The organism is Mesorhizobium sp. ESP6-5 (assembly GCF_020164695.1).
GTDB classification, from domain to species: domain Bacteria; phylum Pseudomonadota; class Alphaproteobacteria; order Rhizobiales; family Rhizobiaceae; genus Mesorhizobium; species Mesorhizobium australicum.
In genome coordinates, this window is the sequence record NZ_JAIUGR010000019.1 from 1 (window position 1) to 57,671 (window position 57,671).

Below are 57,671 nucleotides of genomic sequence, written 5' to 3' on the forward strand. Positions count from 1 at the left end.
GGGCTACTCCTAGGATTATCCCTAGGACTTCCGATGTTCGCCCTCAGCTGACAAGACGGCCCTCACCGGAGGGGTACGCCTCTTCAGCCTCAGCGGCGCGCTATCAGTAGGCACAGCTGGCGCAGGTCACGGTCATAAGTCCCCTCATTGCTGAGGACGTCCGCGCAGCGCTTCTTCATGCGCATTAGCTGCGAGCTTGACATCTGAGCCACTGCACCCGGAATGTTGGGGCTCGAGAGGATGCTCGGGTTCGACGGATTGCTGGGATTCGTTCCGTTTCCAACGGCCACGCCCGCGCCGACACCGCTTGTGCCGCCGACATTGGCACCGAGCCCGGCGCTGACGCCGCCCGAACCACCGATGTTATCCCCGGCTCCAGCATTAACGCCATTGCTGCCGCCGACCGAAGCGCCGAGCCCGGCGCTGACGCCGCTGGAGCCACCTGCATTGGCGCCAGCACCCGCGTTCACGCCACCCGCACCGCCAATTGACGCGCCAGCCCCAGCGCCGATGCCGCCCGATCCGCCGACCGATGCTCCGGCATTGACGCCGCCGTTTCCGCCAACTGAGGCACCTGCACCAACTCCAAGGCCAGCAGCCGTTGCCGGAAGCGACAATGAAATGATGACTGCGCTGCTAGCAAGAATTTTGGCGAAAGTTTTCACGAAAGAATTCATGACACTCCTCCTGTTGCTTTGCACCAGCCGCAAGTTGGCTGTGATGATAGCAACGAGCCGCCGAGCGTCTCGGGTGGGGAACAAGGAGACTTAATTCGGAAGAAGGCTTCCGAAATGTCAAAGCGATCCTTAAAATTCTTACGATTGGTGAGCCGCCCGGCTGGTGGAAAGCGCGTCTCCTCGGCCGCGCCTACATGCCGAGCTTTTACGGATAGGCTGGCCCGCAATGCGAGAGAGGGGGCGACGCTTTGGGAACGAAGGGAGTAGTGGCGGCTGGGGTCTAGCGCTGCAGCAGTCGGCCTTCATCGAGACGGTTGAACTGGTGAAATGCGCCCGCAGGGGGTTCTTCATCAAGCGTGGACTCTTCTGCACGCTCTAGTCGTTCAAGCAATTCCTTGAAGACTTCCGGTAAATCCGGATCAACCCGGAAGCACGGCAGGCTCTCTGCGTAGCGGTTCATCGCCTTTGAGCCTACCTGACGCTTGACAGCGGCAGCAACTGTCCCACCCGAACTCTCACGGAAATTCATTGTCAGGTTGTCCCTTCGTCCAGTCCGGAACCCCTGAGCTTGTGAATGGTTCCGCAATTTGAACATAGTCGTGGCCCGATCCGAATATCGCCCTATCGTTGTTGGTGTCATTGGTGACGGTGTGAGGAGTCCCTCCCTCTCGCTTCCCGTCATCGCCAGAAAGGACCGACGGATTGATACGGGTCCATCAGCCCATTCTTCGGTGAAACGATCTGCCTGCTTAACTGACAGCTCTCCGAAATTCCAATTGTTCGGCACTGTGCGCTCGTGGGGCCTGCTGACCGTAACCGCGCACCCCCGGGGGCAACCATCGCTGCCTAGGCCCTATCAAGACCCCAAGCAGGACAGCGCGCTATCATTTACAATTTTCCATGACGGTCCGCCTTCGCGTTGGGGCTGCTAGGACTGGGCACCGGGGCCGGGGTGTAGGCAACCGGCCGTGGGTCCCCTTAAGACCGCTTAGTTCCGACGAGGATTAAGAGGCCTCGTGGCCAAGCCTGCGTGCGGAGTCTTCTGAATTGAGTAGGTCAACGACCTCGATCGCATAATCCCTATCGAGCAGGTCGCCATAGGGATGCCCCTCAATCTCTGCCGGCAGGCCGGTGAACCCATCAAACACCGTCCATGTGCCGTCGATTTCAGTCCTGAGGCCGTACCTTCGATATAGCATTTTGCCATATTAAAGCAGTCTAATGTGGCAGGCAATGACGGGCTGAGGAGTGACCTGAAGGATAAGCCGGATGGCGTGGAGTACCAGGTGATGGCTGGGGGTGTTCTCGCTGAGTAGCAAATGTCGAGCCGAAGAACTTACGCTAGTCCGTGCAGCATGGGGAGGCTGGCGGGCTTTTTTGCTTCCGCCAAGAACCGATTCTATCGGCCCAAGGTCATTGCCTGCCGCCCATTGACACACTCCCAGGCCGGGAGGCGCCGAAGAGTTGTTCAGACAGCTTCGGGGCGCCCTCCAGACCACCAAGAGCAACACGATAAGACGCCGGTCGGCTTTGCCCAGGCCTTCCAAAAAGGTGATACCTATTGTGATACCTATTGTGATACAAATTCGCGTCAGGTACACAAAAAGAAGAATAAGAACAATAGCTTATCCATCGGATCGATCCCAGCCAACGGTACCACTAGCACTCTCCCCATAACCGGTCGAAACTATTGGAGAAGGTTTCTCCAATAGCGGGGTCCTTTCCTGATTGCATCGACTCTTCGATGCTGCGCCCCTTGCTCTCGCGCACCGCAACTTTCGCGGTGTTCCGGCGCATCAGTAAGTGATGGCTCGACCCGCAAAACCACGCCCCGCTCTTAAACAGTCGGCTGCGGCCCGGGCCTCGCGAACCCGACCCGTCAGCTGTAGAAATCCTGGTACCACTCGACGAACCGCCCCACCCCCTCGGTGACGGAGGTGCGGGGGCGATAGCCGACCGCCGCCTGCAGCGCCGAAGTGTCGGCGAAGGTGTCGGGCACGTCGCCGGCCTGCAGCGGCAGCAGCTCGATCACCGCCTTGCGGCCGAGCGCGTTTTCCAGCGCCTCGACATAGGCGGTCAGCTTCACCGGATTGTTGTTGCCGATGTTGAAGATGCGCCAGGGCGCGCTGCTGGTCGCCGGGTCCGGACGGCCGGAATCCCAGGTCGGGTTGGCCGCGGCGGGGCTGTCGCTGGCACGGATCACGCCCTCGGCGATGTCCTCGACATAGGTGAAGTCGCGCGTGTGGTTGCCGTTGTTGAACAGCTTGATCGGCTCACCGGCCAGGATGCTCCTGGTGAACAGGAACAGCGCCATGTCAGGACGTCCCCAGGGGCCGTACACGGTGAAGAAGCGCAGCCCCGTGGTCGGCAGGCCGAACAGGTGGCTGTAGCTGTGCGCCATCAGTTCGTTGGCACGCTTGGTGGCGGCGTAGAACTGCAGCGGATGGTCGGCCGGCCGATGCTCGGAAAACGGCATGTCGGTGTTGGCACCGTAGACGCTCGAGGTGCTGGCATAGGTCAGGTGCCCGACACGGCTGCCGCGGCAGGCCTCGAGCATGTTGGTGTAGGCGATGATGTTGCTCTCGACATAGGCGCGCGGGTTTTCCAGGCTGTAGCGCACGCCGGCCTGGGCGGCGAGATGGATCACCCGGTCGAAGCCATGGTCGGCAAAGCAGCCGTCGACCACGCCCCTGTCGGCGAGATCGCCGTGGATGAAATGATAGCCGGCATTGGTCTTGCGGCTCGCCTCGTCCAGGAGCCGCAGCCGCGCCTGCTTGATTTGCGGGTCGTAGTAATCGTTGATGCTGTCGATGCCGACAACCTCGTCACCGCGCTCCAGGAGCCGCCTGGCGACATGATAGCCTATGAAGCCGGCAGCGCCGGTGACCAGTACCTTCATCAGAAGGCATTATAAGTTGCGCTGTGAAGCCGGCATCCTGCGGACGCATGATATGTCCAGCCCATGGGCTCTCGGGCTGGACCGCCGGCATGCGAATTCCAGGCCTGCTTAGCGGAAAGCCCTGGAAATCTGGTCCGTGAGAGGTTTCAGCATATACGACCACACATTGCGTTCATCCGTGCGGATGTGAACTTCCGCTGGCATGCCCGGTCTGAGTTGCCTGGCTTCCTTCAAGCACTCGGACTGACTGTCGACCTTGATACGGGCCGAAAAGTACGAAAGCTGGCGTTGCGGATCTTTGATCAGGTCCGCCGAGATGTACTTCACGGAGCCGTTGCAAACAGGGGTAGTCCCGGCATCGAAAGCTGGAAACCGGATCGAAACGCTCTGTCCCGGGTTGACGTCGTCTATGCGGGAAGGAGGGATCAACGCGTCCACGACAAGGTTGTCGGCCTCGGGAACGATCGTCATCAGCAGTTCGCCCGGGGCGACCACGCCGCCGACAGTGTGAACGGAGGACTGCTGAACTGTGCCGGATTGCGGAGCGCGGATCTCGGTTTTGGTCAGTTCGTCTTGCGCCACGATCCTGCGTTCGTTGAGTTCGGTGCGCTTGGCTTCAGTCTCGCGCAGTTCACCGGTTACGTCGCTTCGCCGTTGCTCGTCGAGCTGCAGGATCTGCAACTCGATCTCGCTGATCTTGGCCTGTGCCTCTGCTACCGCGGCTGCAAGTCGCCCCGACTCGCCCTTGGCTCGCGTCGCATCCAGCCTGACGTTGCTGATCCTCTCTTTGGATACCAGTTTCTTCGAATAGAGGGCATCGACATCCGTAAGGTCAGTGCTCAGCAGCGCCGCTGATTCATCGGCTGCAACCTGCTGCGCCCTCAGGCCATCGATCTGACGCTCGAGTTGCTTTGTTTGGCTCGACAAGAGCGCCTTCTGCCCGGCCAATGCCGAGGCACGGGTTTCGAACAGAGCGCGCTCGCCGCTGACAAGGGCGGCCAGCTCCGGCTTTGGCATCCCGGCCTCAAGGCCGGCTGGAAGCTGCATTTCACGCAAACCGCCGCGTTCGGCCTCCAGTCGCGCAAGCCGCACCGTGGTGCGATCAAGATCTTCGCTGATAATCTGCAGATTGGCCCGTGGCAGCGTGCCGTCCAGCCGGACCAATATGTCACCGGCCCGAACATGGTCGCCGTCTTGCGCAAAGATGCCGCCGATCGTGCCGCCGGTCTGGTGCTGGACCTTCTTGATGTTGCTTTCGACCACCACCGTGGCGGGCGCGATCACGGCGCCGGCTATCTTGGTCAAGCCAAGCCATGCTCCGCCGCCGACCACCAGCAGGCCAGTCACAACGAGCCCCAGCGTCATGCTTGGCCAAAGGGTCCCTGGCGCAAGGATGCTGTCTGGCACCTTGGGCAAGTCGGTTTCGGCGGGCTGATCTCGAGTTCCGAACCGGGCAAGTGTCGGCATGAACGCAAGCACGCGGGGCAAGATGTCACGCATGTCCGGTCACTCCCGAGTGGATGGGCGCGATCGAAGATGGACGTTGCGCGGCAGGCGAGGGCGGCCGCCGCATGCCGGCAAGCACTTCCTCGCGCGAGCCGAAGGTGCGCAGCCTGCCATCCGCCAGGACCATGACCTGATCGATGTTGGTGAGGGCAGATGGCCTGTGTGCAACAACGATCACAATACCTCCACGCTGGCGGACGGCCATGATGGCTCCGGCCAGGGCGGCGTCACCTTCAACGTCGAGATTTGAGTTTGGCTCGTCCAGCACGACCAGGAACGGGTTGCCGTAGAGCGCCCGGGCAAGGCCGATAAGCTGCCTTTGCCCTGCCGACAGCGCTCTGCCTCCCTCGCCGATGCGCGTCTGGAAGCCTGCCGGCAGATGCATGATCGTCGAGTGGACGCCCGCGGCTTTCGCCGCGGCGAGCACGCCCTGGGGGTCGCTCTTGCCGCCAAATCTCGAAATATTGTCCGCCACCGTCCCGTCGAACAGTTCAACATCCTGCGGCAGATAGCCAATGTGGGCGCCGAGCCGTTGCGCGTCCCACTGGTCGAGAGAGGCCCCGTCCAGCCGCACCGTGCCGTGCAGAGGGCTCCAAACTCCCACCAGCGCGCGCACCAATGTTGTCTTTCCCGAGCCGCTTGGGCCGATAACGGCCATTCCCGCGCCGCTCGAAAGCTGGAAGCTTACATCGATGAGCGTCGGCCTGGGTGTACCCGGAGGCGCTACCGCCAAACTATCGACCGCCAGGCGGGCCTCTGGCGGCGGCAACTTCATGGATTCGATTGGACTCTCGAACGCACGGAGCGCCGCTTTCAACTGGGAATAGCTCTGCCGGGTGGACAGGAAACCCCGCCAGTTCGCAATCGCCGCATCGACCGGGGCTAGGGCGCGACCCAGCAATATCGACGACGCGATGATCACGCCAGGGGATGCTTCGCCTCCGATGACGAGATACGCGCCGAGCCCTAGCACCGAAGATTGCAGCACCATCCTAAGCGCCTTCGACAGCGAGCTGATTCCACCCACGATGTCGGAGAGCCGCTCCTGATAGGAGAGATAAGCGTGAGTGACTTCGCCCCAGCGCCCCGCCAGCCGTTCGGAGAGGCCCATCGCGTGGACCACCTCGGCATTCCGACGGCCGGAATCAGCAAGCGCGCGCTGTGTCAGGATCGCTTCAGACGCCAGCGCCGCAGGGCGGCGGCTGATGATCTCAGCCACGATGGTCAGCACGACGACGGCGACGGAGCCGAGGGTCGCAAGCACGCCGAGCGACGGATGCAACATGTAGATAATGAGCAGATAAAACGGGATCCACGGCGCGTCGAAAAGAACCGTCGGCCCCGTTCCCGAAAGGAATCCGCGCAATTGATCGAGGTCGCGCAACGGAAGCACCCGGTCCGCTTCTCGACCGGCCCTGAGCGGGAGAAGCAACGAAATTGCGAATGTTCTCTGCTGCAAACTGCAGTAGAATCGACTGGCGATTCGGACCAGTAGACGAAGCCGCACGAAATCGAGCAGACCGTAGGCCGCATAGAGGCCCAGCATTCCGATGGTGAACCCGACCAAGGTCGGGACGCTTTGCGACGGCAGGACGCGATCGTAGACCTGCAGCATGTAAACGGATCCGGTCAACGCAAGGATGTTTATCATTGCGGAAAAGAGTCCGATGCCAGCTATTCCGGGCAGGCAGTCTAGTATTGCGGAGCGTAGCGGAGAGGCGCTTTGTGGCTCTTTATTCATAGCTTATTGCTATGACACGACGTTGTCGCGTGTCTTTCTTTGTTCATCCGATGGGTAACCTTTTCTGATTCCACCATATCACATGCGCCCCCGGACATGATGGCTAGCTAACATATGGCGAACTTTATGCAAAATGAAGCGAAATCGTGGCCGGGAGTCGGGGTGGGGAGAGGGGTGCCTGTGAAAACAGTGGAGAACTGTGCATGCGGTCGTCAGTGGAAAACCCGCAGATTTCTCTGCAAGCCACTGACTTTACACTAAATTGCACCGACCCGTTGATGTGGCCATCCCCACAGCGATCAAAAACTTCGTTCAAAGATGTTGGTATGTGATTTTCATCTAATGTAGCTTTCGGTCTAACCCCCATCCAGGGCGGGGTGTTGCCAAACAAGAAGGAAAACGCATGGCGACTCTCCATTATGCATCAGGCGGTTCGGCTGCCGAAGTTGCGGGCGCCGGATTTAACCTGGCGGACGTTCAGTATCTTTCGCAGGTCAATGAGCTGCCCAGCGGAATGAAGGGGCTTGTCTATCTAAGCGCTCATGACGGGGTGACCTCGTCGTTCATCGAAAAAGTCACGCCCTTCCTCAACAATCCAAAAGTGTTTGGATTTTTCCTGATGGACGAGCCGGATCCTACCGGCAGATGGGGCACCTACGCGAGTGCGGCAAATCTGAAGGCTGAATCCGACTGGATCCATTCCCATTTCCCGGGCGCCAAGACCTTCATCACCATGATGAATATGGGGTCGTCCACCAACCCGGACTTTTCCAACACCTATAATCCCGCCAACACCGGGATCGACTACTATGGACTGGACCCATACCCGGTTCGCACGGGGATAAGCAGCGTCGACTACAACATGATCGACAGAGCCGTGGCCGCGGCCGTGAAATCAGGCATTCCGGCTGACAAGATCGTTCCTGTATATCAGACATTTGGCGGCGGCGGTTGGCAGACGGACACCGGCGGCAAGCACGTCATGCCGACGTCGACCCAAATGCAAACGATGATCGATCACTGGGCAAAGCTGGTTCCGTCCCCAGCCTTCGACTATGCGTATGCCTGGGGTTCTCAGAACGGCGACACCGCCCTGGAGAACTCCCCTGAGTTGCAGGCCGTTTTTCGCCAGCACAACCTCGCCAGCCCTAGTCCTTCGACACCGCCTCCGAGTTCCGAGCCGACAACGCCTACGCCCACCACGCCGACTGTCCCCGATCCCACGCAGTCGACCCATCACATCTTCCATGGCGGCCCTGGCGCGGACGTATTTCATTCGACCAGCGGGGACGACGTTTACTATGTCAACAATGCACATGATAAGGTGATGGAGGCATCAGGCGGCGGCTTCGACAAGGTGGTCGCCTCGGTCAGCTACGCATTGTCTGCTGGTTCGCATGTCGAGCAACTCTCGACCGACAAGACGGGCGGCACACATACGATCAACTTGACGGGCAACGAGTTCGGCCAGGCGATCAATGGCAATTACGGCGCCAACAAGATCGATGGTCGAGGCGGCGCCGATACAATGAAAGGCTATGGCGGCAACGACACCTATTTTGTCGACAATGTGCATGACAAGGTGGTGGAGCAGCCAGGCAACGGCAAGGACGCGGTGTTCGCCTCGGTGAGCTATGCTCTCTCGGCGGGCTCATCCGTCGAGAAACTTGCGAGCACGCAGGCTTCGGGAACGGGGCAAATCAACCTGACCGGCAACGAGTTTGCCCAGACGATCCAAGGAAATGCCGGCGCCAACAAGATCAATGGCGGGGGTGGTTCCGATACGCTGACGGGCTTTGGCGGCAAGGACGTCTTCGTGTTCAACACCGCGCTTGGCTCTGGAAATATCGACAAGATAACCGACTTCAAGGTTTCCCAGGACAAGATCCAACTTGATCACAGCGTATTCACCGGACTCCAGCAGGGCGCCCTTTCGGCCGCGAACTTCCACATCGGCAAAGGTGCGCATGATGGAAGCGACCACGTCATCTATAACAGTTCGACCGGCGCGCTCTCTTTCGACAGTGACGGTATCGGCGGCCATGCTCAGACGCAGTTTGCGACCGTTGCTCCGCATCTCTCAATTGGCGCGAGCTCCTTTTTCGTGGTTTGACGCACGCGGTTGTGCTTCCGGCAGGAGCTGAGCGCTCCTGCCGGTCGGCTTCTCCGCTCGCCGTCGAGTTGAGCGCGCACGCCGCTTTTTGGGCTAAAAACTGCTGCCGTCCGAGGCATTGCGGGAACATTCTGCCTTGATCGTGGTTTGGTGCCATCGCGCAGGGGATGGATGACGTGCCAAGCTACGAAGTCGAGGAGATTTTCGCCGGCCAAGTCGTGGTGACCCACAAGGTAGTCGCACCAACTCCGTTTCGAGCAGCCAAGCTCGCGACAAACCGGGAAATCACGCTTCGTGCTTCCGAGGTCCGCTGGATCCGGGTATTCGAGCAGGACGGCCGCCGCCGAGCCTATGAATATACGTTCTCGGATCGACCTCAACCCACCCCAACGAGCAATCTTGATAATCCGATCACCCGTTCGCGATGAATGCGCATTCGCGCGGCTGATCCCATAGCGCACGGCGTCTCGATCCAAACAGTCCAGCCCGCGGTCTGATCCTTGCGCCGTTGGCACGCAAGCATGGTTCTAGTTGCGTCATTCGAACGGACGAGGACAACGGCCAGCCCTGCCCGTAGCCTGAATTGCTGGTGTAAATCGCAACGAAATCGGGCCATGGGAAACGATCCAAGTTCGAGCCGCTTATGGGAGCCGAAGGCCCGCTGGATTTCGGGAGCGGCACGATGAACCCGCACCTGGTTTGCATCGGCGGCGAGGATCACGCCCTGAGGATCTCGTTTCTGATGGAACTCCGCGAGCGGGGTTTTCGGGTCACCGCGGTCTCGACGGGCGATGAAGCTCTGTTTTTACGGCACGGCATTCCGCACCGCCGCTACGAGTTCAATCGGTTTGCCAATGGCAGCGGCAAAGCCGGGACGATCAGGACATTGCGAAGGTTGTTGCGGGAACTCCGCCCCGACATCGTCCAAAGCTTCGATACGAAACCCAATTTGCTAACCCCGCTGGCGGTGCGGGGAGAAGTCCCGGTCGTCCGCACGATCAACGGCTTGGGCTGGACCTTCTCATCGCTGGAGCCGCGAGCCTTGGCCATGCGGCCCGCCTTCTGCGGTCTGCAGTGGGTTGCTTCCTTCTGGACTGCTGCCACGGTTTTCCAAAATCGCGACGACCAAGCCTTTTTTGAGCGCTATCGGCTGATCCCACGCGGCAGCGGACGCCTTATTCAGGGGTCGGGCATCGACGTCAATGCATTCGCGGTGGCAAGACGTCTTGCCTCATCACCAGCGGCAATGCGGCGGGAATTCGGACTGGAATCGGCCGAGATCGTCATTTTTGTCGGCCGGCTCACCCGCCTTAAGGGCATTCCGACCCTTCTCGAGGCGATTCCGCACATTCTCTCCAAAAGACCTCATGCGCGTTTCGTGCTCGTTGGCCCACGGGAATCGGAAGGACCATTCGCCGTCGAAAAGTCCGAAATCCAACGATTTGCTTCTCATGTAACCGTGCTGGGCAAACGGCATGATGTCCCCAGTCTGCTTGGCATGGCTGATTTGTTCGCCTTCCCAACGCAATATCGCGAGGGCGTTCCGCGCGTCTTGCTGGAAGCCGGACTCGCTGGATTGCCGATAGTCGCATCGCGAATGCCCGGTTGCAGCGACGTCGTCGAAGATGGGTGGAACGGTTATCTGGTCACGCCGCGCGATGCTCGCGCCCTTGCGGACCGGATAGTCGACATACTGTCGGACCGCACCTTGGGAGCGGCCATGGGGCAGCGCTCCGCCTCGCTTGTCAGGGAGCGTTTTGCCCTGCCGGGCATCGTCGACCAGTACTGCGATGTCTATAAGAGCAATCTCAGGACCAAATCTCGCGGCTTGCTTGCTCCATCGCCTCTGGAGAGCGGCATTGCGAACCGCCGGTTGGACGGGGCGCGGCAATGATGCGCGACGCGTTGCTTGCCGGCGGTGTCATCCTGTCAGCCGCGTCGCAGCTCTCCGTCCCCGGCATGCCATTCGGCTATGGCGAACTGCTCCTGGCGCTTTGGATCATGCTGTCGGCCGGACGAATGTTGGTCGGCGGGCGCGTCGAAGCGACACCAGCCTTCGCGCAACTCGCGACTTTTTGGCTGCTCCTTTCTCTCGCATTGGGGATCGGCACGATCGTCGGCTACTTGACCACCCTGCTTTACCCGACAGGGTTGTTGCACGACACAATGGCCTACGTGCTGTTGGCCAGCATCACTTGCCTGGCGAGTGTTGAGCCGGACGCGGGGCGTCGTCTTCGACGCAGCGGTTGGTGGGCGATCGCGTTCGCCGACGCGATATTTGCCATCCAACTCGCCATCGCGTGGGGTTGGCTCCATCAGCCCGGCGTCGATCCCTGGTATTGGGACCGCTTCCGCGGCTGGTCTGAAAACCCGAACCAGCTCGCGCTCTATTGCGCGCTTCTTGGTCCGCTGGCGCTGCACCTTGCAACCACTACTCGCAACCGGTGGGGTCAGGCCCTTGCGCTCTCAAGCCTCGTGTTCATCTTTTTTGTCGGCCGCCTGACCAGGAGCGATGCCTATCTCTACACCACGATTGTAAGCGGCGTCGCCTTCCTCGGGTTGCGGTTGAAGGCATGGTTGGCATCCGATGGCAATCGAACCAGCCTGCCCAGGCAGATCGCACTTCTGCTGATGGTCGGCGCTGTCCCCCTGGTGATAGCGATGACCCCCTATCTTCTTAGCGAGGAAAGCTTTGCGGCGAATTTTGCCAAGAGCCTCACCAAGGACGGAGGCGGCGAGGCCACGGCTGAAACATTCGAACTTCGGGTTTATCTGTGGGATGAGGCGCTTCAGAAGGGGCTGCAATCGGCATCGCTCGGCCTCGGTCCTGGCCCCCACCTGGAGCGCCCGCCGACGGCCGACATGCAATTTCTGGAGCGGCCGTTCGAAGCGCACAATACGGTTCTCGACCTCTATCTGCAGGGCGGGCTGGTCGCGGTCATCGCCTTGCTGTGGATCGTTGGATTGGCGGCCATGTCCGCCTGGCGCGCTCGCTACGACGCGCTTTTGGTGCTCGTGGCGTCCGCAGCCGTGTTCAGCATACCGCACCTCATCATTCGTCATCCGATCGTGTGGTTTGCATTGACCTTCTGCCTCGTCGCGGGAACGCCAAGCGTTTTCCGGCGCGAGCTTGAGCCTTCAGAGGTGATGTGATGTGCGGGATAGCCGGGATACTTCTCGCGTCCAATGCTGCCGACCCCAAGTCGCTCGATCAGATCGGGCAAATGATGATGGCGCTTCGTCACCGCGGTCCGGATGGCGAAGGACTCTGGACGGATCGCGAAGCAGGCATTGCCTTAGGCCACAGGCGGCTGGCGATCGTCGATCTGTCGGAAACGGGGCAACAGCCCATGCTGTCCACAAGCGGTCGGTATGCGATCACCTTCAACGGCGAGATATATAATTTCCGTGACCTGCGTCTCGAGCTTGAAGGCGTCGGTCACCATTTCCGCGGCACCAGCGACACCGAAGTCATGTTGTGTGCGATCGAGAGCTGGGGCCTCGAGGCCGCACTCCAGCGTTTTGCTGGCATGTTCGCGTTCGCCTTGTGGGACCTGAAGACGAGGACCCTCCATCTCGCCCGGGATCGATTGGGCAAAAAGCCCCTCTACGTCGCTTCAGCCAGGCATGCGCTGGTCTTTGCTTCCGAACTGAAAGCAATCAGCCGCTTTTCGGGCTACTCTCCGGAGATCGATCTGGATGCCGCCACCGCAATGCTTTCCAAGGGGTGGGTCCCGGATCAGAGTTGCATCTGGCAAGGTGTCTTCAAGCTGCCACCCGGCTCGGTCCTGACCCTCACGGCCGCGACTGTGGCGGAGGGGCGCGGCGGCGCATCCCTTTCGCAGGGCGCAAGTCGCTGGTGGTCGCTGGCCGAAGTCGCCAAGAACGGGCGAGAACACCAGATCGCCGGCAGTGACGACGATTTGACCAATGAACTGGATGATCTGCTCCGGCTTGCCGTTCGCGAGCGCATGATCGCCGACGTTCCGTTGGGCGGTTTCCTGTCGGGAGGCGTCGACAGCTCTACCGTTGCAGCCTTGATGCAGGCTCAATCTCCAAATCCCGTGCGCACTTTCACCATCGCCTTCGCGGAGAGCGGCTTTGACGAGGCCCCTTACGCCGCCGAGGTAGCGCGCCATCTGGGCACCGACCACACGGAACTACACCTTTCGGCCGCCGCCGCGCGTGACGTGATCCCCGAACTGCCAACGGTGTGGGATGAGCCATTCGCCGACGAATCGCAGATACCGACTCTGCTGGTGGCGCGGCTGGCCCGCCAGCACGTGACCGTGGCGCTGTCGGGGGACGGCGGAGACGAGTGCTTTGCAGGCTATGGCCGCCACTTCATGGCGGACCGGCTGAAACGGTACCAAGGTCTACCCGCAAGTGCACGACGAACGGTGGCGGCCGGCGCAGGGATGCTGTCCAGGGCGGCTCGTCACGATTTCATTGGCAACCTGCCACTTCCGTCGCATGTGCGGCATGCGCTGCGCAGCGATCGGCTCACTCGCTTCGCCTGGCTTCTCGCCGCGAAGGATGAAGACGAGCTGCACAGGCGGCTGACAGGATCATCGGCCGAAAACCTCACCCGGCACGAGACTCCTGCATCCATAGTCTCTGCACCGCGGCTCGACGGGCTGTTGTCTCGCCTCCTGTACGACGACATGTCCGGTTACCTCGCTGGTGACATTCTCGTCAAACTGGATCGAGCCAGCATGGCCAACAGCCTCGAGGCGCGTTGTCCCCTGCTGGACCACCGCGCCGTCGAATTCGCTTGGCGCCTTCCGGCTGCCATGAAGGTTCGCAACGGCAGAGGCAAGTGGATCCTTCGAAATGTGCTGCGTCGTTATCTTCCGCAACGGCTGATCGACCGGCCGAAGCAGGGCTTCGACGTGCCGATCGCGGCTTGGCTGCGGGGCCCGTTGCGCAGCTGGGCCACCGATATTCTGTCCGATGTTCGCAACCAGGGCGAAGGCTTGCTGGACAGCACAAAGGTGGACGCCTGCTGGCGCGATCACGTTGCAGGACAGGACCGCTCCCGTGAACTGTGGTCGGTGCTGATGTTTCAAGCCTGGTGCAACGAGGCCAAGCGGCAGGCGTCGGCATCGAACTCATCCCGTGAACTCGATCTGGCAGGAGTATGAAATGGCGGGTTCCGCAGTCAGCCGAATTGAATTGCCACGAGCCACCCCGGTGGCTGCCCCGGCTCCTGAAAGCAGGGCCCGCGTACGGCCTCCCAGAAGCGCCCCGAATTCAGCAACCCCGTCTCGCCAACTGCTGGTGACATTGGCGAGCAGGAAATGGATCATTCTGCTCTTCGCGGTTGTCGGCGGCATCTTGGCGGCCTTGGCGGGAATAACCCGCCCTACCATGTACGAAGCCACCAGCCAGCTTATCATAGACGCTCCTGCCAGGGCGGCCCTTCCCGCCAGCCCGGGCTCAGCGCAGGACATGATCGATTCAAGCATTGACGACCACATCACGATGCTCTCGTCGGAGAGCCACCTTCGTCGAGTCGCCGCAGCGCTGCGTCAACCGAGCCCGGCCAACGCGACCGCACAACCGCAAGCCGGGAAGGGAAGCTCCAGCCAGGGGCCAACGCACGCCGATCCGCCGACATCGCACTCTTTCGCTGGCGATCTGCTGAAGCGCCTTTGGCCGCGGGATGTTGTATCCACCAATGCGCCGCAAGCAGCAGATGCCGCCGAGATGAAAGCGCTGCGCAAAGGGGTAAGGGTCGGACAAGAGCTCCGGTCCCGGGTCATTTCCGTCGGCTTCTCGGACGATGACCCGGCGCGCGCGGCGCTGGTGGCCAATACATTCACCAAGATCTATGTCGACGACCTCGCGCAGAAAAGTCAGGCGTCGAACATGCAGGAACTTGACGCCGTCGTCGCCAGTTTGCCCAAACTGCAGAATGAACTGGTGGATGCGTCCAATCGGCTCGAGGAGTATCGGCTGAGCCATGGCGCGGTCGATCAAGGCTCGGCTGACAAGGTGGCCGGGGAGAGGGCGGATCTCAGCCAACAGATATCGATGTCCAAAGCGGATCTGGCGGCGCTGGAGTCCCGGCTCCAGCGTATCCAGGAGCTTCGAAAGCAGGGCGCGCCGGCCGCGACCCTGGCCGAGGCCGCCGGCACGCAGGAGTTGGCCGACTTTTCGGCTCGCGTGGCCAGGGCGCCAGCGGACAAGGATCTGGCCAATGCCTTTTCCGTCGCGATCGAAAAGGCAATCGCTGATATCGTCGCTGAAGCGGACATCTATCGTGCCCAGGTCGAGGCTCTGGGAAATCGAATGCGTGTGCTCGATGCGGTCGCGGCCGACACGGCCAACCGGCTCGCCGGTTTGCGGGCGCTCGAACCTCAAGTCAGCCTCCTGACGCAACGCTACAACGAACTTCTCGGCCGCCAGCAGGACCTGAAGCGGCGCATCGGAGCTCCGTCCGCCGGGGTCTCGGTCCTTTCCGTTGCATGGCCGCCGACAATTCCGCAGACATTGCCGCCGGTTTTTCTGGTTCCACCGGGAATGATTGCGTTCGGCCTCCTTGGCGCCGTTTTGGTTCTCATGCGAAATCGCTTCGATCGCACCTTGCGCGGTGAAGCGGAGGCGGAAGCCGTGCTCAGGATACCGTGCGTGGGGCTCGTGCCCGAACCGGGCAGGATGCACGCCAAACAGTTGCGTGACCTGGTTTTGGGCCAGCCCAAGTCGGCCTACAGCCGTGCGGTGACGTCTCTGCTGGTCGCGGCCGCGCCAAATCAGGCAAGGGGTCGTGCTCCGCACACGATCCTGCTCACGCCAAGCGTCCGGGCTGACGGAGCGACCGAGCTTGCGTGGGGCCTGGCCTTGGCGGCCACCCGACTGGGCAATCGTGTTCTTCTGGTGGATCTCCAGCGGGCGGGCTCCCAACTTACGCCCGAGTTTCTGCGCCAGTTCAACGGACCCAAGGCTCGTCATTCCTTCGCGGATTACATCAGCAGTCGTTGTACCTTGGAGGACGCGGTCGCCAGCATTCCCGAAATTGGCATCGACCTGACGACCATGGCACCTGCAGAGGATCTTTTGGCTCTCCTGGCGCGTGTCGACACCGCCAAGTGCAGGGAAGATCTGCACTCGGCGTACAGCCTCGTCATCATAAACGGGCCATCGGGGCTGGCTGGGCCAGAAGCCATGTTCCTCAAGAGCTGGGCGGACGCGGTTCTAGTTACCGTTCGCTGGGCAAGAACCTCGCGGCATGTCGCGCGCGGGGTGGTGGAGCAGCTCCTGAGCGACGGAACGCTCTCGGTTCCGGTGGCGAGCGTCCTTACCCGGGTGAACCTCACCCGGTACGGCAGGTATCGATTTGGCGACAGTGCCGATCTTTTGCGCGAGAGGATCTCATGAATTCGACCGGCACCGGCCGTAAGCAAGGCTCGCCATGATCCGACTTCCTCAAAGCCCGATCGGCAAGGTCCTTCGAGCGGCCGGTGGCGTGTCGGCCATGGCAATTGCCGGTCAGCTCATTCTTGTCGCGACCATTCCGGTGTTGGCCAGGCTCTATTCTCCTGCTGATTTCGGCTTGTTCACGATCTATCTTTCGACCGTGAACATACTGGGGGCGGTCGCGGCACTGCGCTTTGAGGCTTCGCTGTACGGCGTCAAGAGCGACGCGCAGGCATACGTCACGGTTAAGCTCATTCTTTTGGCCGTGTCGGCAACCGGCGTTCTTGCTTTGACGGCGGGGGTTATGTTGTCGAGCACCGTTCCGGTCCGCGCTGTTGACCTTGTGTGGCTGGTTCCGATCGGCATGGCAGGCGCAGGTCTTGTGGAGACCATGAATTGCTGGAGCCTGCGTGCCGGCCTGCTGCGCGACTTCGCGCTCGGCCGCTTGATCTTGCCCGCGACGATGGCGTTGTTGCAGCTGATGTTCGGCATCGTCCATCTCGGAGGAGAGGCGATGGTGCACGCTCACATTCTCAGCCAATTCATCTTCATTGGGTTCCTTGGCGTTCGGATTTTCCGCTGGGAGGACGTGTGCGGTATTGCCCGCGCGCCGTGGCAAACGGTCTTTGAAAAGGCCAGGCGCGAATACAAATTTCCACTGTTCGACATCCCGGCAACGGTCGCAAGTTTCGCCATCAACAACCTTCCGGCGATACTCGTCGGCTCAATGTTCGGGACCGCCTATGCGGGCTATCTGGGCGTCGCGTCGCGGCTCGTCACCGGCCCCGTCACGCTCATAGCCACGCCGCTCAGCAATGTCTTTGTCGCCGAAGCCAATAAGGGCGGCGGCCGCAGGCATCTGCTCGGCCTCGCACGAGGCCTGCTTATCCTTGCCGGCGGGCTCACTTCGCTGCCCATTCTGGCTCTTGGCCTCGCCGCACCGCAGCTCGTCGTACCCCTCCTGGGACGGCCATGGCTGCCTGCCGCCGAGATCATGACGGCGCTGGCTTTCATGGGCGCGGTGCAAGCTTTGTCGACGCCGCTTCAGGATGTGCCGGCTCTCCTGCGACGGCAGGAGGTGCGCCTGGTCGTCGATGCCGTAAGGACGGTGCTCGTGTTTGGTCCGCTTCTAGCCGGCGCCAGAGCTGGCTGGGAACCTCTCACTGTCATTTATCTCATGGCTGCCGGCGGCGCCGGGGGCTTCTTCATCAAGACGGCAGCCTCTCTCTATCTGTTGAAGCAAAGTGTTCAACCGGACGAGACGTCGCCTCGCAGCCGGTGCATCGCCTTGGAGGAAAGATAACATGACGCAGATGGACAGTCGCGACGCCCTTCCTTCCGCAGCCTTGCCAACAGGGGTCGGACCTTCGCAAGATGAGGGGTCGGCGGAGTTGGTGACACTGCGGCCGTTCATTTCAGTGGCCATCCCGACCTTTCGCAGGCCAGATACCATTCGAAGGACAATCGACAGCATCCTCCAGCAGGATTTTGCGAATTGGGAACTGGTGGTTAGCGACGACGAGGGGCAAGGAGGGCTGTCCTGGAGGATCGTCGACGACTATGCGCGTGCCGACGGTCGCATCCGGATTGTCGAGAACGGCAGGGGGCGAGGCCAGGTCGAGAATACCAACAACGCCATGCTGGCTTGCACCGGCACCTGGATCAAATTGCTGCATGACGACGACTGGCTTGCGCCCGGCGCACTCAAGCGATTTGCCGAGGTGTCCAAGGAGCATCCCTCGGCCGCATTCATGACCTGTGCAGCCAATATCGTGGAAGACGGCAGGATCATGCTCCGCTCGACGCCATCGGAGCAAAACCGCGTTTCAGTCTATTCGAGCCAGCAATGCCTCAGGGATCTTTACCTTGTCCGGACGACGAGGAGCCTCGGCATCATTCCCTCGACACTGTTGATCAACAGCAAGGTTCTTCGGGCTGGATGCCGAATGCGTGCACACAAATCGATCCCCGCCGGCGTTGACCAACTGTTCTTCGTGGACCTGGCCGGTCACGGAGACATGGTTGCGATTAATGAGGGTCTGATTTTTTACGACGCGACCAACCATCCGAGCATCACCACATCGAAGAGCTACACGGAAGTGGACGAAGTTACGCTTGCGGTTAAGCAGCTTAATTGGCAGCTGCTCGAAAACAGAAGGAATCTTCCTGACCCCGAGAGCCTCTTGCGAGCATTGCGGGTTGCACGCGTACCCGCCAGATTTCATCACCAGTCCTTGCCCGTGACTATCCGCGACACGCTGCAAATTCTTCGCCCATCAGTGATGAAGATCGCAAGCCAGTACCTCGTGGAATACCTGTTCAGGATCCGCCCGGTCCTAGGGCCATGGTATACCCGAAGACAGTGATGGAGCTGACCCGTTCAAGGCCGCGCACGGGACGCGGCACGCGCCGAACCAATTTATGGAACACGGAAACACGACGGCCGCCCCTGCGGTGGCCGCAAGGCTGGACACGATCATCCCCGAATGTTCAGGGAACTAGGGCAACACCGAGACGCGTGCGAGAAGGGTGACCAATTCTGCCTGACGCCTGGTTTCAGTTTTGGCGAACAGTGATGCGAGCTGGGTTCGGATGGTCGTCCGGCTGAGCGCACAGCTTTCAGCGATTTCCAATGGGGTGTAGCCCTTTGCCAGCCGCACCGCCAGATGTGTCTCGGCTCCGGTCAAACCGAACATTCGCTGCAGGGTTTGAGGATTGGGCGCCGATTTCGTCTCTCGGTCCAACAGGGCGACGACGATCGTGTTGTCGGCTGCGAAGAGGCCGCGCTCGTTGATGACAACAGGACGATCTCCGCTGCTGCGGACCACAATCCATGCAAACGATCCGGGGTTGAGGTGGCACGGCACGTTCGCGATCAGGCTTCTGAGCGCTCCCGAAAGGCCGTCGGCGTTGTTCACCTGGCTGCCATAACCGCTGAGAATGACGCGCGCGGTGGCGTTCCACTTGAGGACTTTCCTGGTTTCGCTGAGCACGAGACATCCGTAGCCAAGGCGATCAAGCATACCCGGGAAAGAATGCAGCGGCGGTTGGTCACCTTCGGTGGCGGCAGCAGGCCTTTCAACCTGCCGGTCGGAGCTTTGGGCATGGCGCAAGGGAGACGGCCTGCTGCCAGGCCCCATGGCCGCCATCGCACGTTGCACTTGGAAAACAGTACTTCTCGGCCGTTCGACCAGGTTCATTGTCGTCACCACTTTCCGGTTTCGCTGTCAGATCGGCGCCAGCGCATGGGCTAAGTGTTGGAACTTTCTTCTGATGATTCTGATAGGCTGACATTTCGGCGCGCGAAAGCGAGCAGCAGCACTAGGTCCGATAACCAAAGGCTCTAAGCCGCATTGGCTAAGCCAAAAGTTGTAGGTAGTCAGGATGAGATTGCGGATAGGCGGTCCCGTACTGTCGGACAGGCTACGACAACATCTGGTTTCGTCGGCCGTCCTGCTGGCTACCCTTTTTATCGAGATGAAATCGTCGCTGACAGGTGGTGGCAGTGCGGCCTTTCTGGAATGTGTGCCGGCGATTGTCATCATCGCCTTCCTGGAGGACCGCTGGCCTGCGATGGCTGCCACGTTTGCCATGGTGGCTGTCGGCTTGGCAGTTCGCCTGGCGGCGAACGGTCAGTTGGTCGGAGATGATCTTTCCGGGGCCATTCTCCTCGCCTTGTCCGGCGGGATGATCGCCTTTCTTTTCCATCGTTCAAGGCAGGAGTTGAGGAGCGCGCTCGATGTCGCCGAGAACAGGCTTACCGCCATCGAAACGACCGAAGCGCGATATCGCTGGGCTTTCGAGCGGGCCGCCTTGGGATTTGCGACCGCAAATGACCGTGGTGAGCTGCTGCAGGTCAACATGTGCATGTGCAGTATGTCCGGCTACGCACAGGAAGAGCTCGTCGGCCAGCATATCGAAACGCTCGTTCATCCTGACGAACGCGATCTGTTCGCCAGGCTTGGACGTGGTCTAAGCGCGGAGGCGCCGTCGTTTGGCTTGGAAATGCGCTTGAGAAGGAAGGATGGCACTGTTTTCTGGGCTCGCGTGACGCTCTCTTGGTCTGGTCCGGAGAAACAACTGCCGATGGGCATATTTGTCGTCTTCGAGGATATCACTGAACGCAGGGCTGCAAGCGAAGCGCTCTTGAGCCAAAAGGAATGGCTGGACCTTGCGCTGCTCGCCGGAAGGCTTGGCACATGGCGCGTGGACTACAAGGAGAGAATTGTCTCCGGTTCAGATCAATTTTGGGAAATTCTTGGTTTGCCGCCAGCCGCTTCCCGTCCTCTGGACGAGCTGTCGGCGATCATTCATACGGCGGACTGGCCAAAACTCGGGGCCCATTCAGAATTCATCGCGGCAACCGCCAACTACGACGCAGAGGTTCGAGTTCGGCGGTCGGACGGACAGTTCCGCTGGATTGCCCTGCGCGGCCGTGAGGACATCCGCGATGGCTATCATCAGCGGTTCGGGATCGCGGCTGACCTTACCGAGCGGCGGCAGACGACACTGTTGCGGGCCGCGGTGAGAAGACAGGAGCGGCTTATACTTGAACAGCGGCACCGGCTCAGTAATCTGTTTGCCGTGATCACGGCTGTCGTGAAAATGATCCCTGCTTCAGACCAGGATATTTCCAAGTACAGAGGAGATCTTTTAGAGCGAATTCGGGCGCTCGAATCCACGCACCTGCTGTTGATCAACAATGCAGAGTTATCATCTACGATCCGCGATATTGTCGCACATGCGCTTCGCCCCTACGCGGAGGCACACAGAGCAACGATCACAGGGCCTCATGTCAGAATCGTCGGAGGCGCTGCGGAAAGTTTCGCGATGGTCGTCCACGAACTCACGACAAATTCGGTCAAGCACGGGGTGCTCGGGAACTCCCAAGGCCAGGTGGAGGTAAGGTGGGGCGTCGCACCCGAGGGCTCGGACGGCGACATCGTGTTCGACTGGATCGAACGAGGCGGCCGAAATGCCAAGCCTGTCCTGCGGAAAGGTTTTGGGTCGATTGTCCTTGGCGCCGATGGAACGCCCTTGGTCGGTCACTCTTCGAAACTGGAAATGTCGGCTGGTGGATTGCGATATCAGCTACGCCTATCCCAGGGCGAGATTCAGCCTTAACTTAGATCGTTCCAAGCCATGTCCTCATCAAAACAGCGACCTCGGTGCGGTTTCGGACTCCCAGTTCACGCAAGATTGCGGCGGCATGGATCTTCGTCGTGGCCTCGGCGATGTCGAGATCGCGGGCGATCTCCTTGTTCGAATAACCTTCGGCCATAAGCTTGAGTACGTCCTTTTGCCTTGACGTGAGCCTTCCCAGAGAACCTGGACTGGCCAAGGCCTGGTGCGAAGCCTCCACGGGAGATCTATGTTTCTGAGGCGCGGCTGCGCCAGAGCTTCGCGACAGGAGGGCTGGTACATAGATGCGGCCTGACAAGATCTCTTTGACGGCCAGCACCACCTCCTCATCCGGCTGCGACTTCACGATGTAGCCGTGGAGGCCAACTGAAAGGGCCAACAAAATTTCCGATCGTGAATCGTTTCCTGACACAATCGCAAACCTGCTTTTGGGATAGGCGGCGAGAACATCGCCGAGCACTTCCTGGGTGAGCAGCCCGGGCATGTTCAGGTCCAGGATCGCAAGATCAATTGTTTCGTGTTCGGCCAAGAGCCCAACCACGGCATCAAAACAGGTCGCCTCGATTATTTCCGCACCAGGGATTCCGGCTGTCAGCGCCATGCGCAAGCCACGTCGATAAAGGCCATGATCATCGGCTATGACGATCTTGTACATAGAAACCCCCACGCACAAACAACCCGCACTACCTGGCCGCGCCTTGCAGGAGCGCCGGTACGTCCAGAAAGGTGGACCCCGACGTCCTACAACCCCGTCCTGCTAATTACCGTACGCTAATGTAGCTCGGTTTTAGGAAAATGTTTACCTTCAATCGCAATTCAAGTGGGACCTTGGTCTGTTGCGCGTCTCGACCACGCCCGTCAGGTCCGCGGGATATGTTTCGTCCCCTACGGTTCCGGGATCAGAGAAATTCGCCCGTGCCATTCAAACGCACGACGACAGTATCCCGGTTGGCTCCCTAATCTCTCGCAGGTTCGGACAACTGAAACCCTGCTGCGCGAGGCGGTTCGCCGTCTTGGCTCCGGATGCAGTTTCAGCCGTCAAGGCCAACTCTGGCCATGTGCGTAGGGAGGATCGAATGAAAGCGGTAATTCAATGCGGTGGCATGGGAACGCGCCTTCGGCCATTTACATCGGTTTTGCCGAAGCCGCTGATGCCAATTGGCGCGCGGCCAGTCCTCGAGTTGCTGCTGAAATGGCTGCGGCGTAGCGGAATCGAAGACGTCTACGTTACCACCGGCTATCTCGGGCACCTGATCCGGAGCGTGTGCGGTGACGGCTCGCAGTGGAATCTGAGGATCCGCTACACGCAGGAAATGGAACCGCTCGGAACGATCGGCCCGCTTTCCTTGATCAGAGACGAATTGAATGAGCCGTTCATTGTCCTGAACGGCGATGTGCTGACCGACCTGAGCATCAGCCGGTTTACCGCAGCGCACCGCCTGCACAAAGACTCCGTCACGATAGCGACTTCGCTGCGGCTTACCAAGATGGATTTCGGTGTGATCGACGAGGTTGACAACACCGTGCAGGTGTTCCGCGAGAAGCCTGCGCTGTCGCATCTGGTAAGCATGGGCATCTACTGCATGAACCCGGACGTCCTCGACTTCATCCCATCCGGGATACCGTTTGGGTTCGACGACCTCATGCTGCAGATGCTCCAGGCCGGACGCGTCGTGCATGTCTACAAGCACGAAGGTCTTTGGCTCGACATCGGACGCGTCGAGGACTTCCAGAACGCGCAGACAGTTTCTTGGGAAGAGCAGTCCGCGTCCATCGAAGTGGCCGCCGCGGCAGCGTAACGGCCAGGCGCGAGGATCATCGAGGAGGTGACGATGCTCTTGGTAAGTTCCCCGGTCCTGGGAGTGCCAGAAAAAGCGGCTTTGGCGAAAGTGATCGACAGCGGTTGGCTGACGATGGGTGAACGGGTCCGGGCTTTCGAAGAGGCGTTTGCCTTGATGCACGAGGCAGAGGACTGCGTAGCGGTTAGTTCCTGCACCGCAGCCCTTCATCTTATCCTTCACGGATTGGGGATTGGTCCGGGCGACGAGGTGCTGGTTCCTTCGCTGACCTTCGTGGCTACCGCGAACGCAGTGCTCTATGTCGGCGCCACTCCTGTCTTTGTCGACATAGAATCGGCAGACGTCCCTCTGATGTCGCTCAAGGAAGCAGAAGCACGCTGCAGCCCTCGCACCAGGGCCGTGATCCTGGTTCATTTCGCCGGCTATCTTGCCGACAAGGACGCCTGGCAAGCATTCGCCAGCGCACGCGGGCTCTCGATCATCGAGGATGCGGCACATGCTCCCGGCCTAAAAGCGGTTGGCACCTTTGGTGCGGGCGCCGCCTTCAGCTTCTACGGCAACAAGAACATGACGACGGCGGAGGGCGGGGCCGTAATTGCCCGGGACCCCCAACTGCTGGACAGGATTCGCCAGGCTCGCGCGCACGGCATGACCACCGGAACACGCCAGCGACTGAACAGCCGCACCGCGCACTACGATGTGACCATGCTCGGCTTTAACTACCGAATGGATGAAATGCGGGCCGCGATCGGCTTGGTTCAGCTCCAGAACCTGCAGGAGTGGAACGAGATAAGGCGCATTCTTGTCGTGTTGTACCGGCGCCTTATCGCGTTGCGTTGTCCGGCGATCACAATACCGTTCGAAGAACCGCGAGCCTCGGCTTACCACATCATGCCGATCCTCTTGCCGCGCTACGTCAACAGGCAGCATGTCGTCGATGAGCTGCGGGCGCAGGACATACAAACCACGGTCCATTACCCGCCCGTTCATCAGATGACCCTCTACCGTGAGCTTTACCCGGGTACCCACCTGCCGCGCACCGAGGATTTCGCGGAACGCGAGTTGACCATTCCGCTGCATCCTCAGATTACCGCGCCCGCGGTTGAAGCCGTGGTGGACGTCCTGGCGACCGCGCTCAATAGCGGCATCCACGCGGGAACCGCCGCATGAACGCGTTTGATCTGTCCATCCACCCGCCCGTCGTGTCAGGCGTGAGCCATGGTTTTGGCAGACGGGCGATGGATGTCGTGGCCGCATCCTTGGCCGCGATCGTTTTCGCGCCGCTGATGTTGCTGATTGCATTTGCCCTATTTCTCGAGGGCGGACGCCCCGTGCTTTTCCGGCAGCCTCGCATCGGTGCAGGGGGCCGCATGTTTCATATCTATAAATTCCGCAAATTCGAGGTTCTGTGTGATCCTCAGGGTCCTGCGTTGACCAGCATAGGCGACCATCGGCTGACGAAGATCGGGCGCATTTTGGCCAGCACCAAACTGGATGAGTTGCCGCAACTCTGGAACGTGCTCAGAGGCGACATGGCCATCGTCGGGCCACGGCCGGAAAGCCTCGCCTTTGCTGACTGCTTCCATGGCGGCTTCGAGGCGGTCCTAAGATATAAACCCGGCTTGGTCGGCCCGACGCAAGTTCTTTTCCGTCACGAAGCCTCTCTCTACCCGGCCTCAGGAGACCTGTCGTCCTTCTACAGGGAGGCGCTGTTTCCGATCAAAGCCAAGTTCGATCTTTCCTATTATCCCCGACGAACCATCGCTTCGGATGTTGTGTGGATGATCCTCGGTTTTCTGGCGGTAATCGGCTGGGTGCCTGTCGGGCTACTCAGGCGTTGAAGGCTGTTTCTGTGTGCGCGCTCGGCAACCGGAGCGCTTCAGGTGAAAGAAGGAACACCTGGTTATGAGCTACAATGGCAAGAGAGTTCTGGTCACTGGCGCGGATGGGTTCATTGGATCGCACCTGACCGAGGCACTCGTCCGTAACGGTGCCGAGGTGACCGCATTGGCCCTCTATAATTCGTTCGACAGTCATGGATGGCTGGATGATCTGCCAGACGACATCCGAGGTCATCTGAAACTCGTTCGAGGGGATGTACGCGACGGTGCATTCCTGAACCGGATCGTGCGCGGCCAAGCCGTCGTGTTTCATCTCGCTGCGCTTATCGCGATCCCGTACTCATACGCGGCCGCCCAGTCCTATGTGGAAACCAATATCATGGGGACGCTGAATGTCCTTGAAGCGGCCCGCCAATGGGAGACGGAACGGATCATTCACACCTCGACCAGTGAGGTTTACGGCACGGCGCTCAGCATGCCGATCAGCGAGTCCCATCCTCTTCAGGGACAATCGCCATATTCGGCGTCCAAGATCGGCGCCGACATGATGGCGCAGTCGTATGCCAGATCGTTCGACCTGCCCGTCGTGATCCTCCGGCCGTTCAATACATTCGGGCCGCGACAAAGCGAACGAGCCATAATACCGACAATCATCCGGCAGGCGCTCGATCCAAAATGTGTTTCGATCATGGTGGGAGATACCAGCCCGGTCCGCGACCTGACCTTCGTCGAGGACACAGCGGCTGCCTTCCTGAGCGCGGGTTCAGCCACACTCGAATTCGGCCATGCCTATAATGCTGGAAGCCAGCGTGCCGTGACCATATCGGACGTGCTCGATCTCGTGCGCGAACTGAGCAACTGCAAGAAGCCCGTTCACCGCGACGAGAGTCGATTGCGGCCGCAAAACTCCGAGGTTCGCGCTCTGCTGGCCGATTCATCACGGCTCGAACGCGAAACCGGATGGACTGCGCAAACGAGTTTGCGCCACGGCTTGGCCAGAACCATCGATTGGTGGCGGGCGCGCCTAGGCGAAGGTCGGGTACGCCGCGAAATGAGCTACATGACATGAGGTTTTACCCATTTCCATTGGCACTGCTCCTGATCGCCTTTGCCGTCCTGCTGCGGGCGGCCGACAGTCAGGGAAACAGCATGTCCACGACGTTCGTCGCGCCAATGCCGATAGATCTCCCAGATTATCTGCATCCCGCGACAGATCCGGCATTCGGCACGAATTTCATGCGCATCACCAAACCCGGCGCACTTGGGGGAGGTGTCGTGTGTGGGACGAAATATTGCAGCCATCGCTATTCGAGCGCTCAAGCCTGGAATGCGGACCAGAGCCTGCTCGTGCTGGCCAATGGCTGCAACGGGCTGTGCTTCCTCGACGGCAAGACATATGCTCCGCTATTCCACCGCGACAAAGGCGGTGAATGCGAATGGCATCCTCGAAACGCAGACGTGATGATCTGCGTTGAGGATCGGAAGATCTCGACATGGGCGCCAAGGACAAACCACGAAGACGTTGTCTTCGTCACGGCTCAATACCACGATCTGCAGTTCGGGCCGTCGAAGGGCAATCCAAGCCGTGACGGCAAACGTATAGCTGTCCGCGCTGTCCGCGCTGATGGAAAAGCGGTGGTGTTCGCCTTCGATCTTGCGGATCGGTTCAAATTCCCGGACATCGATCTCGCTCAGGTTCCCGGAACCACCAGCTCCTGCACCATCTCCCCGCTCGGCACGAACATCCTTTGCTTTCAAAACCTGGCAGACGGCACCGAGCAGAGGGCCATTTTCAGTGTCGATGGTACCTTGCGACAGAGGTGGACAGACCATCACCGCCCGGGCCACGGAGACCTTACGCTCGATGACGACGGCAGCGAGGTCTATGTTGGCATCAGCAAATCCGGCCCCGACAAGTATCACGTGATCAAGCGAAGACTGTCCGATGGGAAGGTGACCTCCCTGACCGGATACGGCGAAGCAGAGCATGCATCGTCGCGTGCTCTGAAGCGGCCCGGCTGGGTCTTCCTGACCTATGGCGGCAACCCGGAGGAGATATCGGCCAATCCAGGCTGGGCACCATATGCACGGGAAGTCATCGCGTTGCGCATCGACGGCAGCGGCGAAGTTCGGCGCATCGTGCAGACCCGCAACGCGCCTTTCGACTACTGGAGCGAGACGCATGCGTCACCTTCGCCGGACGGCACACAGGTGATCTGGTCCAGCAATTGGGGCGTGGCCGGTGGACCGGTTTACGACTTCGTCACCCGCGTCGACTGGCCCGAAAACCAGGACAAGAAGGAGATTGTCGCGAATGGTCAACCTTAGCCGATTCTTGCTTGCGACGCTTGCGATGCTTTGCGCCCTGCCGATGGCTGCGGCAGCCGATGCGACGATCTATCGAATTTCGCCCGGAGACACCATCGAGATCGCAATCACCTCGCTTCCCGAGCGGACGCAGCGTGCGGTGGTGCAGATGGACGGCACCATCGTCCTCGCTGAGGCAGGCACGGTGCCTGTCGCTGGCCTGACCCCGTCCGAACTTCAGACGCGCTTGCAGGCGATCCTGCCGACCAAGATCTACCACATACGCATGCCGGACGGCCGTGAGCAGGTGGCGGTCGTCAGGCCCGGCGACGTGACGGCGATCATCGCTGAATACCGTCCAATCTACGTGACTGGCGAAGTGCTCGCTCCTGGGCAGCAGGCCTTTCGTCCGCTCATGACGGTTCGGCAGGCGATAGCCGTCGCCGGCGGCTTCAGCCTCTTGCGTGCACGGGCGAACCAGGCTGGGCCGGACCCAACGGACCTGCAGCGCGATTATGAGACGATCTGGGGAGAATACATCAAGGACTATTTCCACAGTGCGCGCATACGTGCCGAACTTCAAAAGCAGCCCGATTTCGACATGAAGGCCCCCCAGGGCTTTCCGCTGTCTTCTTCCCTCGCAACCGAAATCGCGCAGGCCGAGGCAGAAGGGCTGAAGCTCTCGCTGGACAATTTCGGGCAGGAGCAGAGCTTTCTGGAGAAGGGCGCCAAGGATGCAGCGACCCAGGTCCAGGCGTTGCTCCAGCGCGAGCAGGACGAAGCCGATGGAGTCAAGGCCGATGAAGAGGATTTGGCGCAGGTGACCAAGCTCTTCAAGGCTGGCAACCTGACCAACAACCGGCTCGCCGATGTCCGGCGCGCGGTGCTTCTGTCCTCGAGCCGTGCGCTTGAAACTTCGGTCGAACTCATGAGGGCTCGGCGCCAACAGGATGATCTTGCAAGGCAGATCGAGCGCAATGACAACCAGAGGCGTGCCGGTTTGTTGAACGAGTTGCGGGATACACAGGCGCGCCTTGCCGACATCACCGCAAGGCTGCACGCGGTCAGCCAGAAATTGCAGCCGCAGGGAGCATCCGCCTTGCCGCAGCCGATCGGCGGCGAAACCGTGCGGGCCCAGGTGACGATCATCCGCTCCGTCGATGCGCAATGGCGCAAGCAGCCGGCCGACCAGGATACCGCAGTGGCGCCGGGTGATACGATCGAGGTCAGGTTCAGCAGCGCGCTCGAAAACGCGGCGGTGCAATAGACAATCGCTGCCGGCGTCGCCGGTAGCGGCAATATCTTCGATGTCGTTGCGAGAACGGTCGTGAGCGAAGAGATCAGCGTCGCCGGCGCTTACAACAAAGGCAGCATCATCTTCATGGGAATGAAGATCCTGGTTGCGCCCGGTGCACTGGTGCCGCGGCCGGAAACAGAGCTGCTCGGCTCCGTTGCCGTAGATGTCCTGCGCGCAATGGACCTGCCGGCGCCGCGTGTCGTCGACATGTGCTGTGGCGCCGGCAACCTGGCCTGCGCGATCGCTAGCCATATCCAATCCGCCCGAGTTTGGGCCTGCGATCTTACCGACGGCTGTATCGACGCGGCGCGGCGAAATGTCGTTCATCATGGCTTGACTGACCGGATTTCAGTGCATCAGGGTGATTTGTTCGAAGGCGTGTCCGGACTGGAGCTCAACGGCACGCTTGATGCCATCGTCTGCAATCCGCCCTACATTTCGGAGAAGCGGCTCGAGGGTGATCGCCGCCATCTGGTCGTGCTTGAGCCGCGAGAGGCATTCGCGGCCGGTCCTTATGGGCTCAGCATTCATATGCGGGTCGTCAAGGACGCGCTGCGCTACCTCCGACCAGGCGGCGTCCTGCTGTTCGAGGTGGGGCTTGGTCAGGACCGCCAGGTCATAAGTCTTCTGGAGCGCAGCAAGGGCTACGAGCAGATACGCACCTTCGCCAACCATGCCGGTGAAGTGCGGGTGGTCCTGGCAGGGGCCAGGCGGCAGGCATGACCGCGTTCGGCCGGTATCGGGCCGACCGTCCAGATCATTGCTTCTTGCGCCAGATCATTTCTTCTTGCGAACGATGAACCGCGCGATTCCTTGAATCGAATCGAGGTTTTCCGGCAGGAGTTCACTGTCTTCCACTGTGATGCCGAAAGTCTCTTCGATGAACCCGATCACCTCGAGCACTCCGGTCGAGTCGACGATCCCCTGATCGAGCAATGATGCGGTGAGGGATAGCGCCTTGACGTCCGCGATGTAGAAATTCGAGGCCAGGAAGCTGCGGATCTGGTTGATATGAATGTCGTCGCTTTCCGCGGCCGATATCATGGAATCCATCTAATCCATCCTCCGTTGCAAAGGCGACTTGCGATCGCGCTTCTGAAACAATCTACGACAGGGCCGCTTTCTTGAGTTTTCCGGTATCGGTCATCGGCAGGCTGGGCACGATGACGATGGTCTTTGGCACCATGAAACTCTCCAGCCGTTTCCGGCACTCCATCAGGAGCTGCCTTTCGCCGACAATTCTTCCCTGCTCGATGACGACGAATGCTTTGACCGCTTGCCCGAGGAGGTCGTCGGGAACACCGATGACCGCGGCTTCCTTCACCCCAGGGACGTCCATCAGCACGCTTTCCACCTCTTTGGGAGCGACCTTTTCGCCTCGTGATTTTATGATCTCGTCACCGCGGCCGACGAAGTACAAATAGCCTTCAGCGTCCATCCGGCAGTAGTCGCCCGTGTAGAGGACCTGCTCGCCCGGCAGCGGCCCCGGCTTCAGCTTCCTTGCCGTGGCCTCTGGCTTGCCCCAATAGCCTTTCATCACCGTTGCGCCGCGAACGACAAGTTGGCCAACGACGCCCGGACCGACCCGCCTACCACTCTCGTCGACGATCCACACTTCTGTGTTGGGAATGGCAATGCCTACGCTGAGGGGCTTTCGCCCGAGATCGTCGGGCGGCAGATAGCTGCAGCGTTTGCATTCGGTGAGGCCGTACATGGAATAGATGCGTGCGCCCGAAAACAGCTCCCTGAGCATGGCAATCTGCTTGAGCGGCAGGGCGGCCGCGGTATTGGTGACATAGCGGATGCTCGCGAAATCGTTGCTCTTCAGCGATCTGAGTTCCGCAAGCGCCGCGAAGATCGTGGGCACGCCCGGAAAACCTGTGATCTGCTCGTCCTTGATGACCTGAAGGATCTGCGCCGGAAAGGCGAAGGAGCGCTCGAGGACGAGCCGTGCGCCGGTGCGAAAGGCCATGATCATCTGATAGAGCCCGTAGTCGAAGGCGAGGGGCAGAACGTTGAGGATCACCTCATCCTCACGCAGCTCCAGATAGGAGGCGATCGATGCGCACGCGGCAGTCATGTTGCCGTGCGTCAACATGACCCCCTTGGGTTCGCCGGTGGATCCGGAGGTGTAGACGATGGCGGCGAGATCGATGTCGATCGATTTGCGCGGCGGCGCAACAGAAGGTCCTTCGATGATCGTGTCCCAACGCACGGCGTGCGGCAATCGGTTGAACTCGGCCTCGTCGACCGGCCCAGAGACAATCACCGCCCGCAGCGAGTGACAGTCGCGCGACGGCCGGGAGAATATCGAGTGCAGATGGCTGTCCGTGATCAGCGCCGCTGGCAGGCAATCGTTGAGCAGGTAATGAAGCTTCTCGCTTTTCGTAAGCGGGTTGACGATGCAGACCACGGCGTTCGCCTTGAGGACCGCCCAGAAGCTGACGACGGTTTCGACCGTATTGTCGGCGAAGATCATGACGCGGTCGCCGCGCTCGACGCCGGCCGCGGCCAGGAAATGCGCGATCCTGTCGGAGCGCTCATCGATCTCCGCGTAGGTGACGCGTTGCTTGCCGGCCACCAACGCGACCTTGCCGCCAAGCCGGCCGGCGGAATGGATGAGGTAGTCCTGCAGGAGTGGTACGGCGCCGTGCATCATGCCAGGACCCTTTCCCGCTGCTCGTGATCAACGTCGATCCTGAGCTCGGCTTTGTCCGCTCCGCGTGGGCGGCTCGCGATGAACTGCTGATGCAGAAGCTGGGTCGACAGCACGCCGACCAGTGCCATGTTGTCGGAGTTGGAGAGATCGCCGTCGCCGGCCTTGGACCGGCACTTTCCAAGCAGGAAAGCCACCGATTTCGGATCGAAGACATTTGCCGCGCGCAATGCCGTGTCCGACAGTGCTTCGCGAATGTAGTCTGGTGCATCATGACCAACGAAACTAAGCGCGTTTGGCGCCCTGTAGGGCTGCTTCGTGCGGGCAACGACTTGCGGTGGCACGATCGGCTGCGCCACTCGCTTGAGCACGTGCTTTTCGTCGAGGACGCGCAACTTGTAAGCATCCGGAAGCGAATTCGCGAGCGCCACGACATCGTCGTCGAGATAGGGGAAGCGCCCCTCGACCGAGTGTGCCATCAGCATCCTGTCGCCCTGCGAGGAGAGCAGGTAGCCCGACATCAGCGTTCGGATTTCGAGATACTGGTCCTGGGCAAGGAAGCTCCATCGCGAAAATTCGGCGGGGAGAGGGGCGAGCAGTTCGGAGACTGCATTGCGGTGCTGCGAGGCGCCGCGCATGTCGGGGCAGAATAGGCGCTTGATGGCGCTCGTGGTGCGCCAGCGCGTGTCATGTGCAAAGCCGGGCCTGTCGCAGGCATCAAGATCGCGCCCGAAGAACTGTCGCGCCATGGCCTGTTGGTGCACCGGTGAGCGCGACAGATAGGGGTAGAGTCGCTCAAGCAGTCGCGCACGCCGGTTCGAAGCAGGTTGACGCCCCCAGAAGCGGCGAACCTTGCCTTCGCGGAAAAGGTCGTAGCCGGCGAACATCTCGTCGGCGCCTTCCCCTGTCAGCACAACCTTGATGCCGCGCTCGCGGACCAACTTGGACAGAAGGAAGAGCGGTGCCGGGGCCGTCCTCAGGATTGGCCGCTCGGCGTGGTAGACGACCTCGGGAAAAACCGCTGCAATGTCGCGGCGGGAAATCACCACCTCGTGGTGCTCGCTCGCGGTGGCGGCGGCGACCAGGCGCTGGAAATAGGTCTCGTCGTATTCCTCGTCGGCAAAACGCAAGGAGAATGTCTGGAAGCGCTTCCCCGCGAAACGTCTCCCAAGCGCCGCGACAAGCGAGCTGTCGAGCCCACCGGACAAATAGCAGCCCACCGGCACGTCGGCCTGCACCATCCGCAGCGCCGTCGCGGCTTCGAGCGCACCGCGGACCGCCTCGACGGCATCGTCGCACGAGCCGCTGAACCATTCAGGGTCCGAAGCGGAAATTCGGGGATAATGCGGCTCCCAGAAGGCCGTCTCCCGTACCACGCCACCCTCATAGAGTCGGATATGTCCAGGCTGCAGTTCCTTGACGCCTTCGAAGACGCTCTGCGGTGGGATCACCGTCCAGAATGTAAACGTCTGATCGATTCCTGTCGGATCAAAGGCGCGAGGAATCGCTGTTTCCGCAGCGAAAATGGCTTTGACTTCGCTTGCAAAGAAGACGCGGCCGCCGTGCTCGCAATAATACAGCGGGCAGATGCCGTAGCGGTCACGCGACAGGATCAGGCGGCCGGCAGCAGAGTCCCATATCGCGACTGCCCATTGACCATTCATCCGTTCAAAGGCGGCCTGGCCCCAGGCCTGGTAAGCGTGGAGCACGACTTCCGTGTCGCTATGCGTGCGGAAGCGGTGACCAAGCGCGATCAACTTGTCGCGCAATTCGACGTAGTTGAAGATTTCACCGTTGAAGACGATCCATGTCAGGCCGCTGACGTCGGCGAGTGGCTGCTGGCCGTGCAGCAGGTCGACCACGGACAGGCGGGCATGCGCCAAACCCGCGCGTCGGTCGCGATACAGCCCCCGCTCGTCGGGTCCGCGGTGTGCAAGCGCGCCCACCATACGCAACAGCGCTTCCCGCGAAGGAGGTGGGGCAGTGGCGCTCAGCGCGACAATTCCGGCGATCCCGCACATCCGTTCAGTCCACCGTCATTGGCACCGAAGGCAAAGGCTGGGCGTGCAGATAGCGCGCCGCTCGACGCTTGGCTTCGATATCCTTGAAGACCTTCTGGACCTCGTCTGGTGACAACCCGGCAACATCAGCGACATCATCGGCGCAGATGCCATGGTTCACGCCGTAGAGGCATAGGTCCGTCTGATGATAGGGCAGGGCGAAGTAGAACTCCTCCTGGCTCTGCGCCATGGAGAAGGTGTCGGTCGTCGGCGGCCTGCGCCGGATCTCCCCGTCCACACCGAGATATTCCGCCAGTTGATAGACCTGCGTCTTGTAGAGGTGGACGATCGGCATCAGGTCAGCGATTCCGTCGCCTTGCTTGACGAAAAAACCCTGATCATATTCGAGCCGGTTAGGCGTGCCCGCCACCGCATAGCCGAGACGGTCCGCGTGATAGTACTCAGTCATCTTGCGAATGCGCTGCTTGTAATTGGTCGCGGCCACTATCTGCAGATAGGCCGCTCCTGACAGGCGCACGGTATCGATCTTCCCCTGGGGGTCCTGAACGGTGAGACGGGTGATATTGAGGCCTTTGCTCTCCAGCACCGAGGTCAGCACCAGCTTGCATTTCCACCCTTCGCCGTAGTCCGGAACAACGGTGCGAATGGCCTCTATCTGCCGGCTATAGGCACCGATGGCGTCGAGCGCCGGCGCAATGTCCTCGGCGATGGTGTCGATGCCCAGCTGACCGGCGATAACGCGCCCCAGCCTCAGCGAGTCCCCGGACGAGTCACGCTCCGGCATGAAGATCCCGAGCACCCTGTCCTTGCCGAAGGCAGCCACGCACAACGACGCGACCACCGAACTGTCGATGCCGCCTGAGAGCCCGACCACCACTCCGCGCCGGCGGAGCGTGACCAATACCTGCTCGCGCACGGATGCTACGATGCGGTCGACCTCCGCGGCCGCATCCAGTGCCAGAACATCCTTGCCGAACCGCGAAGTCACGCGAAGCTGCCTTTCATGGTTGAAGACTCGGCCGGCGAATAAGTGCGAGCGACCGCCTCCTCGATCAGCGGACGATTGACGCCGATGTGAGGCTCGACGACCAGATCAATGTGGTTGCCGGCAATCGGGATGACCTGCAGGTCCGCGAACACCCGATCCCATCCGATCGCAAGAGGCATTCCCGGTCGCGCGCAACGGAACAGCGTTCCGGTGATCGGGAGCACCGTTCTTGGCTGCTCCAACCAACGGAAGAAGGCCTGCGCACGCAAGACTTCCTGCAGCTCCAGCTTGATGCGGAAGCTGGTTGCGTTGAATTGTCCTCGGGAAAAGTGGTCGATGGCTTGGGCAAGACGAGCTTCCTGGCCGAGCTTGACCGTGAGCTTCGCCAAAACACGGCAGGCCATTCGATAGGGTGACATGCGGTTGGACCGGACCCGACGCAAGGTGCGGGTGATTGTCTCCCACGGACGGCTCCGCTCGCCAGCCAGGCTGGTGTCGAGGATACCGACAAACTTGACGGACCTTCCCTCCTTCAGCAGGCGCACGGCAACTTCGAATGCGACGGCTCCGCCGAGCGAGTGGCCGAGTAGCCTTACATGGCCCGACGGCTGGATGCGGTTGATCTGTTCAAGCGCGGCGTCCACCATGGCGGCAAGATCGTTCTGGCCGCTGAGAATGGTCGCGAGGCTGGGATATCTTATCGGACGGACCGTTGCGACTTTGCCCATGGCTGAGGCGAAGGCTGCAAGACTAGGCCCATAGCCCACGGAGCCGGGAAACAGAAAGAGAAAAGGCCGATCATGCTCCAGCACATGATCGGGCGCATTGCCGGCTTGTGCGGACGCGACCGCGCTGACCATCGCTTCGGCGCTCATCCCGACGGTAAATGCCTCAAGATCCAGTTCCTGGCCGATTTCGTTCTCGATCTCCATGACGCAGTGGAGCAGCTTCAGCGAGTCCCCTCCCGCTTCATCCCATCGCCCGACGGCTGCCCGCGTGTTGAGGACCCTGGTCCAGGCATTCTGCACTGCTTGATGGGCCTTGAGATCGCTGCCTGAAATCGGTGGATCGGCAACTTGGGTAGGCTTCTTGGCCAGAAGATCCATTTTCCCGAGTTTCGCCACATCTATTTTTCCGCCCGCCAGGCGCGGAATGTCCTCTACCCTGTGGAGCCGAAGCGGCCGCAGTGGCGGCGGTAGCGTCTTTGCAAGCAGCTGGCGAAGGTCGTCGGCGAAGGCCGGACCGGCGGAATTCCTGGGGATCGCGAAAGCGACCAGTTCGTTGGCCTCGGTCACGATCGTCACCGCATCCTCGACTGACGAGGCGGAGCGCAGGATCCTCTCGACTTCGGCCGGCTCGATGCGCCGACCGTTGATCTTTATCTGCCGCCCCTTGCGGCCGACGATCCTCAGCAGGCCCCGATTGTCCAATTGGACGAGATCGCCGGTCGCGAATATCCGTTGACTTGGATCATCGGGGTCCGCCTCGGCGGGGATGACGGTGCCGTTTTCCCAGTGGCCGAGCAAGACGTAGGGGCTCTTGATGACGAGTTCCCCGCTTCCGCCCCGCGGTACGCTGTCACCGTCCTCGTTGACGATCGCAAAAGCTATTCCTGGCAAGAGCCGGCCGACCGGCACGGATGTTTGGTTCTTTGGTTGAACGCGAGGCAGAAACCATTGTGACCCGGTCGTCTCGGTTGACGAGTAGCCGATCTGTACGAGGCAATGAGCAGGAATCGCCTTTCGCAAAAGGGCAATGTCGGTCCAAAGCACTTTCTCGCCGCCGACGCGGACCACCCTGAGCGACCCGAACGCATCGGCGGGGGCATTGGCCATGAGGGCGCGAAGCAGCGCGGGCACGAGGTAAGTAAGCGTCGCGCCAACCTGCTGCATTCGCTCGCGAACCGCACGCAGGCCGATCGCTTCCACGTCGACCATATGCAAAGTGGCGCCGCACAGGACCGAAGTCAGGATTTCTCGACATCCGGCTATGGTGGCGGGCCCGGTCAAGGGGAGGAAGACATCGTCGGAATTGATGTGACACGCATCGGCATATTGGTGCACCCGCCAGAGCAGGCTGCGCTGGCTGTTGACTATGCCCTTTGGAGATCCGGTGCTGCCAGACGTGTAAAGAACCATCGCCGGTGCATCGACGGATACGGCAGGCAATTGCGTTGATGACAGCCGCTCCGTCGGCGCGGGGCTGGCAGTCACATCGATCCACCGGATGTCCTCGGGTAAACCCGCATGCCGGTTTCCAACGCCAAGAATGGCGCGGAGCCGCGCGACGCCCACGATCTCGTTGACACGGGCGATTGGGTCCCGAGCGTTGAGCGGGACCGAAATCCTTCCCGCCGCCATGCTCGCCAAGACAGCAACGATGTACCAGACGGAGTTTGGTTGATAAATTCCGATCGGTCGCCCCTCGGGAACGACGGCAGCGATCCGGCGGGACAGGACTTCGACGGCAGTTGCAAGCTCGAAATACGACAGTTGATTCACGCCGTCATGCACGGCGGCTTTTTCGGAATATTGGGCCGCGACTTTCTTGAGCTGATCGGCAATCCCGACATCCGCAAACGCCGGGCCCAACTTCTGATGAAGGCGCAGCGCCGGGCCACCTTGATCCAGGGCGTAGGCCGGGACGTCTATCCATCTGCGGGAGGGCCGAGAATCCTGGTGATGGTCCTGATCCGCTGCTGGTGCATTCAAATACGCCGGGAGCATGGCTTGCCTGGGTTTGCGGTTGATACCCGGTTATGAGCTTGCAAGAGGGGGAATTCATCGATCATTCTGATGATGAACAAGGCACGGAAAGAGATTAGGCGTCGGCTCCCTTGCCACGGGCGCGTATTGCGAAGCGAATGAACGGAGAGCAGCGTTGGAACCGATCCGCTGTTGATCTGTTGTTTACCCAGCGTGGAGATGTCCCCTCAACTCCTAGCCGATCGCCCGCTGCACTCCCCCGAGGCAGTGGGCTTTCTTTTTCAATTGGAAATCGCGGGCTCTCGAACAAGCCTGTCAGGCGAGATGAGCCGCTGCTGTAAATAGGATTTAGCGTCTTCCCGAGAGACCTGGAGGCTTCCGTCAGGTGCTGTCCTTGTATGACTTCGCCGCCTCATCGATCTTGCGCCAATCGTTGCCGTGGCGACGTACCAGCTCCCTTGCCTGAGCGGGCGACAGGTCATGCGTTTCGACGACATGCCGGACCTCCGCGTCCTCGCCCTTCAAGGGACGTGTACGACGCCTCTTGGTCGGTTGATCCCCCATTTCTCCATCTCGCCTTGACACGATCGTTTCCTCCGGTGTCGCAAACAAGCTGCGAGTAGGGAAAAGGTTTCACTGTTGGGTGCACGAAGCCCCAATAGCCTCTGCGGTACGGCAGTTGTCTTGCCGAAGGCATCAATTCCGCCCAAGCGCGGCGTCCCGTAAAGTAACTGAAGCGGAGAGGGATTGGTGTGCCTCGGACAGTGACCATTCACTTGCGATCCAGCACCTTACGGATCTTCTCTGCCAATTCGTCAATCGTGTAGGGCTTGGTTAAAAGCTCCGTTCCAAAATCAAGTGTGCCGTTGTGGACAATCGCGTTTCGTGTGTAGCCGGTGGTGTAGAGCACTTTTAGCGACGGGTGCATGCTCTTGACCTGATCCACCAGTTCCCGGCCGGACATCTCCGGCATGACGACGTCAGTGAACAGAAGCGACGGCACTTGCCCGCTTGCGACGGCCGCCAGCGCGTCCCGCGGCCCTTGCATTTCCAACACGGAATAGCCCAGTTCCCGCAGCGCCTCCGCAGCCATCAGCCGGACGCGATCTTCATCCTCGACAACCATGATGATCTCGTCCTCACTGCCGGGGTGCTCGCCCGCCACGGACTCGGCCGGGCTGTCGACCACGTCGCCGTGCGAGCGCGGCAGATAGATTTTCAAAGTGGTTCCGATACCCTGCTCGGAATAGATCTTGACGCTGCCGCCGGACTGGCGAACAAATCCATAAACCTGGCTGAGCCCCAGCCCGGTGCCTTTGCCAACCCCCTTTGTGGTGAAGAACGGATCGAAGGCTCTGGCCAACACGTCAGCGGTCATGCCGGTTCCGGTGTCCGTGACAGCTATCATCACATACTGGCCGGAGGGTATTGCGTTTTCTCTCGCATACCGGTCGTCGACATGGGCATTGGATGTCTCGATGGTCAGCCTTCCACCAGCGGGCATGGCATCCCGCGCGTTGACGCAAAGGTTGAGCAACGCGCTTTCCAGCTGCCCTGCGTCGACTTCCACATGCCAAAGTCCCGCGGCGAGCACGGTCTCGATTTGGATTGTCTCGCCAAGCGTCCGGCTCAGCAATTCACTCATATCCGAGACGAGGCGATTTGGATTCAGGCGCTTGGGCGCCAGAGGTTGCTGGCGAGAGAAGGCAAGCAGCCGCTTGGTAAGTTCTGCAGCACGTTGGGCTCCATCGATCGCGCCGGTCACGAACTGGTGGACGTTGGTATCGCCGTTTCTGAGCTTGCGCTGCACAAGGTTCAGTCCGCCGATGATGACAGCCAGCATATTGTTGAAGTCGTGCGCGATGCCACCGGTAAGCTGTCCGACAGCTTCCATCTTCTGGGCCTGCCGCAGGTGCTCTTCTGCTCTGGTGCGTTCGGCGACTTCGTCCATGACACGTTGTTCAAGGGTGCCATTGAGCGTCTGCAGCGCCTTGAACAGTCGAGAATTGTCGATTGCCGTCGCGGCATGGCCCGCAAGCCCCAGCAAGGCCTTCTCTTGCTGTTCGGCGAAGACGCCGATCTCTGCATGACCAAAGAAGAGGCCGCCCAGCACCTCTCCCGAACGCGAGACGACCGGTACCGCAAGATAGGAACGCACTGGCAGATGGCCCTCCGGCATTCCCTTGCGGGGCCAGTTCTTGCCGTAGCGGGGGTCGGCGAGGATGTCGTCGGAGCGCACCACGCTTCTCCCGCGGAAAGTGGGGTCGAACACCGCCGTGTTGCGAGGCATTGGAAATTTTTCGAACGCGGAGCGAGGTGCGCCCGACAGGGCGTAGAGCATGTAGCTGTCGCCCTTGTCGTCGATCACATTGTAGAAGAAAGCTCCGAATTGTGCGCCCGACAGCGCTACGCCGGCATCAGCTACCGTTTGAACAATCCGCTCCACGTCGAGCTCGGCCGCTACCGCGGCAGCGGTGACGTTCATCATCTGAAGCTGATGCTCCACCCGCTTTCGCGCGGTGATATCCATGACGGTACCAATGAAGCGGACCGCGCGCCCTGACTGGAAAAGCGACTCGCCCGCTGCCGCAATCCAGCGTTCCTTGCCGTCGTGCAAGCCGACCGTCCGATATTCGATGTCGTAGCGGGAAGACGTGCCCGGCGCGAGCGCCTGGCGTACGGCCTCGTCGGCGCGGGCCCGATCTTCTGGATGAATACCCGCCAGGAACGCGCTTTCATATGTTACCTCCGCGTCTGGCGGGAGGCCGAAAAGGGCTTTGCACCGGTCATCCCACCGCAGCGCCTTGGTGACGGGATCGTAGTCCCAGGTCCCGATAGCGGCTGCGTCCGTGGCAAGCCGGAGGCGCTCCTCACTGGCCCGGGCCGCCTGTTCCGAGCGAACGCGCTCGATGTGAGCCCAGGACCGCTCCGTCACCTCCGTCAGCAAGGACAGTTCGCGCTGTGACCAGACGCGGGGCTGCTTGTCGTGAATGGCCATCAGGGCGGTCAGCCGGCCCTGTTTTACCAAGGGCATGCAGATGGTTGCCGTTATGCCGATGTCCTGAAAGGTCTTTGCCTCCTCGGGCGCGATTTCCTCGAGGTTGTTGTTGATGATGAGCGGCCGATTGGCGCTGAGATTGGTGACCGCCAGGCGACCAAAATCGGTAAGACTGTAATACCCTTTGATGCTGGGCGAGCCGGGTGCGCTCCAGTCGCCACGGATGGTGAAATGGTCCCGGTCCTGCTCCATGTCGGCGTAGGCGCAAATCGAGACGGCAAGATGTTCGCCCAACAGACGAGTGGTGATCGCCATGACGGCGTCGGCGTCGGCCGCGAGGGCAATCTCCCTTCCAAGACGGTCGAGAAAAGCCAGGCGTTCGGCGTTCTCACGCAGCGCTCGCTCAGCGCGAAGCCGCTCTATGGCGGTACGCGTCCGGTCCGCCACTTCCGAAATAAGGGCGACCTCCTCCTTGGCCCAGCGTCTGGGCGCGGAGTGGTTCAGGTATAGCAGCGCCACCAAACCGCCATGCTCGGTAACCGGCATGTTGATGACGGATTGGGCGCTGATGGCTTTGAGAGCCTCTGCATGGTCCCTTGTTCGCGGGTCTGTCTCGGCATTGTCGAAGACAACGGTGTCGCCCCGCTTCAAGTCCTCGATATACGAGCCGTAGTTCCTGAAATTCAGGGTCCCAGCCAGGCTTTTGATGCCTGGCGCGTTCCAATCCCTCTCGATCGTGATGGTTTCTTTCTCAAGATCGATCGTGCCGTATCCGGCTCGGCTGACATCGAAATGTCTCCCTACCAGTTCCGCGGCTGCGTGGGCCAGTTCGGCAGGATCAGTAATCTCGCGAATCCGGTCGCCCAGCGCCGCCAACAGCTCGAAGCGTTGCAGTTCAGATTGACGATCGCCTGAAGTGACCCCCATATCGCCCCCGTTTTGCCCGGACTGGATAATGCAGTTGACGGCCAAGAGTTCCATTGCGGCCCGCACGCTTCTTTGACGGGCAGGCCGGCGGTTCGCGCGAACACCTTGAGTGACACACGACGAGACGCGGCTTGAACGGCAAGAAACATCAACGATGTCCCTTTGGTCGCCTTGAACTTTAGAACACTCGCGGTTCCAACGGTCGTGCGACTTCCATTGGGCGTAGCGATAGCCGCGTCACTATACGCAATTGGATCTTTTGTGCGCGAACTTGCCTCGGTCCATCATAGGTTAGCGACACGTCGCGCGCTGTGCCGCATAAGCGAGAGGTCAGCGGGCATGTAACGGGCTCCGCTGCTTGGGAGACCATCGCACTCTCGCTCGTTTGGAGACGCTTGATGCTTGACCGACCCATTCGCACGGATACCCTCTACCCGAATGACCTGGACACGCTTCGCGCGGTCTTCGACGCGATGTGCCAGGAGTTTGCCATTTTGCCGGACACCGCGGCGGCTCACTCCATCGCGAGAGAGCTGATCAGGCTGTTCCAGACCGGGATCACGGAATCGGCCATGCTGATGATTGCCGTGCGCGCGCGTTGGCAGGACGACCGGCAAAGGGACGCCAGCAACGCTGCCTGACCTCTGCCGATGCAGGGGCGCACAATCGGTGCATCCTTTTCGAAACGGTGGCGTTGACCGTCACCCTGCCAGCAATGGCCGATCCGTTATCACCACCGACAGGAGGGATCGATGCCGAAATTTCGTTTCGAGTTTATCGAGGTCATGTCCCAGCCTGCAATCTTCGCCGACATGGCTGATCGGGATGAGGCCATCAAAGAGGCGAAGCGCGCAGCCAAGGAGGCCATGCTTGACGGAATTATCGATGGCGCGGACCCGACCAGCTGGGTGACGAAAGTCTACGACGAGGCGGGTTATCTCGTCGTCACACTTGGATTCCAGGATCTGGTCGCCGCCCCCGAGGATTCGCAACGATTAAGAGAGGCGGACGAACCTGGCGTCATGCGGTCTGGCTGAAGCCCGATGTCTCGGTTCACCGGGGCCAGTCGAGTTCGATCCAGGCTGGCGCGTGATCGCTTGGCTTGTCCCATCCCCGTACCGTCTCATCCACGCCCGCGCCGGCCAGCCTGTTCGTTAGCGAGGGGCTCACGAGAAGATGGTCCATGCGAAGGCCGGAACTGCGGTCGTAACCGCCCCGATAGGAAAAATTCCAGTAGGTATAGACGCCTCTCTCGGGACGGATCAGCCTGACGGCGTCGGTCCAGCCATCGGCAAGCAGGTCGGCGTAAGCCTGTCGGCTCTCCGGGAAGTAGACGGCGTCGCCCAGCCATCGTGCCGGAACCGCGGCGTCGATCGGCGCCGGCACCACGTTGTAGTCGCCGCAAAGCAGGCTGGCGGGCGCGTCCTTGATCAGGAGCCGTCCGTAGTCGATCAGCCGCTCGAACCAGCGGAGCTTATAGTCGAACTTCGGACCAGGCGCCGGGTTGCCGTTGGGCAGGTATAGGCAACCAACGACGAGACCGTCGATCTCCGCCTCGATGTAACGGCTATGCGTGTCATCGGCGTCACCGGGCAACCCGCGCCGACGCTCATGCGGCTGCTTGCCCCGAGCGAGAATGGCTACGCCGTTGTACGACTTCTGTCCGTGCCATATCGCCCCGTAGCCGGCGTTGCTGATGGCATCGGCAGGAAACTTTTCGTCCGATGTTTTCAATTCCTGGAGACAGATGATGTCGTGGTGCGTCTCACCCAGCCATTTGAGCAGAACCGGCAATCGACCGTTGACGCCGTTTACGTTAAAGGTAGCGACCCGGATCATCTGAAGCCTTGAGGCATCCATTCATAAAATGGCGCTCCCCGTTTGAGCGAGTTCGGCAGCGCCCTTTGTCGGCGGCCTCAGCTCTTCACTTATATCATTCATGGCCTGCGAGCCGCCCGACGTCGTTTGAGGACGAGGTCAGCGGTTGTGTTTCGCAGGTGCTCACCTTGTCCGTCAGGATTAACCCCGAAGCGGTAAGAAGGTTTCGACGCCGAGCAGGACCGGTGTGACAACGAGATCGAAGCTCTCTGGCTGCGGCTGAAGCCGGCCGGGCTTATGCGGTCTCTCCGCGTGTCGTGCTGGAACATCGAACGAACCAGATAGTTCGCCGCTGATGGAGCAAACCTGCGGTGAAAGCCATGCCGGTCACCCGCTCGCCGACGCTGAAGATGTGCTGATCGTCGGAGGCGGGCCAGCGGGACTGACCGCGGCCCAATATCTCGCCCGTTTTCGCCATCGCGTGCTGGTGGTCGATGCCGGCCAGCCCCGTGCCGCTCTGATCCCGAAAAGCCATAACTGTCCGGGCTTTCCCGAAGGGATAAGTGGCCCCGACCTTCTCGATCGGCTTGGCCGCCACGCGAGCTTGTACGGAGCAACCTTGATGCGGGGGCAGGTGTTTTCGCTGGCCGCTGGCGAGGGAGGCTTTGATGCTGAGACCTCGATCGGCGCAATCCGCGCGCGTAAGGTTTTCCTGTCGACCGGGATTGTCGACACGACACCCGAATTGCCCCGCTTGGCGGAGGCAATTGCGGCCGGTGTCGTTCGGCTTTGTCCGGTGTGCGACGGATATGAGGTGATCGACCGGAAGATAGCGGTCGTGGGGCAGGGTGACAGAGCCTTGCACGAGGCCATTTTCCTCAGCCGATTCACACCACACGTAACGATGCTGGGGACCCACGCATCGGACTTTTCAACCAGCACGCGTCGCGCGGCGGGCGAAAGAGGGATAGTCATCCGTCACACTCTCGACAGGCTCAGCCCGGCTGCTGACGGTTGTGCGGCGATTTTGCAGGATGGAGCGACCTGGCGCTTCGATGCAGTCTACGCGGCCTTGGGATGCAAGGTGCGCTCGCACCTCGCCCTGGCCGTCGGCGCGAGATGTTGCGCGGAGGGCTACGTCACGGTCGATGAGCACCAGCAGACTTCCGTCGCCGGCATGTACGCCATCGGCGACGTTGTGAAAGCGCTGAATCAGATTGCGGTCGCGTTTGGACAAGCTGCCATCGCCGCGTCCCATGCCCATAGAGAGCTTACCGCCTAGGCCGTTTGAGCCGGCTACAAAGCGTCGTCTTTGTCCAGCGGAACAAGCCGCCACTCCGAAGGTTTGGGCAGGCAGGGCACCGGGCAGGGCAGTTGCTGGCAGGCATGGGCATGGCGTTCGACAGGGATGGACCGAAGCTATCGACCGTGCTGCTCATCGCCGCATTGTCGGCACTTGCCGGGTACAATCACGCCCGCGCCAAACGTGCGCTTGTTGGCCGGGCGCACGGCAATGTCATGGAGGTTGACGGCCTTCGCCTGCATTTTATCGAAGCCGGCACCGGCATGCCGCTCATTCTGCTGCATGGAAACGGATCCATGGCACAGGATTTCAAGTCGAGCGGCATCTTCGATCAGGCGGCAAAAACCTATCGGGTACTCGCATTTGATCGGCCGGGCTTCGGGCGAAGCACGCGGTCGCGCGGCCGGCGGTGGTCTGCCCGCGACCAAGCCGATCTCATACATGCCGCCGCCGGCAGGCTGGGTATCGAGAACTACATCGTGCTTGGACATTCGTGGGGCGCTTGGGTAGCCCTCGAATTGGCGCGCAGGCATTCTCGTTCGGTTGCCGGCGTCGTGCTGGTCTCCGGCTATTACTATCCGCCGCCGCGGCTTGATCTTGCGCTGGCCGCCCTCCCGGCTCTGCCATTCGTCGGCACCGCGTTTCGCCACACCTTGCTGCCGGTGCTTGTGAGGCTTGCCTGGCCTTGGACGATGCAGAAGATCTTCCACCCAGCGGATGTCGCTGCCGACTTCGCCGTTCTCGCAAAAGATATCGCCAGCCGCCCTTCCCAACTGCGGGCGGTGTGTTCGGAATCGGCATCGATGCTGGCGGCGGCCCTGCTGACGAAGGCCAGCTACACGGACATTGGTGTCCCGACAGGCATCCTGGCGGGTTCTGGAGACCGGCTGTTCGACGCCGAGGGGGAGGCACGACGCCTGCATGCGGAGGTCGGTGGGTCCCTCCTCGACGTCGTTGAGGGCGCCGGCCATATGGTTCATCAGAGCGCCCCGGGGGCGGTGATCGCCATGGTGGACACGATTGCAGGACGGCACTCCTCGTCTGAAGAGACCGGCGGCCATGAGCCCGCGAGTTCAGGCGGTGCAGCCTCGCCGGACGTGCCAGGCGGGCGATGAGCAACGCTCGGATGACATTGGCCGCCAAACCGGGCGTTCAAAAATGAACGATCAGCATCCCGCCGACATGCAGTCGGTCCTTCAGCAGAACATACAGGCTCTGGTCGACCACAGGCGACAACAGGAGGAGCACCAAGGCGTTCAGGTGCGAATTGCCGGCATCATTTCGCGCTTCGCGGGAAGCATGCCTTTTGTCTATTTGCATCTCGCAATTCTGGTCGCCTGGATCCTTGCGAACCTTGGCCTGATACCGGCCGTCCCAGCTTGGGACCCAACTTTTGTGATCCTGGCCATGGTGGCTTCGGTCGAGGCGATCTTCCTGTCCACCTTCGTGCTGATCAACCAAAACAGGATGGCCGAACACAGCGAGCGCCGAGCGGAGCTGGATCTGCAGATCAGCCTTCTCAACGAGCACGAAACCACGAGGCTCATCGAAATGGTGGCTGCTTTGACGGAGCGCCTCAATGTCTCCACACCGGCCGATCAGGAGCTGCCGCAACTGGCCGAGAATGTCGATCCCCGGCAGGTGATGACGGAAATCCAGCAAGCTTCTGGAGATCAGGAGAAATCTTGAGCAAAAACGAAATGCCCCGCATTGGAGGCGGGCTGCCGCGGAGGCTAATCGAATAAGAGCCTACATCCAGAGGAACATTCGCTGCACTTCAAGGTTCGGTCGCGGGCCTACAATCCTCCCTTGTCTTGGCCTTCGAGGCTGTCGAAGCAGCTTCAGCCCGTCTCGGCTTTCCGAGGCGGGCTTCTCATGACTCCGCCGCGAGGTCGCGGTGACAACAGGCCGATGCGTGTCATATGGAACCAAGTTGACGCCGAGATCGTAGTAGCGGTGGCGACTTGGGGATATCCCGGATGAGCGATGGCGTTGTTCTGATCGTCGAAGACGAGACGATGATACTGCTCGACCTCGAGTCAGCTTTGCAGGAGGCTGGCTTTCAGGTCGTCGGCGTTCGAAATGCTGCCGAGGCGCTGGCGGCCTTCGACCCCGATCCCACCAGGTTCAAGGCCGTGCTCACCGACATCCGTTTGGGGCCGGGACAATCCGGGTGGGAGATCGCCCGGCATTTGCGTAGGTCCAACTCGACCATCCCAGTTGTCTATATGAGCGGCGACAGCGCGGTACACTGGGGAGCGGAAGGAGTGCCCAACAGCATTATGATCACCAAGCCCTTCTTTCTGCCGCAAATCATAACCGCCGTTTCGCAGCTTTTAAACGCTCGGCAAGCCCCAGAAACTCACATCTAGCGCTGATAAGCTTTTTCTCCTTCCACGAAAATCCATGGAACATTCTGTCCCGACCAGCGTTAGGGCGCGCCGGAGAATCCTTATTGTAGGTTTCTTGCAGTGCATGGGCGGGATGAAATGCATAGGGATGCCTATACCCCATCGGAACTTGCCGTACTGAGCCGTGTTCTTGCACGCAGCAATCTCAAGAACGAGACTGAAGCCGAGAGAGAACGGCGCGCATCGCGCATCCTTGCTTACTACCAAGCCGGGATCACGGACGAGAACGAGCTTGAACAGCTGTCCCGGCAGCCGCTGGGAAGATGACGACTGAGCGTCCGTGTCTCGGCAAGCATGCATTTATTCGTCGAGCTTTCGGTCGAGTTCGTCGAGCAACGACCGATGCTCGCGCGGCATGTCCGCATCGGTCGGTAGGTCCAGCAACTGGCGAAGCTGGCGACGGCTGGCGTCCGATGCAATCCACTGACGTATGAGACGGGCTATGGCCTTCTGTTGCGCCTTGCCGATTTCTTCCATGTTGGGAACCCGAACTTGTCCGAGGGTCGAACTCGGCGGATCCCCTCATGGTTCCCTGTCATGCATAACAAACCTGCGGTTGAGCTATGGGCCACCTCAAGGCAAGCGATGTGTGGCTGCCTGAAAGGCATCCCGAATTTTTTGCCTTGAACACGGCCGCTTTGCTCACCGTCAATTCGATTTTTCAGGCGTGGCTTCCGCCGGGACGCCCGACAGGACAGCCATTCTTGTCCTCGCATCCTGTATCCGGCCCTTGATGGTGGCTGTGTCGCAATCGCAGATGTCGGCGGCGTCTTCATAGGACAGTCCGAGCATGCAAACCAGAACGATGGCCTGCCGCTCCGGATCCGCCAGGAGGTCAATGGCACGCGCTACCCTGGGGCCGGCTTCCATCTGTTCCTGTGTGTCGGTGGCAAAAGGTTCCGACAAGCAACTCGCCGACCCTCGAGCCTGGGGGGCTGTGCCTTCAAGCCTGGCCAAGGAAGCCCTGCGCATGGTGGCGAAGATCCAGGGCTTTACCCGGCTTCCATCAAGACCATCGAGATCTGCAATCCCTTTGACCAATGTTTCTCGAACAAGATTGTCAGCTTCGTCGATGCTGCCGCTGAGCGACCGTGCGAATGCCCGCAATGCGGGAACAAGGTCGACCAGGTTCGTCTGTTCGCCAGAACCTGGCAAGGACGAGCCGCCAGGGTAGGTAACGGGCTGTGTCTGCTCCACAAGCGCCGGATCGGAAGCTTCGAGCTTGCGACGGTGTTCAGCCATCACACCGATCCTCCAGAGACATGGGACCTCTTTCGTGTCGGTCTGATCTGGTGGGGTGAAGGGTCCAAGAAGCGACAATTGTCATGTTTTGCTCCAGGCTGATACTCGGGCCCGTCATCAGCAGGGTCCTGCGTGCGAGCAAGGGTGCATTGTCCCCCGGCACGCACAGACCCAATTAATCCGGTCGCCGACTAGGCGCACTTACATAGATTAAAGCGCCCACCCACTTGCATTCATGGATCTACTCCATGACCGAGCACTGAGTGATCTATGGCTCGCGGCCCTTCGAGAGTTCTCGCTCGATGCAGTCCGATGGCCATGTTGAAGCTGGTTGGGTGGGGGGCTGATCCGATAATGGCGCGAAAATCGGCCGAATTCATCTCATCAATTTGATCTGAAGCGAGAGGCTTAGCCGCAGAACCTTGTCGCCATTTTCATCACGCACCTCGACAAACAATTTCTGTCCGTCGACGCTTTTCAATGCGTCTCTCGTAAGATCGATAAGGCCTTCGAATCCGACTCGGCGCACCTCTTCCAGGCCAGTGCATTCGACACCTATCTCATCCTGCAAGACCAAATCGCGATCGCCGGTGTCAAAGAAAAATCGTGCCATGGGAGAGCTTCCGTCACCACTAATCTGCCGGGTTCTTTTGATGCAGGTAAGTCGTGTCGAAATCCCCTGCGTGAGTGAGGCCGGGCCAGTCGATTGCATGCATTCTCGACCCCGTGGTGGCGATCAGGCCTTCACGTCGTAGTTCCTGAAGCATTCGGTTGACGTGGACCGTCGACAAACCCAATGCGTCGCCAAGTGCGGCTTGGGTTATGGGAATATCCGCAATGTGATCCTGAATGCGTCCGACCGCCCGCAAGCGAAATATGAGTTCGCACAAAATGTGAGCCATGCGGGTGTAAGCCTCACGTCTTCCAACGTTGGTGACCCACTCCCTGTACATCGCGGCGTCGATCAGCGTCGACCGCCAGAAAGCGGTGGCGATGCGAGGGTGCTGGTCACAGATGCTGCGTAGAACATCGTGTCGCATGAAGCCCACTCGGGCCGGCGTCATGGTCGAGAAATTACAATCCATGACCGACAGATGCAGCCCGTGCAGATCAGGAATGTCTCCGGCCACGAAGAAAGACGTGATCTGTCGCTTTCCTTCGCTTGTGTATTTGGTGGACCCGACCAAACCATCCAGAACGACAAACGAGTAAACAGGATGGTCACCCTCACGCACCAGGTCGTGGTTGGCGGAAAAATCTTTCTCCTGAATCGGTATGCTTTTCAAAACCGCGATTTCAGCTTCTCGAATGTCCGAGATGGTCTGAAGCTTGCGGATAAGTACATCCGAGGACGAAGAGGGGGACAAAATGGCTACCTAGCTGATGTTGCCCACCGAACTTTTATCCCAGCCAAAAGTTCCGGATGGCGGTGAAATCCGAATGAGCAGAACCTGGTTTGCCAAAGGCGCGATCAAAACCGCAGCCCATGGAACAAACGCACCCACGGCTTTGTACGTTTTCATACCTAACGCCGCTCCGCCGGAACGTAGGGTAGGCATTCGCGGTTACGTCGGACTCTTCGGGGAGTTCGCCATGGATGAGCCTAAGACAGCTTTCATTGATCGCCTGATCAAGGAAACCAGCATCAGCGAAAAAGACGCCCGCGAACTGATAGCCCTGCTAGGGCTCAATTGGTCGTCCTTGGTCCGGGAAGCGAAGCTCCTGAAGCCACAGGCCCACGGTGCCTCTTATATGAGCATGGACGGCGGCGGCGTCTCTGATTTCCAAACGAATTCCAACCAGGTCTCCGAGCAAGGCGGCCATTCTAGCCCGCTGGTCGCCAAGGCTGACACGTAGCGCCCGCGCTATTACGAGTTCGTTCAAGCTTTCCGGGAGGTCTGGAAGCAGGCCGGTTAGACGGCCATCGTCCGCGACGGCACCGCTGCCAACAGAAGCGGCTCATCGAGAGCCGGATCGTTGGTGCGTTGCTACACGGGAACGCAAGACCGCACGCGCTGCCACTGCCTGCAACACTTTAGTCCGCGCCTCAGGAACGGGGTGGTTCCACTGACGTTCTCCGACGGTGGCAAGGTGAGACCTCAGTGAACAGACCCATTTCGCGGACGGAAATCATCGAAGAAGTCGATCACCCGTCGAATGACGGGGACCTCGCGAGAGACCAGGGCGCCTCGCCTTCCGCCGCAATCGCGGCGGCGCTGGCCGACTCGCTTGAGAGCGGTCCAAACAAGCATATTGTCCATATAGCCGCCTCGGAACACAGTGCCGAAGAGACCGCTGCGGCTTTGCGTCAGTTTCTGCCGAGCGCGGACGTCATCTTGCTGCCGTCCTGGGATTGCCTGCCTTACGACAGGGTATGGCCGACACGCGCCAATATGGGGCGGAGGCTTCGCGCTCTGCATGAGATCGCAAGCGAGCCCAAACGTCCGCGCATCGTGGTTCTGTCGATCGAGACTACTCTCCAGCGGGTGCCGCCCGCACCAGTCATTGCTGGCGGTTTTACAATTCTGGAACTCGGACAAGAGTTCGACCCGGATGGTTTCCGAACGAGAGCAGAGGCGATTGGATACGGTGTCGACGAAAGGGTCGACGAACCGGGCGAGATAGCCTTTCGGGGCGACCTTATGGACATATTCCCTGCTGGCGCCGATCACCCGGTTCGCGTCGTCATCGGTACAGATAGCTGCATCCGGGAACTCAAGACCTATGACCCCATCAGCCAGCTTAGCGAACAGTCGCGCGAGTCGGTCACGGTTGGGCCAGCATCCGAGCTGATTTTCGCAACGGGGGATCATCCTGAGTTGGCAGCGATGCGCGCGACGTCGATGGAAGAACGCCTCGTCGCGTTGTACGGCAGCATGCCGTCGGTCTTCGATGTGGCATCCGGCGCCTGTGTCTCCATCGCGGAAGGTCTCGAAGGCGCGCCGCTCGACCGCTTCCTGGACCTGATCGAAGATGCTCGTGGTGCAAGGCAGGAGGTTGCCGCGCCCGCCAAACCCTTGCCGGAACAGTTTTACCTGTCGCGTCAAGAATGGGATGTCGCAGTCCGTAAACGCCACGGCACGAGTCTCGCCGTTTCTGCCGCGCGAGTTCCCAAATTCTTCCAGCAGGCGCGATCCGGGGATCAGTTCGCCGAATTTGCGGAAAGGCAGACAAGGTCGGGTGTCACTGTGGCGTTCGCGGGCGAGGCCTCCGAACTGCGGCGAGCCGATCGTCTGCTCGATCGGAAGCTTGGTCGGCGAATGGGGGAAGTGGCGGACTGGCCGCGGATCCGTTCGGCCCCAAGGGGCTCTCTTCTCAAGGCCGAGATCGTTCTCGACGAAGGCTTTGTCGACGAGCAATCTGGCATCGCGGTGGTGGCCGCGGCCGACCTGTTTGGCCACGCCTTGAAAGCAAACGGCAGCGCGGCCACCAGCATACTCGAACCCGAGTTGCGCATTGGCGACGTCGTCGTCCATGAGGACCATGGCCTGGCCACGCTGGTGGCGGTCGAACAGGTCGAGTTGGCCGGTCAGCAGCAGGATGTCGTCAGGCTGGAATATCAGGACGGAGCTTCCTTGCTGGTCCCGGTCGATGAGTTTGGGCGGATATGGCGCTACGGCTCGGAACCCGGTGCAGTGCCGCTCGATCGCTTGAACAGCGATGGGTGGCTCAACCGACGCAAGGCGGCGCTGCGCGATATCGACAGGCTGGCCAAGCGCTTGAGGGACCTTGCCAATGCCAGGTCCAGCCAGCCTGCCGCGATCATAAAACCCTCTCGCGCGGACCTTGCCCGGTTCGCGGCGCGGTTTCCCTATACCGAGACTCCCGACCAGGCTGCCGCCATCCGCGACGTGCTCGGCGACCTGTCGTCGGGGAGAACAATGAATCGCCTTGTCTGCGGCGACGTCGGCTTCGGCAAGACAGAGGTGGCCCTGAGGGCCTGCGCCGCCGTGGCCCTCTGCGGGAAGCAGGTGGCGGTGATAGCGCCGACAACGGTGTTGGCACGTCAGCACTACGAGACGTTCAGCAGAAGATTTGCGGGAACCGGCCTCGACGTCGCCCACCTCTCGAGAATGGTCGGAGCGGCCGAGGCGAGAGCGGTGAAGGAGCGGCTGCGGAGCGGTCAGGTCGCGGTGGTTGTGGGTACCCAGGCCCTGGCGGCCAAGAGCGTCAGCTTCGCCAATCTCGGACTGCTGGTGATCGACGAGGAGCACCGGTTCGGCGTCAAGTTGAAGCAGGCGCTGCGGAACATGGCGCCCTGCCTTCATACGCTGAGCATGAGCGCCACGCCGATACCGCGGACGCTGCAATCGGCGATGTCAGGCGTCCAGGAGGTCAGCGTCCTCAACTCTCCGCCCGCCAAAAGACGTCCCGTTCGCACCATCCTGGCGCCCTTCGATCCAGCTTCGGCAAGAGCCGCCCTTTTGCGCGAGTTTCGTCGCGGCGGACAGAGCTTCCTGGTGGTTCCGCGCATCGAAGACATCGATCCGGTTCGCCTGCAGCTAAACAGACTGGTGCCGGAACTCGCGGTCAAGACGGCGCATGGCGAAATGAAAGGGAGACAACTGGACGACATCATGGTCGGGTTCGCTAACGGTGACGGCGATGTCCTGTTGAGCACCGACATCATCGAGAGCGGCCTCGACGTGCCGCGGGCCAACACCATACTGATCTGGCGAGCGGACAGGTTCGGTCTGGCACAGCTGCACCAGCTTCGCGGCCGGGTCGGAAGGGGGGCGGTGCAGGCTATTGCTCTTCTTCTGACCGAGCCTGGCGTCGAACTGGCCGAAGGCACAAGAGCCCGACTTTCGACCATGATTGCGCTCGATCGGCTTGGCTCCGGCCTTGCGATCAGCCAAAGGGACCTCGACCTGCGCGGGGCAGGAGACCTTTTCGGCGAAGATCAAGCCGGACACATGAAGCTGATCGGAGCAGGCCTTTACCAACATTTTCTGCAGCGGGCGGTCTCGCTGGCTGCGGGAGGGGCCGATACCGACAAGCAGCTTGCCGACATCAACGGCGCCGGAAAAGGGGCCTTTCCCGAAAGTTACGTCAACGAGCCGACGGTGCGCGTCAGCCTCTATGCGAGGCTGTCTCGTTTAGCTGCCGAGACGGACCTCGATGCATTCGGCGAAGAGCTTGAGGACCGCTTTGGAGACATGCCCGGCGAAGTGGCGGATTTACTGGAACTGACCAGGTTGCGCATAGCCGCGGCGGACCTGGGCATCAGCAAAGTCGATGTGGGACCAGAAGGGATCGCGATTACCTTCCGCAAGAAGCCGGTGGCATCAAAATGGCGCTTTAAAAACGCACAGGGCTTCGAGTTCCGCAACGGCCGGCTGATTTTCAGGCCCCCGATCCAGTCTCGCGGCTCAGGTATCGATGCCGTCCGCTCGGTGCTCGGTGCCTTGCGTGCAGCCCGGCCGGCGCGGCGCCGCCCATGATGGGTTCGCTCGGATCACCGGTTCCAGATCGTGGGGAAAGTCCGGCGCTTCGATGGGCAGTTCGTCAGCCGGCGTTCTTTCCCTTTGAGTCACGGCCGGAAGCATTTCGGCGACCTCGATGAGGATATCCTTGACGAAGTGATTGATCTGGGCGCCCATCTTCCGCGAGCCTGTTGTCTCCGATGGCGTCCGAACTTGCTGCCCGAACCAAAGTTCCCGCCTGAGACGCGTGACGAGGCGAGCGAAAGTCAGCTAATACCGTGTCCGGCGTGCGGTTCGCTCAAGGCATCACTCCGGCTTGATGGGCGGTCATGGCAGCCATATTCTGATCCAGATGGGCCATGATCCAGACTGAGCCCAGAACCACCAGCGCCACGATCAGCACGCCGAAGGCCAGGGCCAGGACGTTGTTGGTGTTGTCCCGTCCGGTCGTCAGGTGGAGAAAGAAGACAAGATGCACGCCCATCTGCGCGACAGCGAGCACCACCAGGGCCGAAATTACCGCCGGCTGGTAGATCAGGTTGGTCTGAGCCGCCAGGAACGAAGCGATCGTCAGCAGGATGGCCAGGCCGAAGCCAAGCAGGTAGCCAGAGAGGCCCCCCGCCATTTCGTGCTCGGTTATGCGTTCCTCGCCCGGTGCTGAATCGCGGCGGTCTGGCGTCTCGCCTGTCCCGCTCTCGCCCCCGATCTCGGTCATGGCGATGCTCCTAACAGATAAACCAGGGTGAAGATCGCAACCCAGATGATGTCGAGCGCGTGCCAGAAGAGCCCGAAGCAGTGGAGCCGCCGCAAAATATCGGACCGAAAACCCTTGACCCACAGCTGCGCCATCATGGTGCCGAGCCAGAGCAGGCCGAGGGCGACGTGGGTCCCGTGGCAACCAACGAGCGCAAAGAAGGCCGAAAGAAATGCGCTGCGAGACGGACCTGCCTGCTCGCCGGCCATCGCCGCGAACTCCTGCACCTCCAGGAGCAGGAAGGCTGCCCCGAGCAGGCCGGTAACCAGCAGCCAGAACTGGGTGGCAGCCATCGATCTGCGGTGGCTCGCGAGCGTTGCCAAGCCGCCGGTGAAGCTCGAACTGAGCAGAAGGCCCGTTTGCACCGCAACGCGCGTGGGCTCGAACAGATCCTTGCCGGCCGGCCCGTCGGCGGTTGCCTTGGCGAGCACGGCATAGGCGGCGAAGAAGGCCGAGAACATGATGATGTCGGACAGCAGAAAGATCCAGAACCCGTAGGCAACGGTGACGAACTTCGACGCTGGGCCGCCCTGTCCGTGGCCCGTCGCGGATCTTGCACCATGGCTGCCGGTGCGATTGACCCGGTATTGGTCGCGTGTCTGGCCGTCGGCGCTGATGTCGCTGGTGAAGGCGTGATCGCTCATACCGGACGTTCCCAGCTGCGCAGGAAGGCAAGCCGCGCGGCTCGGCCGTTTCGGTCTATTCGCGCGACCTCATCGGCGGGGATCTCGTAGTCGCCATGATCGCGCCAGGCGAAGACGACGAAGGTGGCGTAGGCGCCGATGAAGCCGACGATCGCCAGCCACCAAATGTGCCAGATCAGCGCGAAGCCGATCAGCGTGCTGAAAAAAGCGGTGACGAAGCCCGTCGGGCTGTTGCGCGGCATCTCGATAGGCTCGTACGCGGCCTCCGTCCCCGCACCCTGCTCCTCGATCCCCCGCTGCTTGATGGTCCAGTAGGGTTCTTCGTTCTCGACATGTGGCAGCCACGCAAAGTTGAAGGCGGGCGGAGGGGAGGGTGTCGACCATTCCAGCGAACGCCCATCCCACGGGTCGCCGGTCTCGTCGCGAAGCTTGTCGCGATGCCGGATCGAAACCACCAGCTGCATGATCTGCAGTGCGGCGCCGATGATCATCACCAGCACGCCGAACGCGGCCACCACCAGCCACGGTGCCCAAAGATCCATGTCGATGTGCTGAAGGCGCCGCGTCATGCCAAGCAGGCCGACGATATAGAGGGGCACGAAGACCAGCATGTAGCCGACCAAGGTGACCCAAAACGCCGCCTTCCCCCAACCTTCGTGCAACCGGAAGCCGAATGCCTTGGGGAACCAGTAGGTGAAGCCGGCGAAGGCGCCGAACAGCACGCCCGAGATGATGACGTTGTGGAAATGTGCCACGAGGAAAAGCGAGTTGTGCAGCACGAAGTCGGCGGGCGGGACGGCAAGCAGGACGCCGGTCATGCCGCCGACGGTGAAGGTGGTGACGAAAGCCAGTGCCCAAAGCATGGGCGTGTCGAAGCGAACGCGCCCGCCATACATGGTGAAGAGCCAATTGTAGATTTTTACGCCGGTGCCGACGGCGATCACCGAGGTGGCGATGCCAAACGCGGCATTGACGTCGGCACCGGCGCCCATTGTGAAGAAATGGTGCAGCCAGACCATGAACGAGACGATGCAGATGAACATCGTCGCCGCGACCATCGAACGATATCCGAACAGCGGCTTTGACGAGAAGGTCGAGAAGATCTCGGAAAAAATCCCGAAGGCTGGAAGCACCAGGATGTAAACCTCGGGATGGCCCCAGGCCCAGATCAGGTTGACGAACATCATCTGATTTCCGCCGGCTTCGTTGGTGAAGAAATGGAAGCCGAGATAGCGGTCCAGCGTCAGCATCGCGAGCGTGGCGGTGAGGATCGGGAAGGCCGCGACGATGAGCAGGTTGGATGCCAGCGATGTCCAGCAGAACATCGGCATGCGCAGGTACCCCATTCCCGGCGCACGCATCTTGAGGATGGTCGTCACCAGGTTCACGCCGGTCAGCAGCGTGCCGACGCCGGAGATCTGGATCGACCACAGATAGTAGTCGACACCGACGCCCGGCGAGTAGGTGGTTTCCGACAAGGGTGCATAGGGCAACCAGCCGGTGCGCGCGAACTCGCCGATGACAAGCGAGATGTTGACCAGCAGGGCTCCGGTAGCCGTCAGCCAGAAGCTGACCGAGTTGAGTGTCGGAAAGGCGACATCGCGGATGCCAAGCTGCAGCGGCACGACGAAATTCATCAGTCCGATGATGAAGGGCATTGCCGCGAAGAAGATCATGATCGTGCCGTGCGCCGAAAAGATCTGGTCGTAATGCTCGGGCGGAAGATAGCCTGGACCGTGGATGGCCAGCACCTGTTGCGTGCGCATCATGATGGCATCGACGAAGCCACGCAAAAGCATGAGCATCGCGAGCACGATGTACATCACGCCGATGCGTTTGTGGTCGACCGAAGTTATCCACTCGCTCCACAGATAGGGCCAATAACCCTTGAGACTTATCCAGCAGAGCACCGCTGCCGCGGCGAGGAACACCGCGAAGGCCGCACCGAGGGGGATAGGTTGGTCGAACGGAATCGCCGACCAATCGAGCTTGCCGAGCATCGTCATTCTCCCCCTTCTGCCTGCTGGTGGTGTGCCATGGCCGCCGCTCGTAACGCCTTCGGGCTGACCTGTGGCTCGCCGCTGCCGGTACTTTCAGCGGGGCCGGGGCCGGGCGGCAGCGTCTGCTGAACAACCGCTTCGAACAGCCCGGGCTGCACGTGGCCGAACGAAGCCGGCGGCAGGTTTGTGCTTTGCCGGGCGAGCTCGCGGTAAGCGTCGGCGTTGAGCACGCCGCCGCCGCCACGCAACGATGACGTCCAGCGGGTGAACGCATCAGGCGAAACCGCGGTCACGCTGAAATTCATGTCCGAGAAGCCGTCGCCGCTGAAATGCGCCGACTGACCGAAATAGCTGCCCTCGCGGTCGGCCTGCAGATGCAACTCGGTCTGCATGCCGTTCATGACATAGACCATGCTGCCAAGCTGAGGCACGAAGAACGTGTTCATCACGCTGGCCGAGGTCAGCTTGAAACGCACGGGAACGCCGGCCGGGATGACCAGCTGGTTGACCGCCCCAACACCCTGCTCGGGATAGAGGAACAGCCATTTCCAATCGAGCGCCACCACTTGGATGTCGAGCGGTGGCTGCGCCGAGGCGATCGGTTTGCGCGGATCAAGGTGATAGGAACCGTAATAGATCAGTCCGCCAAGGAAGAGGATGGTGAGCGTCGGGATCGCCCAGACGATCAACTCGATCCGACCGGAATAGTTGAATTCCGGGTCGTAACGGGCATTGCTGTTCGAGGCGCGGAACTTCCAGGCGAAGGCCAGCAGTGCGATCAGCGTCGGAATGACGATCACCAGCATCACCGCCAGCGAGTTCAAAAGGATCGTGCGATTGCCCGCGCCAATTGGCCCTTGCGGGTCGAGCACGCCCCCCGCGCAGCCGGGCAAGAATGCGGCTGCGGGTATCCAGAGCAGCGAACGCGCCGGCTTGAAGGTGGGTGGCAATAACAGTGGCTGCGCCACGCATCTCGGGGAGGACGCGTCGTGAGGGCACGCGTTCTTCGCGTTTTCCATCTAAGTCTTCCCTGACGC

47 protein-coding genes are annotated in these 57,671 nt (G+C 60.8%); 24 read left to right on the plus strand and 23 right to left on the minus strand.

The genetic code is table 11. The features are described from left to right. Positions 1 to 89: 89 nt before the first annotated feature. The 5 genes from LB524_RS26235 to LB524_RS26255 all read right to left on the minus strand — a co-directional run bounded on the left by LB524_RS26235 (position 90) and on the right by LB524_RS26255 (position 6,823). Positions 90 to 677, minus strand: coding sequence for a hypothetical protein (locus tag LB524_RS26235; protein WP_224531182.1), 588 nt, complete (start codon positions 675 to 677; stop codon positions 90 to 92). Positions 678 to 957: 280 nt separating this feature from the next. After that, positions 958 to 1,206 (minus strand): hypothetical protein, encoded by a 249-nt coding sequence (locus LB524_RS26240; RefSeq protein WP_224531185.1) that lies wholly within the window; start codon positions 1,204 to 1,206, stop codon positions 958 to 960. A gap of 1,350 nt (positions 1,207 to 2,556) precedes the next feature. After that, positions 2,557 to 3,576 carry an NAD-dependent epimerase gene (locus LB524_RS26245; protein ID WP_224531188.1) on the minus strand — a complete coding sequence of 340 codons (1,020 nt, stop codon included), beginning with the start codon at positions 3,574 to 3,576 and terminating at the stop codon, positions 2,557 to 2,559. 108 nt (positions 3,577 to 3,684) lie between these two features. Further along, on the minus strand, positions 3,685 to 5,076 hold the full coding sequence (locus LB524_RS26250) for an HlyD family type I secretion periplasmic adaptor subunit (RefSeq protein WP_224531190.1): 1,392 nt from the start codon (positions 5,074 to 5,076) through the stop codon (positions 3,685 to 3,687). Further along, entirely contained in the window at positions 5,069 to 6,823 is a 1,755-nt protein-coding gene (locus LB524_RS26255; RefSeq protein ID WP_224531193.1) for a type I secretion system permease/ATPase, read from the minus strand. Before LB524_RS26255 ends, LB524_RS26250 begins: the two co-directional genes overlap by 8 nt. 403 nt (positions 6,824 to 7,226) lie before the next feature. On the opposite strand from LB524_RS26255, the gene LB524_RS26260 reads away from it, so the two are divergent. The 8 genes from LB524_RS26260 to LB524_RS26295 all read left to right on the plus strand — a co-directional run bounded on the left by LB524_RS26260 (position 7,227) and on the right by LB524_RS26295 (position 18,721). Beyond that, the gene (locus LB524_RS26260) at positions 7,227 to 8,936 is read left to right on the plus strand and encodes a calcium-binding protein (RefSeq protein ID WP_224531196.1); all 1,710 of its coding nucleotides are present in this window, start codon (positions 7,227 to 7,229) and stop codon (positions 8,934 to 8,936) included. Positions 8,937 to 9,112: 176 nt separating this feature from the next. After that, a complete protein-coding gene (locus tag LB524_RS26265; protein ID WP_224531197.1) occupies positions 9,113 to 9,364 on the plus strand; it encodes a hypothetical protein in 252 nt (83 codons plus the stop codon). A 254-nt stretch (positions 9,365 to 9,618) separates the two neighbouring features. Next, positions 9,619 to 10,830: a glycosyltransferase gene (locus LB524_RS26270; RefSeq protein WP_041163711.1), complete on the plus strand. Its 1,212-nt coding sequence runs from the start codon at positions 9,619 to 9,621 to the stop codon at positions 10,828 to 10,830. Then, a complete protein-coding gene (locus LB524_RS26275) occupies positions 10,827 to 12,089 on the plus strand; it encodes an O-antigen ligase family protein (RefSeq protein ID WP_140725775.1) in 1,263 nt (420 codons plus the stop codon). Before LB524_RS26270 ends, LB524_RS26275 begins: the two co-directional genes overlap by 4 nt. Beyond that, positions 12,089 to 14,080 carry an asparagine synthase (glutamine-hydrolyzing) gene (asnB, locus tag LB524_RS26280; RefSeq protein ID WP_140725772.1) on the plus strand — a complete coding sequence of 664 codons (1,992 nt, stop codon included), beginning with the start codon at positions 12,089 to 12,091 and terminating at the stop codon, positions 14,078 to 14,080. Before LB524_RS26275 ends, asnB (LB524_RS26280) begins: the two co-directional genes overlap by 1 nt. A 1-nt stretch (position 14,081) precedes the next feature. Then, positions 14,082 to 16,316: a GumC family protein gene (locus LB524_RS26285; protein ID WP_411909942.1), complete on the plus strand. Its 2,235-nt coding sequence runs from the start codon at positions 14,082 to 14,084 to the stop codon at positions 16,314 to 16,316. Positions 16,317 to 16,350: 34 nt separating this feature from the next. Further along, positions 16,351 to 17,658 carry a lipopolysaccharide biosynthesis protein gene (locus LB524_RS26290; RefSeq protein WP_015316387.1) on the plus strand — a complete coding sequence of 436 codons (1,308 nt, stop codon included), beginning with the start codon at positions 16,351 to 16,353 and terminating at the stop codon, positions 17,656 to 17,658. A gap of 1 nt (position 17,659) precedes the next feature. Continuing rightward, positions 17,660 to 18,721 carry a glycosyltransferase family 2 protein gene (locus LB524_RS26295; protein ID WP_140715620.1) on the plus strand — a complete coding sequence of 354 codons (1,062 nt, stop codon included), beginning with the start codon at positions 17,660 to 17,662 and terminating at the stop codon, positions 18,719 to 18,721. A 132-nt stretch (positions 18,722 to 18,853) separates the two neighbouring features. Here LB524_RS26295 and LB524_RS26300 read toward each other — a convergent pair whose 3' ends face one another. Next, positions 18,854 to 19,555 (minus strand): helix-turn-helix transcriptional regulator, encoded by a 702-nt coding sequence (locus LB524_RS26300; protein ID WP_224531203.1) that lies wholly within the window; start codon positions 19,553 to 19,555, stop codon positions 18,854 to 18,856. Positions 19,556 to 19,739: 184 nt separating this feature from the next. Here LB524_RS26300 and LB524_RS26305 point away from each other — a divergent pair, with 184 nt between their 5' ends. Then, positions 19,740 to 21,479, plus strand: coding sequence for a PAS domain S-box protein (locus LB524_RS26305; RefSeq protein WP_140660807.1), 1,740 nt, complete (start codon positions 19,740 to 19,742; stop codon positions 21,477 to 21,479). 1 nt (position 21,480) lies between these two features. Here the strand turns inward: LB524_RS26305 and LB524_RS26310 are convergent, their stop codons facing one another. Then, positions 21,481 to 22,152: a LuxR C-terminal-related transcriptional regulator gene (locus tag LB524_RS26310; RefSeq protein ID WP_224531205.1), complete on the minus strand. Its 672-nt coding sequence runs from the start codon at positions 22,150 to 22,152 to the stop codon at positions 21,481 to 21,483. Positions 22,153 to 22,573: 421 nt separating this feature from the next. Between LB524_RS26310 and LB524_RS26315 the strand changes: the two genes are divergently transcribed. The 7 genes from LB524_RS26315 (at position 22,574) to LB524_RS26345 (ending at position 29,464) form a co-directional block, all read left to right on the plus strand. Further along, on the plus strand, positions 22,574 to 23,296 hold the full coding sequence (locus LB524_RS26315) for an NDP-sugar synthase (RefSeq protein ID WP_015316392.1): 723 nt from the start codon (positions 22,574 to 22,576) through the stop codon (positions 23,294 to 23,296). Between the two features lie 33 nt (positions 23,297 to 23,329). Further along, positions 23,330 to 24,466 carry a DegT/DnrJ/EryC1/StrS family aminotransferase gene (locus tag LB524_RS26320; RefSeq protein ID WP_015316393.1) on the plus strand — a complete coding sequence of 379 codons (1,137 nt, stop codon included), beginning with the start codon at positions 23,330 to 23,332 and terminating at the stop codon, positions 24,464 to 24,466. Continuing rightward, positions 24,463 to 25,137 carry a sugar transferase gene (locus LB524_RS26325; RefSeq protein WP_224531209.1) on the plus strand — a complete coding sequence of 225 codons (675 nt, stop codon included), beginning with the start codon at positions 24,463 to 24,465 and terminating at the stop codon, positions 25,135 to 25,137. The genes LB524_RS26320 and LB524_RS26325 overlap by 4 nt, the downstream gene beginning before the upstream one ends. A gap of 64 nt (positions 25,138 to 25,201) precedes the next feature. Then, the gene (locus tag LB524_RS26330) at positions 25,202 to 26,206 is read left to right on the plus strand and encodes an SDR family NAD(P)-dependent oxidoreductase (RefSeq protein ID WP_140614634.1); all 1,005 of its coding nucleotides are present in this window, start codon (positions 25,202 to 25,204) and stop codon (positions 26,204 to 26,206) included. Further along, on the plus strand, positions 26,203 to 27,465 hold the full coding sequence (locus LB524_RS26335; protein WP_224531212.1) for a hypothetical protein: 1,263 nt from the start codon (positions 26,203 to 26,205) through the stop codon (positions 27,463 to 27,465). The genes LB524_RS26330 and LB524_RS26335 overlap by 4 nt, the downstream gene beginning before the upstream one ends. Continuing rightward, on the plus strand, positions 27,452 to 28,711 hold the full coding sequence (locus tag LB524_RS26340; RefSeq protein WP_224531215.1) for a polysaccharide biosynthesis/export family protein: 1,260 nt from the start codon (positions 27,452 to 27,454) through the stop codon (positions 28,709 to 28,711). Before LB524_RS26335 ends, LB524_RS26340 begins: the two co-directional genes overlap by 14 nt. Positions 28,712 to 28,771: 60 nt before the next feature. Next, positions 28,772 to 29,464: a N5-glutamine methyltransferase family protein gene (locus tag LB524_RS26345; RefSeq protein WP_140660810.1), complete on the plus strand. Its 693-nt coding sequence runs from the start codon at positions 28,772 to 28,774 to the stop codon at positions 29,462 to 29,464. 54 nt (positions 29,465 to 29,518) lie between these two features. Here the strand turns inward: LB524_RS26345 and LB524_RS26350 are convergent, their stop codons facing one another. From LB524_RS26350 to LB524_RS26380, 7 genes are all read right to left on the minus strand, one after another. Continuing rightward, on the minus strand, positions 29,519 to 29,794 hold the full coding sequence (locus tag LB524_RS26350; RefSeq protein ID WP_015316399.1) for an acyl carrier protein: 276 nt from the start codon (positions 29,792 to 29,794) through the stop codon (positions 29,519 to 29,521). A gap of 52 nt (positions 29,795 to 29,846) precedes the next feature. Beyond that, on the minus strand, positions 29,847 to 31,400 hold the full coding sequence (locus tag LB524_RS26355) for a class I adenylate-forming enzyme family protein (protein ID WP_224531218.1): 1,554 nt from the start codon (positions 31,398 to 31,400) through the stop codon (positions 29,847 to 29,849). Beyond that, positions 31,397 to 33,418 carry an asparagine synthase (glutamine-hydrolyzing) gene (gene asnB / locus LB524_RS26360; protein ID WP_224531221.1) on the minus strand — a complete coding sequence of 674 codons (2,022 nt, stop codon included), beginning with the start codon at positions 33,416 to 33,418 and terminating at the stop codon, positions 31,397 to 31,399. Before asnB (LB524_RS26360) ends, LB524_RS26355 begins: the two co-directional genes overlap by 4 nt. A 4-nt stretch (positions 33,419 to 33,422) precedes the next feature. Then, positions 33,423 to 34,406 (minus strand): NAD(+) synthase, encoded by a 984-nt coding sequence (gene nadE / locus LB524_RS26365; RefSeq protein WP_140614629.1) that lies wholly within the window; start codon positions 34,404 to 34,406, stop codon positions 33,423 to 33,425. Continuing rightward, positions 34,403 to 37,132 carry a non-ribosomal peptide synthetase gene (locus tag LB524_RS26370; RefSeq protein WP_224531223.1) on the minus strand — a complete coding sequence of 910 codons (2,730 nt, stop codon included), beginning with the start codon at positions 37,130 to 37,132 and terminating at the stop codon, positions 34,403 to 34,405. Before LB524_RS26370 ends, nadE begins: the two co-directional genes overlap by 4 nt. Positions 37,133 to 37,492: 360 nt before the next feature. Continuing rightward, a complete protein-coding gene (locus LB524_RS26375) occupies positions 37,493 to 37,636 on the minus strand; it encodes a hypothetical protein (protein WP_167331116.1) in 144 nt (47 codons plus the stop codon). A 247-nt stretch (positions 37,637 to 37,883) separates the two neighbouring features. Then, the gene (locus tag LB524_RS26380) at positions 37,884 to 41,090 is read right to left on the minus strand and encodes a GAF domain-containing protein (RefSeq protein WP_411909943.1); all 3,207 of its coding nucleotides are present in this window, start codon (positions 41,088 to 41,090) and stop codon (positions 37,884 to 37,886) included. 344 nt (positions 41,091 to 41,434) lie between these two features. Here LB524_RS26380 and LB524_RS26385 point away from each other — a divergent pair, with 344 nt between their 5' ends. Beyond that, complete coding sequence (locus tag LB524_RS26385) at positions 41,435 to 41,677, plus strand: hypothetical protein (protein ID WP_140876729.1); 243 nt, start codon at positions 41,435 to 41,437, stop codon at positions 41,675 to 41,677. Positions 41,678 to 41,788: 111 nt separating this feature from the next. Then, positions 41,789 to 42,073 carry a DUF6894 family protein gene (locus LB524_RS26390; protein WP_140876727.1) on the plus strand — a complete coding sequence of 95 codons (285 nt, stop codon included), beginning with the start codon at positions 41,789 to 41,791 and terminating at the stop codon, positions 42,071 to 42,073. Between the two features lie 16 nt (positions 42,074 to 42,089). On the opposite strand, the gene xth is transcribed toward LB524_RS26390, so the two are convergent. Next, entirely contained in the window at positions 42,090 to 42,875 is a 786-nt protein-coding gene (gene xth / locus LB524_RS26395; RefSeq protein ID WP_015316408.1) for an exodeoxyribonuclease III, read from the minus strand. Between the two features lie 334 nt (positions 42,876 to 43,209). On the opposite strand from xth, the gene LB524_RS26400 reads away from it, so the two are divergent. The 4 genes from LB524_RS26400 (at position 43,210) to LB524_RS26415 (ending at position 46,529) form a co-directional block, all read left to right on the plus strand. Further along, a complete protein-coding gene (locus LB524_RS26400; protein ID WP_140660815.1) occupies positions 43,210 to 44,136 on the plus strand; it encodes an NAD(P)/FAD-dependent oxidoreductase in 927 nt (308 codons plus the stop codon). A 146-nt stretch (positions 44,137 to 44,282) separates the two neighbouring features. Next, a complete protein-coding gene (locus LB524_RS26405; protein WP_224531229.1) occupies positions 44,283 to 45,272 on the plus strand; it encodes an alpha/beta fold hydrolase in 990 nt (329 codons plus the stop codon). 43 nt (positions 45,273 to 45,315) lie between these two features. Then, the gene (locus tag LB524_RS26410; protein WP_140725922.1) at positions 45,316 to 45,846 is read left to right on the plus strand and encodes a DUF1003 domain-containing protein; all 531 of its coding nucleotides are present in this window, start codon (positions 45,316 to 45,318) and stop codon (positions 45,844 to 45,846) included. A gap of 290 nt (positions 45,847 to 46,136) precedes the next feature. Then, on the plus strand, positions 46,137 to 46,529 hold the full coding sequence (locus LB524_RS26415; protein ID WP_224531232.1) for a response regulator: 393 nt from the start codon (positions 46,137 to 46,139) through the stop codon (positions 46,527 to 46,529). A 339-nt stretch (positions 46,530 to 46,868) separates the two neighbouring features. Here the strand turns inward: LB524_RS26415 and LB524_RS26425 are convergent, their stop codons facing one another. The 4 genes from LB524_RS26425 to LB524_RS26440 form a co-directional block, all read right to left on the minus strand. Continuing rightward, a complete protein-coding gene (locus tag LB524_RS26425; protein ID WP_157163632.1) occupies positions 46,869 to 47,045 on the minus strand; it encodes a hypothetical protein in 177 nt (58 codons plus the stop codon). A 171-nt stretch (positions 47,046 to 47,216) separates the two neighbouring features. Continuing rightward, positions 47,217 to 47,810: a sigma factor-like helix-turn-helix DNA-binding protein gene (locus tag LB524_RS26430; RefSeq protein ID WP_140790229.1), complete on the minus strand. Its 594-nt coding sequence runs from the start codon at positions 47,808 to 47,810 to the stop codon at positions 47,217 to 47,219. Positions 47,811 to 48,186: 376 nt separating this feature from the next. Beyond that, positions 48,187 to 48,423, minus strand: coding sequence for a DUF6894 family protein (locus tag LB524_RS26435; RefSeq protein WP_140660820.1), 237 nt, complete (start codon positions 48,421 to 48,423; stop codon positions 48,187 to 48,189). 19 nt (positions 48,424 to 48,442) lie between these two features. Beyond that, positions 48,443 to 49,177, minus strand: a complete 735-nt coding sequence (locus LB524_RS26440; protein ID WP_015316416.1) for a Crp/Fnr family transcriptional regulator — start codon at positions 49,175 to 49,177, stop codon at positions 48,443 to 48,445. Between the two features lie 16 nt (positions 49,178 to 49,193). Here LB524_RS26440 and LB524_RS26445 point away from each other — a divergent pair, with 16 nt between their 5' ends. Together LB524_RS26445 and LB524_RS26450 are read left to right on the plus strand one after the other, a co-directional pair. Continuing rightward, entirely contained in the window at positions 49,194 to 49,667 is a 474-nt protein-coding gene (locus LB524_RS26445; RefSeq protein WP_224531235.1) for a hypothetical protein, read from the plus strand. 245 nt (positions 49,668 to 49,912) lie between these two features. Beyond that, positions 49,913 to 53,254: a DEAD/DEAH box helicase gene (locus tag LB524_RS26450; protein ID WP_224531238.1), complete on the plus strand. Its 3,342-nt coding sequence runs from the start codon at positions 49,913 to 49,915 to the stop codon at positions 53,252 to 53,254. 280 nt (positions 53,255 to 53,534) lie between these two features. Here LB524_RS26450 and cyoD read toward each other — a convergent pair whose 3' ends face one another. Genes cyoD through cyoA form a run of 4 tightly spaced genes read right to left on the minus strand, consistent with a single transcriptional unit; the run spans position 53,535 to position 57,653 of the window. Continuing rightward, entirely contained in the window at positions 53,535 to 53,951 is a 417-nt protein-coding gene (cyoD, locus tag LB524_RS26455; RefSeq protein WP_015316420.1) for a cytochrome o ubiquinol oxidase subunit IV, read from the minus strand. After that, positions 53,948 to 54,634 (minus strand): cytochrome (ubi)quinol oxidase subunit III, encoded by a 687-nt coding sequence (locus tag LB524_RS26460; protein WP_140715610.1) that lies wholly within the window; start codon positions 54,632 to 54,634, stop codon positions 53,948 to 53,950. The genes cyoD and LB524_RS26460 overlap by 4 nt, the downstream gene beginning before the upstream one ends. Further along, a complete protein-coding gene (cyoB, locus tag LB524_RS26465; RefSeq protein ID WP_224531297.1) occupies positions 54,631 to 56,634 on the minus strand; it encodes a cytochrome o ubiquinol oxidase subunit I in 2,004 nt (667 codons plus the stop codon). Before cyoB ends, LB524_RS26460 begins: the two co-directional genes overlap by 4 nt. A 2-nt stretch (positions 56,635 to 56,636) precedes the next feature. After that, complete coding sequence (cyoA, locus tag LB524_RS26470) at positions 56,637 to 57,653, minus strand: ubiquinol oxidase subunit II (RefSeq protein ID WP_224531241.1); 1,017 nt, start codon at positions 57,651 to 57,653, stop codon at positions 56,637 to 56,639. Positions 57,654 to 57,671: the final 18 nt, after the last annotated feature.

Bases quoted from the DNA above. Each gene is read 5' to 3' on its own strand.
- LB524_RS26235 (WP_224531182.1), bottom strand. From the start codon at position 677: ATGAATTCTTTCGTGAAAACTTTCGCCAAAATTCTTGCTAGCAGCGCA.
- LB524_RS26240 (WP_224531185.1), bottom strand. From the start codon at position 1,206: ATGAATTTCCGTGAGAGTTCGGGTGGGACAGTTGCTGCCGCTGTCAAG.
- LB524_RS26245 (WP_224531188.1), bottom strand. From the start codon at position 3,576: ATGAAGGTACTGGTCACCGGCGCTGCCGGCTTCATAGGCTATCATGTC.
- LB524_RS26250 (WP_224531190.1), bottom strand. From the start codon at position 5,076: ATGCGTGACATCTTGCCCCGCGTGCTTGCGTTCATGCCGACACTTGCC.
- LB524_RS26255 (WP_224531193.1), bottom strand. From the start codon at position 6,823: ATGAATAAAGAGCCACAAAGCGCCTCTCCGCTACGCTCCGCAATACTA.
- LB524_RS26260 (WP_224531196.1), top strand. From the start codon at position 7,227: ATGGCGACTCTCCATTATGCATCAGGCGGTTCGGCTGCCGAAGTTGCG.
- LB524_RS26270 (WP_041163711.1), top strand. From the start codon at position 9,619: ATGAACCCGCACCTGGTTTGCATCGGCGGCGAGGATCACGCCCTGAGG.
- LB524_RS26275 (WP_140725775.1), top strand. From the start codon at position 10,827: ATGATGCGCGACGCGTTGCTTGCCGGCGGTGTCATCCTGTCAGCCGCG.
- asnB (WP_140725772.1), top strand. From the start codon at position 12,089: ATGTGCGGGATAGCCGGGATACTTCTCGCGTCCAATGCTGCCGACCCC.
- LB524_RS26285 (WP_411909942.1), top strand. From the start codon at position 14,082: ATGGCGGGTTCCGCAGTCAGCCGAATTGAATTGCCACGAGCCACCCCG.
- LB524_RS26290 (WP_015316387.1), top strand. From the start codon at position 16,351: ATGATCCGACTTCCTCAAAGCCCGATCGGCAAGGTCCTTCGAGCGGCC.
- LB524_RS26295 (WP_140715620.1), top strand. From the start codon at position 17,660: ATGACGCAGATGGACAGTCGCGACGCCCTTCCTTCCGCAGCCTTGCCA.
- LB524_RS26300 (WP_224531203.1), bottom strand. From the start codon at position 19,555: ATGAACCTGGTCGAACGGCCGAGAAGTACTGTTTTCCAAGTGCAACGT.
- LB524_RS26305 (WP_140660807.1), top strand. From the start codon at position 19,740: ATGAGATTGCGGATAGGCGGTCCCGTACTGTCGGACAGGCTACGACAA.
- LB524_RS26310 (WP_224531205.1), bottom strand. From the start codon at position 22,152: ATGTACAAGATCGTCATAGCCGATGATCATGGCCTTTATCGACGTGGC.
- LB524_RS26315 (WP_015316392.1), top strand. From the start codon at position 22,574: ATGAAAGCGGTAATTCAATGCGGTGGCATGGGAACGCGCCTTCGGCCA.
- LB524_RS26320 (WP_015316393.1), top strand. From the start codon at position 23,330: ATGCTCTTGGTAAGTTCCCCGGTCCTGGGAGTGCCAGAAAAAGCGGCT.
- LB524_RS26325 (WP_224531209.1), top strand. From the start codon at position 24,463: ATGAACGCGTTTGATCTGTCCATCCACCCGCCCGTCGTGTCAGGCGTG.
- LB524_RS26330 (WP_140614634.1), top strand. From the start codon at position 25,202: ATGAGCTACAATGGCAAGAGAGTTCTGGTCACTGGCGCGGATGGGTTC.
- LB524_RS26335 (WP_224531212.1), top strand. From the start codon at position 26,203: ATGAGGTTTTACCCATTTCCATTGGCACTGCTCCTGATCGCCTTTGCC.
- LB524_RS26340 (WP_224531215.1), top strand. From the start codon at position 27,452: ATGGTCAACCTTAGCCGATTCTTGCTTGCGACGCTTGCGATGCTTTGC.
- LB524_RS26350 (WP_015316399.1), bottom strand. From the start codon at position 29,794: ATGGATTCCATGATATCGGCCGCGGAAAGCGACGACATTCATATCAAC.
- LB524_RS26355 (WP_224531218.1), bottom strand. From the start codon at position 31,400: ATGATGCACGGCGCCGTACCACTCCTGCAGGACTACCTCATCCATTCC.
- asnB (WP_224531221.1), bottom strand. From the start codon at position 33,418: ATGTGCGGGATCGCCGGAATTGTCGCGCTGAGCGCCACTGCCCCACCT.
- LB524_RS26370 (WP_224531223.1), bottom strand. From the start codon at position 37,132: ATGCTCCCGGCGTATTTGAATGCACCAGCAGCGGATCAGGACCATCAC.
- LB524_RS26380 (WP_411909943.1), bottom strand. From the start codon at position 41,090: ATGGAACTCTTGGCCGTCAACTGCATTATCCAGTCCGGGCAAAACGGG.
- LB524_RS26385 (WP_140876729.1), top strand. From the start codon at position 41,435: ATGCTTGACCGACCCATTCGCACGGATACCCTCTACCCGAATGACCTG.
- LB524_RS26390 (WP_140876727.1), top strand. From the start codon at position 41,789: ATGCCGAAATTTCGTTTCGAGTTTATCGAGGTCATGTCCCAGCCTGCA.
- xth (WP_015316408.1), bottom strand. From the start codon at position 42,875: ATGATCCGGGTCGCTACCTTTAACGTAAACGGCGTCAACGGTCGATTG.
- LB524_RS26400 (WP_140660815.1), top strand. From the start codon at position 43,210: ATGGAGCAAACCTGCGGTGAAAGCCATGCCGGTCACCCGCTCGCCGAC.
- LB524_RS26410 (WP_140725922.1), top strand. From the start codon at position 45,316: ATGAACGATCAGCATCCCGCCGACATGCAGTCGGTCCTTCAGCAGAAC.
- LB524_RS26415 (WP_224531232.1), top strand. From the start codon at position 46,137: ATGAGCGATGGCGTTGTTCTGATCGTCGAAGACGAGACGATGATACTG.
- LB524_RS26425 (WP_157163632.1), bottom strand. From the start codon at position 47,045: ATGGAAGAAATCGGCAAGGCGCAACAGAAGGCCATAGCCCGTCTCATA.
- LB524_RS26430 (WP_140790229.1), bottom strand. From the start codon at position 47,810: ATGGCTGAACACCGTCGCAAGCTCGAAGCTTCCGATCCGGCGCTTGTG.
- LB524_RS26435 (WP_140660820.1), bottom strand. From the start codon at position 48,423: ATGGCACGATTTTTCTTTGACACCGGCGATCGCGATTTGGTCTTGCAG.
- LB524_RS26445 (WP_224531235.1), top strand. From the start codon at position 49,194: ATGTTGCCCACCGAACTTTTATCCCAGCCAAAAGTTCCGGATGGCGGT.
- cyoD (WP_015316420.1), bottom strand. From the start codon at position 53,951: ATGACCGAGATCGGGGGCGAGAGCGGGACAGGCGAGACGCCAGACCGC.
- LB524_RS26460 (WP_140715610.1), bottom strand. From the start codon at position 54,634: ATGAGCGATCACGCCTTCACCAGCGACATCAGCGCCGACGGCCAGACA.
- cyoB (WP_224531297.1), bottom strand. From the start codon at position 56,634: ATGCTCGGCAAGCTCGATTGGTCGGCGATTCCGTTCGACCAACCTATC.
- cyoA (WP_224531241.1), bottom strand. From the start codon at position 57,653: ATGGAAAACGCGAAGAACGCGTGCCCTCACGACGCGTCCTCCCCGAGA.